This is a genomic window from Treponema primitia ZAS-1 (assembly GCF_000297095.1).
Lineage (GTDB): Bacteria > Spirochaetota > Spirochaetia > Treponematales > Breznakiellaceae > Termitinema > Termitinema primitia_A.
In genome coordinates, this window is sequence record NZ_AEEA01000015.1 from 1 (window position 1) to 42,367 (window position 42,367).

36 protein-coding genes and 1 pseudogene are annotated in these 42,367 nt (G+C 51.4%); 16 read left to right on the forward strand and 21 right to left on the reverse strand.

Translation table 11 applies throughout. The features are described from left to right. The coding region (locus TPRIMZ1_RS20655) for a tetratricopeptide repeat protein (RefSeq protein WP_010253597.1) at positions 1 to 1,459 on the forward strand (1,459 nt) is incomplete at its 5' end. 41 nt (positions 1,460 to 1,500) lie between these two features. Here TPRIMZ1_RS20655 and TPRIMZ1_RS0101320 read toward each other — a convergent pair. From TPRIMZ1_RS0101320 to TPRIMZ1_RS18220, 4 genes are read right to left on the reverse strand one after another with little or no spacing between them, the layout of a single operon-like run. Next, positions 1,501 to 2,901 carry an alpha/beta hydrolase-fold protein gene (locus TPRIMZ1_RS0101320; RefSeq protein WP_010253599.1) on the reverse strand — a complete coding sequence of 467 codons (1,401 nt, stop codon included), beginning with the start codon at positions 2,899 to 2,901 and terminating at the stop codon, positions 1,501 to 1,503. An 18-nt stretch (positions 2,902 to 2,919) separates the two neighbouring features. Continuing rightward, the gene (locus TPRIMZ1_RS0101325) at positions 2,920 to 4,506 is read right to left on the reverse strand and encodes a sugar ABC transporter ATP-binding protein (RefSeq protein ID WP_010253602.1); all 1,587 of its coding nucleotides are present in this window, start codon (positions 4,504 to 4,506) and stop codon (positions 2,920 to 2,922) included. Between the two features lie 12 nt (positions 4,507 to 4,518). Further along, positions 4,519 to 5,520: a sugar ABC transporter substrate-binding protein gene (locus tag TPRIMZ1_RS0101330; RefSeq protein WP_010253604.1), complete on the reverse strand. Its 1,002-nt coding sequence runs from the start codon at positions 5,518 to 5,520 to the stop codon at positions 4,519 to 4,521. Positions 5,521 to 5,568: 48 nt separating this feature from the next. Further along, positions 5,569 to 6,510, reverse strand: a complete 942-nt coding sequence (locus TPRIMZ1_RS18220) for an ABC transporter permease (RefSeq protein WP_198429883.1) — start codon at positions 6,508 to 6,510, stop codon at positions 5,569 to 5,571. 206 nt (positions 6,511 to 6,716) lie between these two features. On the opposite strand from TPRIMZ1_RS18220, the gene TPRIMZ1_RS0101340 reads away from it, so the two are divergent. Then, a complete protein-coding gene (locus TPRIMZ1_RS0101340; protein WP_010253609.1) occupies positions 6,717 to 8,000 on the forward strand; it encodes a hypothetical protein in 1,284 nt (427 codons plus the stop codon). Positions 8,001 to 8,028: 28 nt separating this feature from the next. Here the strand turns inward: TPRIMZ1_RS0101340 and TPRIMZ1_RS0101345 are convergent, their stop codons facing one another. From TPRIMZ1_RS0101345 to TPRIMZ1_RS0101400, 11 genes are all read right to left on the reverse strand, one after another. Further along, positions 8,029 to 9,267, reverse strand: coding sequence for a uroporphyrinogen decarboxylase family protein (locus TPRIMZ1_RS0101345; RefSeq protein ID WP_010253611.1), 1,239 nt, complete (start codon positions 9,265 to 9,267; stop codon positions 8,029 to 8,031). Between the two features lie 45 nt (positions 9,268 to 9,312). Continuing rightward, positions 9,313 to 10,488, reverse strand: a complete 1,176-nt coding sequence (locus TPRIMZ1_RS0101350) for a uroporphyrinogen decarboxylase family protein (RefSeq protein WP_010253613.1) — start codon at positions 10,486 to 10,488, stop codon at positions 9,313 to 9,315. 25 nt (positions 10,489 to 10,513) lie between these two features. Next, the gene (locus TPRIMZ1_RS0101355; RefSeq protein WP_010253615.1) at positions 10,514 to 11,041 is read right to left on the reverse strand and encodes an ureidoglycolate lyase; all 528 of its coding nucleotides are present in this window, start codon (positions 11,039 to 11,041) and stop codon (positions 10,514 to 10,516) included. Between the two features lie 40 nt (positions 11,042 to 11,081). Next, positions 11,082 to 11,960, reverse strand: a complete 879-nt coding sequence (locus TPRIMZ1_RS18225; RefSeq protein ID WP_157784163.1) for an ABC transporter permease — start codon at positions 11,958 to 11,960, stop codon at positions 11,082 to 11,084. 89 nt (positions 11,961 to 12,049) lie between these two features. Next, positions 12,050 to 13,543 carry a sugar ABC transporter ATP-binding protein gene (locus TPRIMZ1_RS0101365; RefSeq protein ID WP_010253619.1) on the reverse strand — a complete coding sequence of 498 codons (1,494 nt, stop codon included), beginning with the start codon at positions 13,541 to 13,543 and terminating at the stop codon, positions 12,050 to 12,052. Positions 13,544 to 13,634: 91 nt separating this feature from the next. Next, positions 13,635 to 14,690, reverse strand: a complete 1,056-nt coding sequence (locus TPRIMZ1_RS0101370; RefSeq protein ID WP_010253622.1) for a sugar ABC transporter substrate-binding protein — start codon at positions 14,688 to 14,690, stop codon at positions 13,635 to 13,637. 78 nt (positions 14,691 to 14,768) lie between these two features. Beyond that, entirely contained in the window at positions 14,769 to 15,092 is a 324-nt protein-coding gene (locus TPRIMZ1_RS0101380) for an L-rhamnose mutarotase (RefSeq protein ID WP_010253625.1), read from the reverse strand. Positions 15,093 to 15,173: 81 nt separating this feature from the next. Further along, positions 15,174 to 16,364, reverse strand: a complete 1,191-nt coding sequence (locus TPRIMZ1_RS0101385; RefSeq protein ID WP_010253628.1) for a sugar ABC transporter substrate-binding protein — start codon at positions 16,362 to 16,364, stop codon at positions 15,174 to 15,176. A 127-nt stretch (positions 16,365 to 16,491) separates the two neighbouring features. Next, a complete protein-coding gene (locus TPRIMZ1_RS0101390) occupies positions 16,492 to 17,502 on the reverse strand; it encodes an ABC transporter permease (RefSeq protein WP_010253631.1) in 1,011 nt (336 codons plus the stop codon). Continuing rightward, on the reverse strand, positions 17,503 to 18,528 hold the full coding sequence (locus tag TPRIMZ1_RS0101395) for an ABC transporter permease (protein WP_010253633.1): 1,026 nt from the start codon (positions 18,526 to 18,528) through the stop codon (positions 17,503 to 17,505). After that, a complete protein-coding gene (locus tag TPRIMZ1_RS0101400) occupies positions 18,521 to 20,029 on the reverse strand; it encodes a sugar ABC transporter ATP-binding protein (RefSeq protein ID WP_198429884.1) in 1,509 nt (502 codons plus the stop codon). The genes TPRIMZ1_RS0101395 and TPRIMZ1_RS0101400 overlap by 8 nt, the downstream gene beginning before the upstream one ends. Positions 20,030 to 20,133: 104 nt before the next feature. Between TPRIMZ1_RS0101400 and TPRIMZ1_RS0101405 the strand changes: the two genes are divergently transcribed. Next, the gene (locus TPRIMZ1_RS0101405; protein ID WP_010253639.1) at positions 20,134 to 22,401 is read left to right on the forward strand and encodes an extracellular solute-binding protein; all 2,268 of its coding nucleotides are present in this window, start codon (positions 20,134 to 20,136) and stop codon (positions 22,399 to 22,401) included. A 3-nt stretch (positions 22,402 to 22,404) separates the two neighbouring features. Here TPRIMZ1_RS0101405 and pcnB read toward each other — a convergent pair whose 3' ends face one another. Next, positions 22,405 to 23,631: a polynucleotide adenylyltransferase PcnB gene (gene pcnB, locus TPRIMZ1_RS0101410; RefSeq protein WP_010253642.1), complete on the reverse strand. Its 1,227-nt coding sequence runs from the start codon at positions 23,629 to 23,631 to the stop codon at positions 22,405 to 22,407. A 116-nt stretch (positions 23,632 to 23,747) separates the two neighbouring features. After that, positions 23,748 to 24,692 (reverse strand): alpha/beta hydrolase, encoded by a 945-nt coding sequence (locus tag TPRIMZ1_RS0101415; RefSeq protein WP_010253645.1) that lies wholly within the window; start codon positions 24,690 to 24,692, stop codon positions 23,748 to 23,750. 59 nt (positions 24,693 to 24,751) lie between these two features. Here TPRIMZ1_RS0101415 and TPRIMZ1_RS0101420 point away from each other — a divergent pair, with 59 nt between their 5' ends. The 8 genes from TPRIMZ1_RS0101420 (at position 24,752) to TPRIMZ1_RS0101455 (ending at position 36,653) form a co-directional block, all read left to right on the forward strand. After that, positions 24,752 to 25,918 carry a class I SAM-dependent RNA methyltransferase gene (locus TPRIMZ1_RS0101420; RefSeq protein ID WP_010253648.1) on the forward strand — a complete coding sequence of 389 codons (1,167 nt, stop codon included), beginning with the start codon at positions 24,752 to 24,754 and terminating at the stop codon, positions 25,916 to 25,918. A gap of 397 nt (positions 25,919 to 26,315) precedes the next feature. After that, a complete protein-coding gene (locus TPRIMZ1_RS0101425; protein WP_010253650.1) occupies positions 26,316 to 29,465 on the forward strand; it encodes a hypothetical protein in 3,150 nt (1,049 codons plus the stop codon). A 101-nt stretch (positions 29,466 to 29,566) separates the two neighbouring features. Continuing rightward, a complete protein-coding gene (locus TPRIMZ1_RS0101430; protein WP_100216991.1) occupies positions 29,567 to 31,549 on the forward strand; it encodes a PQQ-binding-like beta-propeller repeat protein in 1,983 nt (660 codons plus the stop codon). 107 nt (positions 31,550 to 31,656) lie between these two features. Next, complete coding sequence (locus TPRIMZ1_RS0101435) at positions 31,657 to 33,225, forward strand: P83/100 family protein (protein WP_010253657.1); 1,569 nt, start codon at positions 31,657 to 31,659, stop codon at positions 33,223 to 33,225. Between the two features lie 5 nt (positions 33,226 to 33,230). Next, positions 33,231 to 34,214 carry an FtsH protease activity modulator HflK gene (hflK, locus tag TPRIMZ1_RS18230; RefSeq protein WP_010253659.1) on the forward strand — a complete coding sequence of 328 codons (984 nt, stop codon included), beginning with the start codon at positions 33,231 to 33,233 and terminating at the stop codon, positions 34,212 to 34,214. Beyond that, positions 34,214 to 35,197 carry a protease modulator HflC gene (gene hflC, locus TPRIMZ1_RS0101445; RefSeq protein WP_010253662.1) on the forward strand — a complete coding sequence of 328 codons (984 nt, stop codon included), beginning with the start codon at positions 34,214 to 34,216 and terminating at the stop codon, positions 35,195 to 35,197. Before hflK ends, hflC begins: the two co-directional genes overlap by 1 nt. 38 nt (positions 35,198 to 35,235) lie before the next feature. Beyond that, positions 35,236 to 36,267: a tetratricopeptide repeat protein gene (locus TPRIMZ1_RS0101450; protein WP_010253665.1), complete on the forward strand. Its 1,032-nt coding sequence runs from the start codon at positions 35,236 to 35,238 to the stop codon at positions 36,265 to 36,267. Between the two features lie 32 nt (positions 36,268 to 36,299). After that, positions 36,300 to 36,653 (forward strand): hypothetical protein, encoded by a 354-nt coding sequence (locus TPRIMZ1_RS0101455; protein ID WP_010253669.1) that lies wholly within the window; start codon positions 36,300 to 36,302, stop codon positions 36,651 to 36,653. Between the two features lie 2 nt (positions 36,654 to 36,655). Here TPRIMZ1_RS0101455 and nudC read toward each other — a convergent pair whose 3' ends face one another. Continuing rightward, on the reverse strand, positions 36,656 to 37,489 hold the full coding sequence (gene nudC / locus TPRIMZ1_RS19615) for an NAD(+) diphosphatase (protein ID WP_010253672.1): 834 nt from the start codon (positions 37,487 to 37,489) through the stop codon (positions 36,656 to 36,658). Between the two features lie 98 nt (positions 37,490 to 37,587). Between nudC and TPRIMZ1_RS0101465 the strand changes: the two genes are divergently transcribed. Then, positions 37,588 to 37,968: a hypothetical protein gene (locus TPRIMZ1_RS0101465; protein ID WP_010253674.1), complete on the forward strand. Its 381-nt coding sequence runs from the start codon at positions 37,588 to 37,590 to the stop codon at positions 37,966 to 37,968. Positions 37,969 to 37,971: 3 nt separating this feature from the next. Next, entirely contained in the window at positions 37,972 to 38,979 is a 1,008-nt protein-coding gene (gene amrS, locus TPRIMZ1_RS18240; protein WP_081503600.1) for an AmmeMemoRadiSam system radical SAM enzyme, read from the forward strand. On the opposite strand, the gene TPRIMZ1_RS0101475 is transcribed toward amrS, so the two are convergent. The 3 genes from TPRIMZ1_RS0101475 to TPRIMZ1_RS0101485 are packed head-to-tail and all read right to left on the reverse strand — an operon-like array spanning position 38,980 to position 40,646. Continuing rightward, entirely contained in the window at positions 38,980 to 39,285 is a 306-nt protein-coding gene (locus tag TPRIMZ1_RS0101475; RefSeq protein ID WP_010253679.1) for a zinc ribbon domain-containing protein, read from the reverse strand. Between the two features lie 2 nt (positions 39,286 to 39,287). After that, entirely contained in the window at positions 39,288 to 39,620 is a 333-nt protein-coding gene (locus TPRIMZ1_RS0101480; protein WP_010253681.1) for an FmdB family zinc ribbon protein, read from the reverse strand. A gap of 15 nt (positions 39,621 to 39,635) precedes the next feature. Then, positions 39,636 to 40,646, reverse strand: a complete 1,011-nt coding sequence (locus tag TPRIMZ1_RS0101485; protein WP_010253683.1) for a hypothetical protein — start codon at positions 40,644 to 40,646, stop codon at positions 39,636 to 39,638. 147 nt (positions 40,647 to 40,793) lie between these two features. On the opposite strand from TPRIMZ1_RS0101485, the gene TPRIMZ1_RS0101490 reads away from it, so the two are divergent. The 3 genes and pseudogenes from TPRIMZ1_RS0101490 to TPRIMZ1_RS0101500 form a co-directional block, all read left to right on the forward strand. Further along, on the forward strand, positions 40,794 to 41,231 hold the full coding sequence (locus tag TPRIMZ1_RS0101490) for a hypothetical protein (protein WP_010253685.1): 438 nt from the start codon (positions 40,794 to 40,796) through the stop codon (positions 41,229 to 41,231). Further along, complete coding sequence (locus tag TPRIMZ1_RS0101495; RefSeq protein WP_010253687.1) at positions 41,218 to 41,571, forward strand: PIN domain-containing protein; 354 nt, start codon at positions 41,218 to 41,220, stop codon at positions 41,569 to 41,571. Before TPRIMZ1_RS0101490 ends, TPRIMZ1_RS0101495 begins: the two co-directional genes overlap by 14 nt. Before the next feature lie 207 nt (positions 41,572 to 41,778). Next, positions 41,779 to 42,367, forward strand: a pseudogene (locus TPRIMZ1_RS0101500) (Rpn family recombination-promoting nuclease/putative transposase); the annotation flags it as partial.

Genomic DNA, 42,367 nt, shown 5'->3' on the forward strand with positions numbered 1-42,367 from the left:
CGCAGCTGCTCCGGCCCGAACCCCAACACCCACTCCGGCCCCGGTAACGCCGGTCCCCGCGGCTGCCCCGGCCCAGGATTCCGACGAGGATGAATTTACCTACGACTGGGACGCCGTCATTGAGGAGCCGCCGGATTTCGTCGACCCCTATGCGCGGGAAACTCCGGTGCAAAATGCGCCCGCAGCGCCTGCCCCTGCGGCTGCCCCGGTTGCACCTGTGGCTGCCCCGGCCCAAACCCCAACGCCTGCTTCGGTAACGCCGGCTGCCCCAGCGGCAGTTCTGGCTGAACCCCTAAGCCCGCAGGATCCGCAAACGCCGGGGGCTATCCTTGTCCAGGGTAAAAACTACCGTATTTATTCCGATGGAGATAAGGCGGATGCAGAATTACTGTTAAAGGAAATGGAACTGCGGCTGGATCTTTATAACCGGCTCTTCCGTTTTGACCTCGCCACGGTCAGCGGGCCCCTGCAGGTCCGGTCCATCAGCGATGGTGAGGCGTACAAAAACTATGTCCAGCCGCGGCTTGGCGAAACGCCGGTCTTCCCCTCCGGAGCTGTGTATTTTCACTACAACCGGGAGGATATACGTGAACTGGTGATACACCGGGGAAGCGCTGAGGAAGCGGCCATGGTTTCCCATCAGGCTTTTATCCAATACCTTCGGGCTTTTATTGCCAATCCCCCCTCCTGGATGCAGGATGGGTTCGCCATTGTTTTCAGCACCCTGTATTTTGATACATCCTCCCAGGAATTGATGTACGACGAAAATCTTAGCTGGTTGAACATGGTAAAAAGCCTGGCGAACAATGCGGCGGAACCTGAGGCCATACTCCTTTCGGATACGGAAGAATATACCGGGGGACCCATAGAAAATTTTAAGCCCCTGGCCTGGTCTCTGGCTTCCTTCTTCCTGAATTACGATAACGAAGATTATTTCAGAACCCTTACGGAGATGTTTCTGTTCCTTTCCCCAAACGCCACGGCGGATAGAAATTCCCGGGCCGCCGTAAAACGGCTGACGCTCTGGACTGATTTTGAGAAACTCACCTCAGATTACCATACTTATCTGGCTTCCCGCAGGACCTTTGCGGAACTTATGGACGCCGGACAAAGGGCCTACACCGCCGGAGACCATGCAAGCGCCGAGGCATCCTTCACCAAAGCCCTTTCAGCGCATCCCAACCAAACCGCCCCCTACTACTACCTTGGTCTCCTGGCCTATAATGAAAAAAACTTCACCAAGGCGGAGGAGTTTTACAACACCGCCCTGAAACACAGTTCCGCTAACGGCGCTGCCAACGTCACAGATTCCGCACTGATCCAGTACGCCCTGGGACTCAATGCAGTTTCCGCAGGACATAACGCCGACGGGAGACGCTGGCTGGAACAGGCGGCCGCCGCCGCGCCGGACAGGTATGGGGAAAAGGCGGGGAAAGTGCTGGAGCGGCTGAAACCTTAGGGATCAGCAAGCCCTGCCAACCGGATTAGGACAGGTTTAGTCTATTTTAACTTTTGCGCAAAAAGCCAATGCCGGATACCGGCGTTTGCAAAACTTGCCCGGTGGGTAAGGTGCCCGTCGGGTACGACGGAACCTCTGATATATTCAACGTAAATCATAGATGCGCCCAAAGCCTTAGCCCTTGTTATGGTATCATCGGCCTGTTTTTTTGCCGCTCCACCCCGGAGCGCCGCATCCCATGCATTTTCACCGGTGCTCCGGTATACCATGACCCCTAACCGTTCTAATTGATCCATCATGGCGATCATATTCTCTTTGATGAAATCATACGATTCGTCCTCAGCTACGGTAAAGAACAAAGGTTTAGCCCGCATCTTTTCGATCGTTGCATCGGTAAATTTAGCCCCCGACGCAAAAGACAAACCAGCGGCAAATATATCCGGCCGTTCTACTAAAGCTGCGGCGGCGCCACCGCCTCCCATTGAATGACCTGTCACATATATCCTGTTGGTATCGATATTGTAGGAAGGTATAACAGTATTTATCATAGTATTGATAGCGGCCCGCAAACTTTTTGAAGGATGGGTATAACCTGTACCTTCCGTATCCTTCAGATACGTATACCACCCAAATTCTTCAAATATTCCAGTACCCCGTTCTTCCGTAACCGGACACTGGGGGATCATTAAAAAACAAGGCGTTTCTTTTTGCGCCTCCTCTTTTATATATTCCTGCGCCTGCCTGTAGGCGCTTACCGTTGCCCGGTTATCGTACCCCGATTCACCGGCGCCATGCAGAAAAAACACAAGGGGAAGATCCTTCAGACCTTCGGACTTAATTTCGTAACCCCCGGGTATATAGAGATTGTAATTAATGACAATGCCCGTACCGGGGTCATTATAGGTACCCTGATGTAAATCATCCACAATCTCGATATACTGATCATCATTTACCCTATTAAAGGGGGCAATTTTTCTACCGTCAAAATTAAATACCGTTTCAAGTTGACGGACCGACAGAACAATCGGCAATTCAACTGCCCAATTGCCAAAATCACCCCCCTCAGAACTGTGCCTATAGATTCCGGTTGGTTCCTTAAACTCGTTGGAATCAGGGGCCTCATTAACAAGCAATTCAATAAATAAATACGTACCCCGGAGAGAAATATCGTTCCTATTGCCGGAATTATTTACATAGCTATGGATAACCCTACGTCCCGGTACCTGAAAGTATGCCGGCAAGAAGAGGCCCGCTTGAATTTCCCCGGTAAATTCTATCCGTATCGCCGTTGTAACCAACCCATCCTCAAATATTTTACCAATAGCGGTGATATGCAGGGGTACTATAAATTCACGACCATTCTTAAAATCGGGGCAACCAAGGTAGTGAAAAGTAACATCATCTACGCTGTTCGCATTTAAGCCCTTATTAGTTATATCCACAGAAACACTCCTTCCTAATCAGACAATCATACTGCCTATGGTATAACTGATCTCTTCATAGGGTATGCTTCTGTCATTGAGGGGAATCTCCCCCTGTATTTTATAATCCTTCATTACGATAATGCGGCGGGCCAGGGAAATCATTTCCGGCATATCCGACGAAATAAGGATGATCGACTTTCCGTGTTTTTTTGCCAGATCCCAGATCACATTATGAATATTCCGCTTTGCACCGACATCAACCCCAACCGTCGGTTCATCAATGATGAGTATATCACACCCCGCGGCAAGCCATTTTCCGATAGAAACCTTTTGCTGATTCCCCCCGGAAAGCTGTTCCACCCTGGTTGTTAGTTTTGGGGTCTTGACCTGCATACTATCAACGTACTGCCTGGAGGTGTTTTCAATTTTTTTCAGATTTAATAATTTCAGTTTACTCCTATGGGATTGAAGAGAGGGAATAGTAATATTTTCTTTTACCGAAAAGGGTAATATCAACCCCTCTTCTTTGCGATTTTCTGAAACATAGCCAATACCGTATTTATTAAGCGCATCCTGCATACCCTTTATTTTTGCAAGCTGCCCGTTAACATATATCTTCCCATTATCAAGCCTGTCTGCGCCAATAATAAGCCGCGCCAATTCTGTTCTGCCCGCGCCTATAAGCCCATAAAACCCCAGAATTTCCCCTCTGTGGAGTTCAAAATTGATACCCTCAAAAAGATCCTGCCGGTAAAGATTTTCAACCTTTAACACCACCTCATCATTCAGATCAAGCTGGCCAAAATCATCAATTTCCTCTTCCCTGCCTATCATCATTTTGACAATGTCCTGGCGGGTCACATCCTTACAGTCCCGGGTTCCGATGTATTTTCCATCCCGGAGCACCGATATCTTATCGCAAATACTTACTACTTCCTCAATTTTATGGGATACAAAGATTATACTATGATTTTTTGCTTTAAGATCCCGTAAAAGGGTAAAAAGAGTTTCCGCCTCATATTTAGTCAGGGAACTGGTGGGTTCATCAAAAAAAATGTATTTCGAATTGGATGAAAGCGCCTTTGCAATCTGAATAAGCTGCTTTTGTGCCGCCGTAAGCTTATCCACCTTTGCGGTAGGTGAAAGCTTTAATCCCACCATATCCAGGTATTTTTGCGACTCCTGTTTAATTAAATTCCAGTTAACAAAAACACCATGGTCAGAATAATTTTTTAATCTATCAAGTATCATGTTTTCAGCAATAGTAGCGTCAGGTATAAGCTGTATTTCCTGGTTAACGATGTTGATATCGTAGGCAACGGCATCATCAAATCCGCGCAGACGCAGCAATTCATCGTCAATATATACTCCCCCATCATCGGGCTTGTATATTCCGGTGATAATCTTGAGGAGTGTGGATTTACCAGCCCCATTTTCTCCCATCAGGGCATGGATCTCACCCCTTTTGAACTGCAAGGAAACATCATTCAACGCGCGCACCCCGGGAAATATTTTTGTTATATTCCTGACTTCAAGCATCGAAGGTAACTCCAAATTCCGTTTTGTTAAAACTTCAACCAAAAAGCCTGAACCGGAGAAAACCGCCGGCTCAGGCTTAAACATTGGGTTAAACCCTTACTTTGTAAGGTATTCGGTATACAAATTATTCTTAATTTTCTGGGTCATGGCGTTGATATCATTAGCATAGGAATCAACATTGTCCTTGGTTACCATAACGGTGCCGGAGTCAATAAAATACTTGCCCGGGCGCGGCTTTGCTCCGTCGTGCATAGCCTTTAAAATTTCCAATGAAAGATAGGTCTGTCCATAGGGATTCTGAGCAACCGTACCATAGATGGTTCCTTTTTTAATTGCATTAAGGGTGCCTTCTTCGGTATCAATGGTAACTGCAAATATCTGCCGGTTCATGCCATCCAATACAGAGATAAGCCCCTGGGTTGCTATCATGCCGGTGGAAACAACCCCCATAGCATCGGGATTGGCGGTAAGAATATCAGTCGCCTTCTGGGTAGCTGCGTCGATCGCTTCGATGCCGGCGGTTTCCCTATAGGTTATGCCCCTTTCGGTACAGGCCTGTTTTACCCCTTCCTGGCGGAGAACCGTATTAGGATCGGTTAAAACTTCCAGGATATTAAGAAGCGTTCCCTTACCACCCATCTTATCGATGACCGTGATCGCCGCATCGTATGCAGCCTGCCTGACATCCGTTGCAAGACAGAAAGCGGCGGTTGTATCGGTCCCCTTGGGATTAGAAGTTGAGCTATCGGCGCCAATATTAATAATATTGATACCACGCTTTGTCAATTCTTCAAAAAGGCCGTTTACCCCAGGCAGGGGGTATATGGTAATGGCGTTAAAACCGTTAGCCGCCACCAGGGCGTTAACTTTTTCAGATTCGGTGTTTATCGAAAACTCCGGACCGTATTCAACGGTTACCTTATTACCGGTGTCCTTCACCCAGGCAGTAGAACCTGTTTGAAGATCATTAAAATACGAATGGGGCGCCGGAAAATAAAATAACACCTTAAATTCTCCACCGCCTGCCTGCTTATTGCCGCCGCCAAAGGCTGCAAAAGCAGTCATCATCATAAGAAAAATCAAACCTAACTTTTTCATACATTCCTCCATCACAATTTATTTCAGACGTCATTACATAACGCTTGATTACTTTACCGTTTCTTCCCTATTCCGCTTTTCCTTTTGATAGGCCCGGCGTTTGTTGTACTCCGATAAGAGCGCCCCTATACTGGTAAAGGATACGGAGACTAAAAGGATGATCCCCAAATAAACCTGCTCAAAATAAGAATTGGCATTGATCATTACCAGTCCATTCTTAATAAAAACAATAAGAAAGGCGCTTGCGATGAGGCCAAAGGGACTGATTATGCCGCCCTTCAAGGATGTGCCGCCGATAACCGCTACCGCGAAGGAATAGATCATCCAATCGGCGCCAACACCGGGATTCGCAGACCCGTCCTTTGAAACTACTGCAATCGCAGCGATGGCGGCTGAAATTCCCGAAAGGCAGTTTGCAACTAAAATAGTACGATCCGTATTGACCGCGGACATTCTGGCCGCAATTTCATTACCACCGGTAGCCAGAATTCTGCGGCCAAGGACCGTCTGTCTAAAAAAAATAAAAGTGATAACAAGAATAATAAGCGCCAGGATAAGCATATAGGGTATTACAGAAAATAAACTGCCGCGTCCAAGCCACTGATAGGTGGTAGGAATTTTATTATAGGGCATACCCTTTGAAATACCAACCGTAAGTCCTTGAAAAACAAAGCTGGTAGACAGGGTAACCACAAATGAATTAAGCCGCAGCCTTGTTATCAGGGTTCCGTTTATTAATCCCGCAGTAATACCAACCAGGATCGCCAAAATAACCGCAACAGTGGGCGGGAGATTGTTCTGCATGGCTAAGCCAAGGGTTACAACCGACATACTGCCGATATAGCCGATTGACAGATTCATCCCGCCCACGATGAGGGCCATGCTTTGGGCAAGGGCCAGAAAAATATAATGCGACGCTGTCCGGGACATATTGAAAATATTGAAGGCGCTTAAAAAGTTCGGAGAGGATATGGCAAAAATGATTGCCAAAAAAAGGGTTGCCCCAACAACTGGAACCTCACTCCGTCCGGTGATCCTTTTAGTCAACCCTTTAAAACCAAACTGTTCCTGCCCCATCTTTAACGCTCCAACCCACTTAAATGCTGCCAAAGTATACCATAATTATTAATTTATGTCAATATCACCAGTGTACAAACGGGAATTCCTGGTTTATAATCATTTAAAGGGAGTTTTAAATGAAAAGTCTCGAACAGGATCGGGAGATTTTGCGCTGTCTGGCACAAAAAGTTGCGGAGATCGCCGCACTGCCAATACAAGAGGAAAAGAAACGGCTGTGGCGCGCGCTCAACGGGCTTAAACCGGAGCGCCCCATGGTGAGCTTTGATCAGGTTTGCTGGAACGAACTGAATATCGAGGGCAAGCTTACCCTGGGCTGCGAGGATCCCGAATGCCGGATATATGAGGACCGGTTCCGCAAAATCCTTTTCCAGTGGGAATATTTTCCCGCGGATATGGTGGTGGAAGATTATATCCGGGTGGCAATGGCGATTGACGGCGCCCCCTCCACGGTGAACAACGTACCCGGCGCCCTGTTCGGCATGAAAATCCAGGAACAAACCCTGTCCACCGACAGGGCCAACGATGTGGTCAGTCATCATTACGAGAATCAGTTCAAGTCCATTGACGATGTAATGCAAAAAATACAAATGCCGGTAATCAGCCATAACGCCTCTGAAACCAAGCGCCGCATGGAAAAAGCCCAATGGCTCTTTGACGGCATCTTGCCCCTGCGGGAAGAAGGCTGGGGCTACGACGCGTACCTTTCGTGCTGGGACCCCATCGCCATGTGGATGAGCATAACCGATTTGCTCTACGGTCTCATTGATGAACCGGAGAAGATGCATGCCCTTATCAAACGGATGGTTGAAGCCTATATGTCCATGCTGGATCAACTGGAGGCCCAAAACCTGATTTACCGCTATCCCCAGGCACTGATCCATACCACCGGCGCATGGACCGACGATCTGCCGGCAAGCGGTTATGGCCAGCGTAATCCGGGAACAGGGGATCTCTGGATGTACGCCATGGCCCAGCCCCTCATTACCGTATCCCCGGCCATGTTTGAAGAGTACGAGTTCAACTACCTTTTGCCGCTTTTTGAGCGTTTCGGTCTGGTGTATTACGGTTGCTGCGAACCCCTGGAACTCAAGATGAAAATAGTAAAGCGTATTCCGCATTTACGAAAGGTCTCGGTCAGCCCCTGGGCTAACCGGGAATTATGCGCGGAACAGCTCGGCGTGGATTATGTGGTTTCAAACAAACCCAACCCCGCTTTTTTGGCCGAAGATTCTTTCGATGGGGAACGGGTGAAAAAGGATCTGGAAAGGACCAGATCGATCTGTACGCAGTACCGCTGCCCTGTGGAGTTCATTTTCAAGGATATCAGCACCATACGGAACGATCCACGGCGCCTCACGGAAGAAGCGGAAATCGCCATGCGGGTTGCAATGGATTCTTGAGCTCCTTATACGGCGCCTGCCCGATTACTTATTTGTATTCACCCACCGCTCTGTACAATGCCAGCATATTTTCCTCCGGTACATCGGGAAGAACATTGTGTACCGTATTGAAAACAAAACCGCCGTCCTGAAAAAAGATGTCTATCATTTTCCGGGTATGGTCATAGACTTCCTGGGGTGTCCCCTGGTTCAGAACACTCTGGGTATTACAGCCGCCGCCCCAAAAAACAATATCCTTGCCGAATTCCTTTTTCAGAGCCACCGGGTCCATCTGCTTTGCCGTTGTCTGCACGGGGTTGATGATATCGTAACCCGCTTCGATCAGATCCCCCATGATCGGGTAAATCGAACCGCAGGAATGTAAAAATGTTTTCATCGTGCTGTGCTTATGGACATATTCGCAGAGTTTGGTGTGCCGGGGCTTAAAGATGGTCTGGTACTTTTCCTGGGACATAAACATCCCGGTGGTCATCCCCAGATCGTCCCCAAAGCGCAGTATATCTACAATATCGCCAACGGCATTGCAGACCTTCTCCAGCGATTGAAGGTGAATCTCCATAAGCACATCCAGGAGCCGGATCACATCATCCTCTTCGGTATATATATCCACCAGAAAATTATCCATCTTCCGCAAAAAGGTTCCCCATTCAAAGAGGTTGCATCCGCATGTAATAACAATGGCCCGGTCTGAACTTTCCCGGAGCTTTAAGGCGCGGCGGCGCAGTTCACCCCAGAAATCGGGCATCCCCGCATTGTCCCAAGGGCTGTGAGCCAATTTTTGCCAGAGTACCTTGTTCATGGCCTTGGCAATATCCTTGTAATCGGCGGGGTAAGCGTCGATGTAGGGAAAGTAGGTTTGATCGAAGAAGGTACCGCCCTCGGGCATGCGGGCAAGGTAGTCCCCCTCTTCGTCGTAGTAATTATAACCGCCCTTTTCGGCTTTGGTCGGTTTGAACCAGACGGGGTATTGGCCCAGACTGCCGTCCGCCAAGGTTACATCGTACCAATCCTCCGGTTTATCGTTAAAAGCCCTGCCAAGGCAGAGGGTATCCCCATGGATAGCGTCCAGGACATTTAACTCCGGCTGGGCAACCTGCTGAACCACATCGTAGATCTTACAGCTCCGGTCATTGATGCCAAGCGCTTTTTTTAGTTTGTTATACCCTATTGCGGAAATACCCGAACTGGGGGTACCCCCCAAATCCAGGGGCAGCTTTTCCGGCTGTTTGTGGTTTAAACTCTGTAATACATATTCCCGTGATCCCATATCCATCCTCCTGTCAAACGGAACGCGCCGTTTTAAAAGTGTAGTTTATCCTCGCTGTTTATCCAACCCGGCAATTTCCTTTTTGATACGATCCATGTCCAGGGGATACCTGCCGTAGTCCCGTATCAGTTCAGTCATGTAGGCATATGAATCCGGGCTGACATCGCTTGACACCGAATGATCCGACTGGCATATCCAGCCGCCTCCCACCGCGCTTTGCAGCTTATACAGGATTTCCCGCTTTATACGGTTCCGGTCGCCGCTTTCAAGCTCCCGCACATCAATATTGCCTACAAAACAGAGCCTGCCGCCGTAGTCTTTCTGCAGATCCACAATGTCCAGGTGGGCTTTACATTCCACCGGGTTGTATCCGTCCAGGCCGATTTCTATATAATCATTATAGATCCTGCTGGCGTTGCCGCAGCCATGGTAGATAACCATAAGCCCCGCCTTGTGGCAGACATCAATGAGCCGTTTCACAATAGGTTTGAAATGTTCCCGCCATATTTCAGGACTGAAAAGCATTCCGTTTACATATGCCACATCACCCCAGATATACATTCCCGACAATCTGCCCCTGCTTTCCTCTATTTGATATTCCGTAAGGCCCACCATAAAATCGCCGACACGCTTAACAAAAGCGCCGAACAGTTCGGGCTCTTCCATCATCCAATAAAGGGAATTCTCGCTGCCGATGCAGCGCCAGAGTTCTTCGTAGCCCTCATTGATAGAACCGAAAACAGGAAAATCTTCGCAATAGGCGTCTACCCTATCATTCCAGGAAGGGGTGTTACGGTTGATGGCATCCCCTACCCCGTTTAACTGATCATCCCCGGTTCGGTAAAGCCGCCGCCTGTCCTTTGGATCTTCAAAGACATATTTTTCCATGTCCTTGGGGGTCTTGACAGAAAAACTTTCAAAAGCTGGCATGGGTGCAGAACTTTTTCGCAGGATCGTGGCGCCGAATCCGGTGCGCAGCCTGACAAGATCCGCCGTTTCTTCCAGAACCTCAAAATCCTGTATAATAGGATCCATGTTCGGATTTATCACGATATAGTCCAGGTCAAACTTACGGTATATATCAAGGCCGGCGCCCCACTGTTCCCGGGCTTTCTGCAAAAAACCGGTCCAGAAAAAATCAGAGAGCGGCACCCGGTCCCCTTCCCTGTTGGACAACGCTGCCCTAAGCCGCGCTTCTTTAGCCTGTTTGTTAGTTGACATGTTTTCCTCCGTATTACAAAACCGCTTACTTCCCGGGCTTAATACCTATTTCATAGGGCTCACAGTCTATGACAAACACATTTTTCGGGTTAGTGGCCAAGGGCTTTTTATCTTCAATAAAGCAGTTACTCCGCACTAATAGTACAAATGTACAGAGCTGCGACAGGGGAAAAGGCGCCCAATGCCAAATATCCTTTTTTACAATAACCCCCATGCCCTTCTCTATGGTGAACACCTTGAATTTCTTATAATCCGGCAGGTTTGTTTCCGGATCATTGGGCGCAACGGGAATAAAACTGATATTAGAATCCGTAGCCAAGTATGCCTCGTCGGATTTCGGCAGCCGTTGTAAATTCGTAATGGTAAAGCCCTTATGCTTTAGATCCAGCCAGCCGCAGGTAGTTTTAACGGTAAAGTTACTCAAATCTATCTCATTATGCCAATAATCAAAGGTATCGGTTCGCATATCAGGCTTGTTATTGTGCGTGCCGATTACTTCACCATAGAGCTCAAAACTTTTAATACTCAATTTTACAGGCAATATCTTTTTCATAGTAAATCATCCTCCAATTTTTCTGCTTTTTCAGTTTATATTAACTTGCTTTCACATTAGCAAGTCGGTTCCGGACTGAACTATCAAGAATTACCGCAAGTACCAGGATAAAGCCCTTAAGCAAACCCTGATAAAAACTTGGCACTCCCAATAAATTTAACCCATTCCCCAAAAAACCGATTATCAGGGCGCCAATGAAGGTGCCAATAACAGAACCCTCCCCGCCTGACATGCTGGTGCCGCCAAGAACTACCGCAACAACAACGTCAAACTCAAACCCCTGTCCGACATTCGGGGAACCTACGCCCAAACGCGATCCCAATATACACCCTGCGAACCCTGCCAGGAGTCCGGTTAACACATAATAAATAACCACCAGCCCATGCACACCGATACCGGAATAAATTGCCGCTATTTTATTGCCGCCTATGGCAAAGGAATATTTCCCCAGCAGGGTCTTTTTCTCAAGAAAAATAAACAGCAAAAGCAGCGCTATGGTCAACAGAACCGGAACGGAAAGGACTCCAAACATACCCCGGCCCAGGGCCGTATAGTTTTTTGGCAGCCCCGCATTAATGGCTTTTCCATTGCTGAATATTAACGCCAAAGCCCGGGCGATATACATAGAACCCATGGTAACAATAACCGGAGGAATATGTAAACGGTCAACAAACCCCCCATTCATAAGGCCGATTAAAAGACCGACAAATATGCCGCAAAAAATCGCCGCCACCATGGGTATTCCGGTCTGGGTCGCCTTGGCCATAACAACCCCGCTCAGAGCGACCACGCTGCCCACTGAAAGATCTATGCCGCCGGAAATCATGAGTAAGGTTGCGGCCACGCCGGTTATAATAACCGGCGTTGTCTGCTGCAGTACATTGTTAATGTTTGTATAAGTGAGAAATTCTCTGCTCAAAAAGGAAAGAACCACTATAATAATTAGTAAAATACCAAGGGTTATTAGGCTTTGCAATGCATTTTTATTTAGCCTAAGTTTGTTTACTATCATGCCGAAACGCCTCCTAAAGCCAGGTGCATAATTTTTTCTGCGTTGGTTTTTTCCCCTTCGTTTCTTATGACTGCTTTTAATGCGCCATCAAAAAGCACGGCAATCCTATCACACAAATTGAGGACCTCAAGCAATTCGGATGAAAAGACTATAACCGCGTTACCGGTCTTTACCAAATCACGAACAATATTATGAATCTCCTCTTTAGCGCCCATATCCACTCCCCTCGTGGGTTCATCCAGGAGCATGATCTTTATATCTGCGTTAAGGCATTTGGCAAAAACAACCTTTTGCTGATTCCCTCCGCTTAAAAATGCAGCGCCCTGTTCCTCATTCCGGCAGGCAATATTCAGCTTTTTAATATACCCATTCGCAATCTGTTTTTCCCGCGCTACTGACCGGATGCCAAAGGAGCTTATCTTTTTCGCGTTTGTAAGGGTGATATTCTCCCGGATGGAAAGGCTGGACACAAGGCCCTGGGTACGCCGTTCTTCGGGAACAATGCATATGCCGTTCTTATAGGCTTCCCGTGGGCTGGAAAATCTTCCATTTTTGCCAAACATTTCGATTTCACCACTGTAGGTATCAATCCCTGCAATTGCCCGTGCCATTTCTGTTTTTCCGGCCCCTAACAAACCGTAAAATCCGAATATCTCCCCCTGATGCAGATCAAAGGACACGTCCTTCAGCAGATGATTGGTAATTCCCCTGGCGCTCATAATTACATGGTTCATGTCAATATCACTATTGATATATTTCTCGGAGACCACTTTGCCCAGCATAAGCTTAACCAGTTCTTCCTGGTTTAGATCCGAGATAGCTGCGGTTTTTATCACATGACCGTCCAGTAAAACTGTTACAAAATCTCCTACCTTAAAAATTTCTTCAAGTTTGTGGGAAATATAAATAAGGGTGATTCCCTGCTTTTTCAGGGTCTCCACCACATCAAAAAGCCTACGCGTTTCATCTTCAGAAAGCGCAGCGGTAGGTTCATCCAGAATAAGTATCTCGGCATTCAGTGCGATAGCCTTGGCTATCTGCAGAATCTGCTTTTCACCGACACTCAAAGCGGAAACATAACTATTCATCGCTATATCAGGATCAATTCTATGTAATATCTCTTTGAGATTTTTAGTTTCATCACTTTTACGTAGAATACCAAGGGTATTTTTTTCGTTACCCAGGGTCATATTTTCTTCAACCGTAAGCTGCTCTATGACATTTAGCTCCTGAAACAAAACGGAAACTCCGCATTCCATGGCTTCCCGAATTGTTGCAGGACAATATTCTTTTCCTTTTAACAGGAGACGGCCACCGGTATATCTTTCTGCACCGGCTAAAATTTTAATCAGAGTAGATTTTCCGGCGCCGTTTTCCCCGACAATACAATGGACCGTATTCGTCTTTATGGAAAAAGACACCCCCTTTAGGGCCATAATCCCGGGAAATGACTTTGTTACATCAAGAATTTCCAGAACTGTTTCTCCCATTACATATCCCTTCAAGAAAGCATTCACCACGCCGCATGTATTCACTCGTTTACCAAAGTATATCCATACGGCGCAGTTTATAAAAACATGTTTATCTTACGCCGATCTCTTTTCTCAGATTGATGGTGGATTTAAATTCATCGGTAAGGAATTTTTGTCCGTCATCAATGCTCATGTTGTAAAAATCAATTATCTTATTCTGGGTGGTGATAATCGTTTCACCTTCCCGGGGAATCTGCCCGTTGATAATCTTCATAACAGTATCAACCAAAGCTTCGCCGTTAGCCCGGGCAGACAACGCCATGGTCATCTTTAAGGCCGACGCGGGATCGAAAACCTTAAGCATTTCGGACTCGGTTCCACCGCAGCCCGCAATCAATTCTGTTTGAGGAATACCGTTAACCGCTTTGCCCCTGCCGCCTGCCTCATAAGCCGCCAGACAACCCAGAGAAGAATCGTCGTTAATACCGAAAATAACATTGGCTTCAGGATGGGACTGCAAGAGGTCATCGCCGGCGGCCATAGAAGTATCCCGGCGTCCCTTGCCGTCAATCCGGGCCACAACTTCTGCGTTCGGAACAACGGATTTTACACCGGCGATAAATGCATCAGAGCGGTTCTCAATAACAAAAGCAACATCGGGCTGATCGATGATAGCGATTTTGATCGGTTTGTTAGGATACCATTCCTGCCATTTCTTCGCTGCCAGGGCGCCTAAGGCCTTGGATGAACTGGCTTCATCTATCATAACGGTGGGCACATTTTTCTTCACCGGCTGCTGGTAAAACGTAACAATTGGTATCTTGGCCTGTATGGCTTCGTCAATTGAAGGCTGTATTGCTGCGCCATCCAGAGGCTGTACGATAATACCGCTCACTCGCCTGGAAATCAAGTCGGTTACGCCGTTAGCCTGGGCTTCCGCGTCGGACTTACCGTCAATGTAAATGTAGTTTACATTGAGTGATTTGGCCAGTGCTTCCGAACAAGCATTGTCCGCCTGCTGATAGGGGTGAGACATATCAAACACAACACGACCAATAGTGGTTGTTTTTGATGAATTGGACTGTCCACCAGCCCAAAGCGATTGACCCATAACGAGTATAGTCAGCGCTAAACCAAGGATCAGTACAGTTTTGTTTTTTGCCATTTTCTTTCTCCTTATCCTTATCTTTATCTTTTCATTAAAATATACAAGGGGGAAACCCCAAATATATGCCGGAATCTTTTAATCCAGATGGAAAAATTCTTCGGCGTCCGCCCACCACTCACCTTCCGCACGGGTGTCCAGGGGTTTTTGGCAGGGCTTACACACATCCCACCACTTTTGGGTCATGGGATCCGCGGCCATTTTCGCCATATCCGCTTCGTAGTCAGTTCCATAATATTCAAAGTAACTGAACAAAAGTCCGTCACGATAATAAATAGAGTAATTTTTGATGTTACATTCTGAGATAGTTTTTAGTACCCCAGGCCACACCGCCGCGTGGAGTTTTTTATACTCCGCCAGTTTTTCCGGCCGGACGCCAATTACCGAACCATAGCGTTTCATCTTGTACCTACCTTCCGCTACAATTGCGGCAACCAGCCAAAGGCTAATTGCCGCAATTGTAGAATTAGTTTTGCCCGCTGCTTACCACTGGGGCGGCTGGAAATTCTGCACGTTAGTTTTGGTGATAACGTCGTTGGCAATATACAGAATCTCGGGCATTTCCTTGCCGTTGAACCAGTCGGCCATGGCTTTGACCGGGGCGGCGCCGTCACCTTCCGCGCTCTGTGCGGAGATGGCCAGTACGTTACCCGCTATGATCGCGTCCATACCGATTTTGGAGTTTCCAGCGCCGGCAATCAGAATGTCCGTACGGCCGGCTTCCTTAATCGCATCAATGGCGCCCTGCGCCTGAGCGGAATCGTCGGCAACGAAAATCGCGTTCAAATCCTTCCCGAAGCGGGTAATCCAGTCAGCTACAACCTGCTTACAGGCGGCGGCATCAAAACCGGGGCTCTGGAAGTCCAGGGTTTTGATGTCAGGGGCGTACTGCAACAGCTCGGTGCGGGGACCCCACATACGGGCAAAATAGGGTGAACCACCGGGGGTGTGGGTCAGATAAGCAATGCCGCCCTTTTTGCCCATCGCATCGGCTAAGGCCCGGGAAACTTTGCGCATCTGAGCCCAATCATCCGGGCCGGTCCAGGTGACCGCATAACGAATGGATTCGGCGGTACCAAGCATGTTGGTGCCAAACACCGGAATACCGGACTGGTTAATTTTGCGGTACTGCTGCACAGCCGCTTCAGCGTTGAGTGAAACCAATCCAATGGCGTCAGGCCGGGCATTAATCGCCTGGTCAACCAACTGGTTCTGAATGTTTACGTCATAGTTGGGCGACCAAACATCAACTTTCATACCGAATGTCTCGGCAGCTTTTTTCGCACCGTTACTATACGCCACGGTGTAGGGATGGTCACCATTCATGATAATGATCACGTACTTCCCGATACTGCCGTTCTTTGGCGACTTGGCCGGGTTTATTTTTGCACCGGCGTTCCAGCCCGCGTACTCCTGATCATACCAATGTCCGGGATCACTTTCCGGGAGTTTGCTCGGATCCGCCGGGCGCGGTGGAACCTGTTTGGGCGTCAGGGTTGGCATGAGTAATTGCCCATCGCTACCGCGCACAACCGATGCGTCAATCGCCTGGGACTTCTGCAGATTATCCGCAGCCGTTGCCCCGCCGCCGCTCTGCTGTCCACCGGCTGCAAAAACCAGGGACCCGCTGACCACCAACGCAATAAGCGCTGCCAAAAATACACGTTTTTTCATACTTTTCCTCCATAGAAATAATTTTATATGCTAAAGGGCGCTGCACAAACGGCAATACCCCATGGCATAGCTAAGCAAGCGCCTTTCCGCGCTATTTCAACGCAGTTACCCGCTACTTGCAACGCAGTTACCCGCGCAGTTCTTCCACAAGGTGGGAGCGCTGTCCAATCCGCTTTGAGCGGATATACATGTTGATCGTTTCAAATACAACGCAGGCCGCCAGCACCAGCCCGTTGGCCAATATCTGCACTTCGTATTTACCCGAAAGAGAAGTGAGCACATTGGACATCACCATGAGGGCGTACACTGAAGCATAGGTGTTCCAGACACTGCCCTTCCCGCCGACAGTAGCGGTGCCGCCGATGATTGTCGCGGCCAGCGCCACGAGAAGCGGTGAAACCCCTCTTTCGCCCATGTTTGGCACAGCGGAGCTTTGGCAGATGGCGAAAAGCGCACCCGCTACCGCACAGGCGAATCCTGAAATCACGAAAATTGAGATGGTTACGGCATTACTTTTGACACCCGCCAGCCAGGCGGCCTCTGCGTTACCGCCGATAAGGTAAATATTACGGCCCCAGCGGGTGTTTTTCATCAAAAGCGCCACAATAACAACGAATAGCACCACAATCACCACCTTGGGCGAAAGCGGCAAGAACCCGATACGCGCATTGAGCTTGTCCGCAAAGGCAAAATCACCAGCATCCCCGATTTCGGCTCCCCGGCAATAAATATACATACTGCCGCGCAGTACAAACTGCATTCCCAGGGTCGTAATAAAACTGTGGATTTTACCCTTTGTGACGAGGATGCCGTTGATGAATCCCACAACAATGCCGGCGATTAAGGCCACGGTTATCGAGAAAAACCAGCCATGCCCGCTCAGGGTGTGCATTCCCATGGTAAGCACCGCCGACATATTCGCCATGGCGCCAATCGAGAGGTCCATGTGCCCGGCAATCATACACATGGTAAAGCCCAGGCCCAAAAGCGAGTAAAGCACGGTACTGTCAAAAATGGCCTTCATGTTAAAACCGGAGAAAAAGTTCCGCGCGAAAATACCGAGTATGAACATCAAAAGGATCAGCAGGTAGAAACGGTTGTCGTTTATGGTTTTGCCCAGGGCGGATTTTTGGTTCATTTAGTCCCTCCCCAATTTGCGGGAAGAATTGGTGTTAAGCCAAACGATGAACAGAAAAACGATTCCCTGCACCAACCATTGGTTAAACGTGGAAATCCCGATAAGGTTCATGATGTTACTGAGCATACCGATGGTAACCACACCGCCAAAGACGCCGTACATGGTACCCCGTCCTCCGGCAAGGGTCATGCCGCCCAGGAGCACACTGGTAACCGCGCGGAAGTCGTATCCGTCACCGTTGTAATACGCGCCGGTTTTGGCGATTGACGCGAGGAATATCCCCGCGATACCGCAGCAGACGGCGTTAATCACGTATACCAGGATAATTGAGCGCACCACGTTGATGCCCGAAAGCCGCGCCACCTCATAATTTGAGCCAACCACTTTGAGCTGGTTGCCGAATTTCGTATGGGTGAGAATGATGTGCCCCAGGATAAACATAAGCACCATCACGATGACCATGATGGGAACACCCGCAAATGAGGAGCGGGAGATCGAATTGAAGGTATCCACCGCGGCGAGGTTGTTTTTGGCAATCATGTCCGGGTAAATCTGTTGGCCGCTCCAAATCCAGCGCACAATGCCGCTCATCACAAAATTAAACGCCATGGTCCAGATAATAGGATTTGCGCGGAATTTCCCCACCATAAAGCCGTTGAATACCCCCAGCGCCGAGCCCGAAAGGATGCCGATAAAAACCGCCGGCCAGAAGCCTGCCCCAAGGCTCGCAACAGTAATCATACCGGCAAACGCGATGGTCATGGGCGCGGACATATCAGCGTAGTTGGCCGAGTAGGTGACGAAGCTCATCCCCACCGAAACCATTCCCAAAAGCGAAATTGCCTGTACGGTGGCGCGGATATTCCCTACGGTAAAGTATTTCCCCGGTGCGACGATGCCCCCGATTATCAGCAGCACCGCAATCACCGCGAAAATTCCGATACGGTTCACAAATACCATTACAGGATTGTAGTTGATGTTTCGGCTGTCTTCCGGGACTTTTTGTAAAAATTTTGCTTCAGGCATGAACGAATTCCCCCTCGCCGTTTGCTGCAAGCAGTAACGAAACTTCACTCAAATGAGCCTTATCGATTTCGCCGACCATGTGCCCCTGCCGCATGACCAGTACGCGGTCACAGAGCCCGACCATCTCGGGCAAGTCCGAGGTGAACAGCACCACTGCGTTGCCCTTGGCGGCAAGGCCGGAAATCGCGTCGTGAATAATCTCTTTGGCGCCGATGTCCACGCCCCGGGTCGGCTCGTCGAGGAAGATCACCCGGGGGGCGGCGGCGAGCCACTTTGCCAGGAGCACCTTCTGCTGGTTACCCCCCGAAAGGTTCCGCACCGGCAAAGTCGACTTTGCCGGATATATCGACAGCTTGTCGATAAGATCGGTCACCACCGCCTTGTGCCCCCCGCTGCTATAGAACAGGCCTTTTGATAAGCGCTGAATAATGCCGGCCAGACTGTTTTCCCCCACGGTCAAAGAGAGCGCCAGTCCGTCTGTTTTACGGCTTTCCGTGAGGTACCCTATACCCTTCTCTATGGCGTCTCCCATGCTCCGTATACGGGTGGGCTCTCCGTTCAGATAAATGTCCCCCGCATCCAGAGGATCGATGCCGATAATTGACCGGGCAAGCTCAGTGCGCCCTGCCCCTGCCAAACCGCAGACTCCGAGAATCTCCCCCTCGTGCACCTTTAGGTTTATATCATGGAAGAAACCGTAGCGGCTTACCCTATCCAGCCGGAAAAGCTCTTTGCCTATTTTCACATCCCGCTTGGAATAAAATTTTTCAATGGACCGGCCTACCATCAATTCTATGATTCCCTCACTGGTGGCTTCACCCACTTCGCAGGTTTTGATATGTTTTCCGTCCCGCATCACGGTAATTCGATCCGCGATCTCAAATATTTCCTGCAAATGGTGGGATATGTAGGCGATGGCGATTCCCTGGGACTTGAGCTGGCGGATTATGTCAAACAACCGCTTTACCTCGGTGCTTGAAAGCGCGGAGGTTGGTTCATCCATCACCAGCACCGAGGGGTTTCCCCCCAGTACCTTAGCTATTTCCACCAGTTGAGCCTCGCACTGGCTGATGTCGGCTATGGCCATGTGGATATCAAGGTGCTCAAGCCCAACCCGGGCCAAAAGCTCAATCGATTCCCGCTCAACCGCCTTCCAGTCCACCAAGGGGGTTCCCTTGATCCTGGGAAGCCGCCCGGCAAGCAGGTTTTCCGCAATGGAAATGGGCCGCGCCAGACTGAGCTCCTGGTAGATCATGCTTATGCCATTTCCCTTAGCTGCCGCAGGGGAATGCAGCGCTACCGACCGGCCTCCGATACATATTTCCCCCGTATAATCTGCAAAGGAGCCCGCCATGATCTTCATCAGGGTGGACTTTCCGGCCCCATTTTCCCCCACCAGCGCATGTACTTCGCCTGGTTTGACGCTGAAACTAACATCATCCACCGCCAAAGTGCCGGGAAAGGACTTTGACACATGCTTCATCTCCAGAGCATACTCCACACGAGTTTCCATAAAAATTAGTGTATTATTGGTTTTACAGATCCGTCAATAAAATACTTGATTAAATGAAAAAAATAATCTAAACGTTTAGATTGAGGATCAACATGGTAACCATAAAGGATGTGGCGAAACAGGCAGGGGTCAGTATTGCCACCGTATCCTGTGCCCTGAGCGGCAAAAAAAACGTTTCCCACAAAGCCCGGATACGGATCATGGAGGCCATAGAAAAGCTGAACTATGTGCCCAACGAAAGCGCCCGGAAACTCAGGATGCATACCAGCCGGGACATCGGGGTACTCCTGACCAGTATTGACGACACCTACCACAGTGAGATTTTCAAGGGCATAACATCGGTAATCCAGGGGAATAATTTTTCGGTAAATATCGGCTTTTCCAATAACCAGCCCAAGGTGGAGATCGAAATTCTCAACGACTTTGTCTCCCGGAATTTCGCCGGGATCATCCTTATCAGCTGTATGTCCAACGATACCCAGTATTTTGAAAAGCTCCTTTCCCACCGCATCCCGGTGGTTTTTATCGAGCGGCGGCCCCTGAATCCGGACATCAACTTTGTGGGGATTACCAATAAAAAGACCATGAGCTACCTTACGGAACAGCTCTATTCCCAGGGCTACCGGGACATATCCCTCTATTGCGGGTCCCCGGGGATGAGCAGCGAAAGCGATTGTGTCGGGGCCTTCCGGGAATTCTGCCAGAAAAAGAAAGTCCGGGCGGAGGATCACATAAACTACACCAATATGTCAAAGGAGGACGCTTTCCGGGTTGCCCTTGTTAAATTGTACGATAACCCGAAACCGGAGGCGATCATCGCCACGTCGGGGAATATTGCCCAGGGGATACAGGAAAGCGCCAAGGTTTTGGGATTATCACTGGAGGGGAGTATTATCATCGCCTTTTCCGAAGAAACCTGGATGGATACCCAATACCGGTCCGCCCTGGGAACTTCCCGGCCCGCCTTCAAACTTGGAGCAGCCGGGGCGTCCCTGCTCCTGCGGCACATAAACGAAGAGCTCCCCCATGAATCCATTCTGCTGGATGATAATTGTATTAAAACCGGCCTCAGCATTCCTCCCTTTCAGCCCCAGGAAGAACCGGTAGAAAAGGGAGATATACAGGAACTTTCCCTGCTCATGGAGGACAGCCCCTTTACCCAGGCGGTAAAGATACTGTCGAGAAAATTCCGCAACGATTACGGCATAGCTCTGAACATAGAAACCGAAAGCCAGAGCAGACTACCCGAACGGATTATAGAAGATGCCCTATCAAAGGATCCCCGGTTTGATGTATACATGTTCGATATGCCCTGGCTCAATTTTCTGGTGCAGAATAATTTTCTTGAGGACCTGACCGATTTTATTACCGAGGACCGGAATTTTTTCAATTCCATACTCCGGGAAAACCTTAAGGATTCCCTGTACCAGAACCGGTATTACAGCGTTCCCTTTATCGGTGGCGCACAGATACTGTTCTACCGGAACGACCTCTTTGAGGACCCCCTGATAGGAAAGGATTTCTACACCAAGCATGGGTACAAGCTGCAGCCCCCACGGACCTGGGCAGAATTCAACGCCGTGGCTTCCTTCTTTACCCGGGAACACAATCCAAACTCGCCGGTGGAATACGGGACCAGCTGTCCGGGAATTATAGCCGAAGAATTCTGCCCGGAAATTTACAACCGTATCTGGGGTTTTAACGGAACCATGTTCAGCAATAAGACCCTCCCCTGTTTTAATACAGAAAATAACCGAAGGGCCTTTAAAAATCTTATTGAATTACAGCCCTGTACCTCCCGTCCAATTTTGGAGACCAGCATCAACAATACCCTGGAGGATTTTTCAACCGGTAAGACCGCCATGCTGGTAACCTATACTTCATATGCGTCGCAGATAATGAACGCCATCAATCAGCAGATCTACGGGAAGCTGGGGTTTACCTTCGTTCCCCGCAGAACCTCTATTGCGGTGGGCTGGAATTTGGGACTCAACATCTTTTCAAAAAAGAAGGACATTGCCCTGCAATTTTTTAAGTGGCTCTACCGCAAGGATCTGAACTACTACCTTACCATCCTGGACGGCCAGTCAACTTCGGTGTACCCCTACGAGAACAACGAACTTTTAAAGCTGTACCCCTGGATGCAGATAACCCTGGATAATTTTAAGTATGCCCGGAAACGGGTGGCGGGATCTAAGAAGAATTTTCTTACCATACCCTGGAATAAAATTGAAGATATTATCTATTTTAACACCAAACGGATGTTCGACCGCGTCCCGGTGGAACAATGCCTTTCGGATATTGATTACAGCCTGACCCAGCTCATGGCCGTCTACGGACATTTCCGAAGGGGAAACTAATATCTATTCTGTTTTTGGCGCAGCAGGATTACTGTGCGGCTTGTGTCTGCGGCGGCGGCGTTTTTTAGCGCCCCCTTCTCCGGCAGGGGATGTAACGGAAGGATGCGGGGGAAGTATGCCGGGACCCGGGAAATCGGGGGCGGCCAGGGGTTCACGATCCTGAACTTGGGGTTTGCCCCGGTCAAAAAAGCGGACCTTCTTTACGTTCTGGCCATGCTCAGCAAAAATAAGCCGTACCGCATGGTCCAGTTCCATCCGGGGAGGGTTCATGGGAAGGACGAACTGCCGGGCGGCCATGAAGGCGATCTTGTAGTTTTCCGTCAGTCCCTCGGCGTCCCAGTCAATAAAATCAACCAGATAATCCCGAATCAGGGCTGCCAGAGTTTCTCCGGGTTTCGGGTTTCCGTTCCGGCTCAATTCACCCAGACCCTTCAGATACCGGGACCGGAATTTTTCGCTTTCCTTCATCTGGCGCGAGGCATTGGGCTGGAGGTACCGGTAGAGGCCGAAGTATTCAAGGCTTTCTGTTATCTCTGCGGCACAGGGGGAATGGATGATCTTGAAGATCTCCTCCGTAAGCCGTGAGGGGGATACCGGAGCGAGCAGGGAAGCTTGTTTTTTTATTTTCCATCTCAGGGTAAGGGGGATTTTAAATCCCGTAGTGGCGGCGTACTTGACCGCCCGGATCATCCGCACCGGATCATCCTTAAAGATAAAGGACAGGGGGATGATGGGGCGTATCAGCTTATTCCGGATATCCTTCATGCCCCCCACATAGTCCACCACCACCTGTTTACCGGGATCATAAAAAAGGGCATTTATGGAAAAATCCCGGCGAAGCACATCCTCCTCTATGGTCCCGAAGGTATTGCTGGTGGAACCGTCCTTGAGGGAACGGAAGGTGGAAACTTCAAAAATTTTCGGACCAAAGTACACATGGACCAGCCTGAAACGGCGGCCTATAACCCGGGCGTTCCGGAATATCTTCTTGATCCTGGTGGGGCTGGCTTCGCTTACGATGTCAAAATCCTTAGGCTTTTTCCTCAGCATGAGGTCCCGAACCGCGCCGCCGACTATGTAGGTCTCAAAACCATTGGCCCGCAGCCGCTCGATGATATACACCGCATCACTGTCCACATCAGAAAAACTGATGCCGTGTTCGTTTTGTGTATAAACAATCGCTTTTTTAACGGGTTTGCCGTTCTTTTCCGCCCCATATCGGATGCGCAAGGGAGCCTCGCTTAGTTAACAGAATAAGGAATGATACACTAAAGATGCAGACACAAAATGATGATCATAGGTATACAAAAAAAACACGCCCCTGTCTATGGGCTGCCTAGTCTCGTCTATTGCGGCAGACGGGGGGTAAGCCAGCGGAGGATATTGCCCATCACTTCTTCCCGGTTGGTTTCGTTTAAGAGTTCATGCCGGGCATCGGGGTAGAGGACAAATTCCAAGTCGTGGATACCCATGGACCGGTAGGCGTTGATCAGGGCGGTGGGGCTTTTCCCCATATCCCCCACGGGATCGGCGCTGCCGCTAAAAATGTATATAGGCAGGGTCCGGGGGATACGTTCCATGGCTTGGGGCCGGTGTATCGCCCCAAGCGCCTGGATCAGGTCCCGGTAGAACCCGGAGGAACAGGTGTTTCCGCAGAGGGGATCCACCGCAAAGGCGTCGTTCTGTTTGTCATCCCGGGAAAGCCAATCATAGGGAGTCCGATTAGGGCGAAAAGGCTTATTATAGGCGCCATCCGCCAGGGCCACGGACAGACGGGAAGGCCGGCGGCTCCCCCGGAGCATGGCGATAAGGCCCATCAGGGGCGCCCCAAGGGTGATTTTCAGGCCATCGGGCCCCCGGGTTCCCGAAAGCAGGCACCCGGCCAGACGGTCACCGTGGGCTTCGATATAGGCTTGGGTTAGAAAGGAACCCCATGAATGACCCAGGATATACAGGGGGAGCTTGGGGTGGGCTTCCTTAACGGCATCAACCAGGATATTGATATCCGCAACTACCCGGAAAAAACCGTTCCTATCCGCACAATGCCCCAGGAGGCCTCCATTGCCGGGATCGTTCACCGTCCTATCGGCGGTCATGCCGTGTCCCCGGGCATCCGCCGCCCATACCTCAAAACCCGCTCCGGCTAACCGCAAAGCCAGGGGCTCATACCGGAGGGAATGTTCCGCCATTCCATGAACGATAAGCAATACCGCCCGGGCCGGTCCCTGGGGCACCCAGCGCCTAAGAAAAAGGCGGGCGCCGTCATCGCTTGTTACCCATTCTTCAACCATATGCTCTGAGTATAATCCCTATATTATAATCCTGACAATAGCGGTATAATATCCCCTCAATGGCAGTCGGTGAAATCTTTACCGCCCCGGTGGAGCATATTGCCTCAGGCGGCGCGGGTATCCTGAGTTTTCAGGGCAAACGAATTTTTATGGACCTCAGCGCTCCGGGGGATACCGTGACCGGCCGGATTACCCTGGAAAACCGCCACTGGGCCCGGGCCGAACTGGTGGAACTGTCCACAGCCTCCCCCCTCCGGGCTGAACCGGCCTGCCCCCTCTACGGGATATGCGGCGGCTGTTCCCTCCAGCACCTAAACTACGAAACTCAGCTTGCGGAAAAAACGCTTATACTCCGGGATGCCTTTACCCGCCTAGGCGGTATCCCCCTGCCCAATGAGATACCCCTTATCCCCTCCCCTCCCTGGGAATACCGGAACCGTATACAACTGCACCGTATTCCCAATCGTAAAGGGGGAAACGCCTTGGGCTTCAAGGCCCGCAAAAGCGATGCAATCATCCCCATTACGGACTGCCCCGTCTCCGATCCGGAACTCCGGGCGGTTCTCCGGGAAGCTTCCGCCCAGCCGCCCTCCGGCCAGGACCGGTTTACCCTCTATTCCCGAGGCAATACCCTGGTAAGCGAGGGGAGTATCCGGGGTAAAACCCAGCGCCGGGGCACCGTAATACTGCGTGGTAAGGAGATCCGCATGGACGCAGGGGTGTTTTTCCAGAGCAACGGCGCCATGCTGGAAAGGCTCATCGACGACCTGCTCAGTATTGCTGCGGAAGCGGATACGGGGCTCCCCATGGCGGATCTGTACTGCGGGGTGGGAACCTTCGCGGCCTTTCTGGGGAAACAATTTCCCCGCGCGGATCTGGTAGAGGAGAACCCGGAAGCCATAGTCCTGGCCCGGGAAAACACCCGGGGTATGGAAACCCGGCTCTTCGCCCAAACCGGGGATCTCTGGGTACAGGGCTGTAGTATGGATACCCGGTACGGCTTTATGGTAGCCGACCCGCCCCGCCAGGGTCTCTCCCCTGCCCTGCGCCGGGCCCTGGCCCAAAAGGGCCCCCCGGTTCTGGCCTATGTGTCCTGCGATCCCGCCACCCTGGCCCGGGACAGCGGGGAATTATTGGCCGGAGGCTACCGGCTGGATAGTCTCACGGGCTACGATTTTTATCCCCAGACCGCGCATATCGAAAGTTTAGCGGTGTTTACGCGATAAAGGCATTGAATGGATACAGAGGGTTGAAGAAACGAATATTGAAAGCCTGATGCGAACCACCTTGATAAGATGGTCTGAATTGGTCGCGCCCAAACCGCTGATTGTCCTATTTGGGCTTTTGGCAGACTAATTCCGAAGTGTGGGAACAGGCCGCAGACTACCAAGTGGTTCAAAAACGGAGATGTAACGGTGGTAGGGTGTTAAAGATTGGTCGACCCGGTAATAAAGAAATTAGTGCCGGGAAGCAAAATTTATAGAATTTTCTGTAATTTTGTTAAAAAATATCGAATAGCTCTAGCATAAAGTGGAATATTATATTATTTGTGTTATAGTATATATAAATTCATTAAAAATGCCTGTACTGCCTAAGCCTGATTATTAAAAAGAAGGAGTATCTATGAAAAGAAAGAATTTTTTGTCCTACGCTCTGGAGAACAAACCAAAGGTTGGTTTGTTGCTGGCTATTTTCGGCATGGCTCTCGCCGTCGGGACTTTTATTTCCTGTGAAAACGGCTTGGGTGGAGCGGTCGATTTGTCTGATCTCATAAAGACAGAAACCGTCGTCGTTACGAAACCCGGGGAAATTATCTATGAGACTCTACCCCCTGAGGATAACGGCAAACTAACGATTAAAAACACCACGGAAGGTCAAACCATCCATTTTATCCGGGTCAAATACCCCGATGAGACTTATAAAGTCATCCCCGCAAATGTTGGGACCGGGGAAGAAAAAGTACTTTCCCTTCCCGCCGGAGACTACGAGGTATCCATCAGTGAAGATGGCGTCCATTATTCAAGCGTAGAGACTCTTGCCATTGAGTCAATCACCGACGACCCGGTAGGTAAAACCTTGGATACCACGGATAATTTCAAGCCCCCCTTATGGTGGAAGACCGGCGGGCATAACGATTCGAGTGATCCCAAGTATGACCCTAATTACGACGAATGGAATCCTGATAACCCCGTTTCTCCCAATAAGGGAACCGACGGCGGGGGGACCGACGAAACTACCACCCAAAGGCCTTACCCTGGCCTGGGGTACCTGGAAGTTATAAATAACAGTAACTACCCGCTTGACATAATAAAAGTAACCTATTTCGCCTGGCCTGACGGTTCTACCGAAAATTTACCTGCAATCAGTTTGGAAAACCCCACGAACGAACTAACCTTTACCCTGGATCCGCAGCTTGAAAAGGAGCAGTCTATCATTTTAACCCTCCCCGCCGGAAGCTATAAGGTTGAATTAGGCTATAAAGGGGGTAATCAAAATCCTTCATGGCTTGGGAAAAGTGAAAATCTTGTAGAAGAGGGAAAAACATCCAAGGTAGAATTGAAATCCGAGGGTGGTAATAGCGGCGGCGGGACTACCGGGACTACCCCTCCGGCTGAAACAACAGGCTCCTATTACATAATCGTCAAAAATCAGTACAAAGACACGATTGTTAATGCAATCAACGTGTACCAGGTGCCCGGCAGCGCCCCCAACAATACTACCACGCTGGCCCCGAACCCCACGGGGATAGTAGTTACGCCTCCCCTTAACTTTGGGGATACCTACTACTACAAGGTCCCCACCACCGGCGAATACAAGGTACGGATGGGGTTCTACGATCCATCCAAGCCAAAGGGGCCGGGCAACCCGTTCTGGTATAACTCCCCCAGTGACGATACCGACCCGGATCACCCGGCCAGCTGGACGGAACCGGGAGATGTGATAACTGTGGGGAATGATCCTAATTTTAAGGAAACAAACAAGGATAACTCCACGGATTATTCGACGGGGGAAAATAATCCCGGAAAGAACACCGGGGAGAAACAGCCTGGCGCCTATTTTATAGCCGTCGAAAATAAATACTCGGGCAAGACGATTAATGTAATCAATGTGTATCAGGTGCCTGGCACCGCCCAGACCCCTATGGTTCCAAACCCCAGCGGCTTAGTATTTATCGATCCCCTTGCCTATGGCGAAACCTATTACCACCAGGTACCTTCAAAGGGAAGCTATAAGGTGCGTGTGGGGTACTACGATGAAACAAAGCCAATAGGGCCGGGCAATCCCGAGTGGTTCAACGCCTCCAACAATGATGCTGATCCTAATGACCCGGCCGATTGGGTCAACGAGCCTGTTGACAGGATTGTGGATACCCAGCCCAGTACCTATCATATAATCGTCATTAATCAATATCCGGGCACGTACATTAATGTAATTAACGTGTACCAGGTGCCCGGCATCGCCCAGACCCCTATGGTTCCAAACCCCAGCGGCCTGGTATTTATCAATCCCCCCCTTGCCTTTGGCGAAACCTATTACTACGAAGTCCCTTCAGCGGGAAGCTATAAGGTGCGTATGGGGTATTACGATCCAACAAAGCCAATAGGGCCGGGCAATCCCTGGTGGTACAACGCTTCCAACAATGATCTTGATCCTGGCGACCCGGCCGATTGGGTCAACGAGCCTAAAAATACCGTTGTTATCGGTACAAACCCGCCGTCTGTCGTGACAGACAATACGGGCGAGATAGATAACTCGAACGACCCCAACAACAAAGGCAAAATAACAGGGCCTGTAGCTACTCCGCATAAATGGGCATATTTAAAGGTAGTGAATACGGGCAAAAATAAAATCTATGCGGTGTTAGCCACCAATCGTTCAACGGATGATACGCTTCATCCGGCTGATGCTGCCCATGGTAATCAGCCCTGGTTTGACTACGGGGACGTGACGCCCCTCAAAGGGCAGACGGACATGACAAAATCCGCTGTGCGCAACCTGCTCCACAATTCTTCCACCCACCTCGGGACCAACGCGTATACCGAGGAAATGGAAGTCCCGCCCGGGGAAATGTATATCCATGTTTATCACAGCTCCGGTACCTCCAAGGTAGTTTATCATGAGCGCATAACGATAAATACCTACATTGATGTTTTGACCATCGTCAGCTTTAAGGATACAACCTGGGAGACATATCCGGAGTACACCACGCCGACGGCACTGCGGGATAACCCGGACTCCGTGGGTTCGGTAACTATTGTTAACCGTGAAAGCACGAAGGGCCATATACCAATTGAGCGGGTGCTTATCACCAATTACGCCGAAGCTGAAAAAGTGGTTGCTTTAACCGACATTAATTTAGGGCTTTATACTGCATACATTGACTGGAGAGAAGGCTATATGCCACAGAGCGATACACTACTAGCAGGAAAACCATACCCATCAAACAAAAAAGGTTCACCGAGATCCGACAAAATACCGAATGTCCTTTCGATGAACCAACACGTACCGCCGCAGTCTGCTATTAATGAAGGTTTGTTTAGTAACTGGAATGGTGATATGGTTGTTAATAAGAAGGTCGAAAAAGTATTCGGTGTACCGCAAAATAGTTCGATAACTTTCAACCTAAAACCGGGGCTCTACCGTATTGCTGTCCGTTCAGCCAAGGATGACCATTGGTACGGGGGGAAGACACTGTACTTCTGGAAAGCCGTTCATATCCGGGAGGGCGTGCCTACGGTACTCACCTATGACGGGTATCATCTTGAACCCTAGTTTTTTGAAGGAACTTTAGATTGAACCCAAAGGCCCTGGCTCATGCCAGGGCCTTTTTTAAAAGCCTAACAAAAATTGTAGTAAACTTCCGATACTGTATTATGAACCCAAAAACCCAGCTCTTCCTTTTCTGCGCCGTCCTCGGCCTTTTGTCCCCGGCCCTTGGGGCCCAGCAGGCGCCCGCTTGGCGTCAAGCCTTGGGGGGGGCGGTGATCGGCGCTCCCGCAGCCCAGGCGGAGTCGGTGGTGGCGATCTGCGATGGGGGAACTGTGGAAGCCTACAGCCGCCAGGGGATCCACCTTTGGAGCTTCAACGCCCGGGGCCGGCTAAGCCCCTACCTCACCAGATCACCGGAAGGGACCAGTTATGTATGCCGAACCAACGGGCTCCTTATCGCCCTAAACCGGATAGGCCGGGAAGTATGGCGGGTCAGCCTGGGAAGCCCCATCACAGCGCCGGTTCTGGTGGGCTGGGATGGGCGTATCTTCGTTCCCACGGCTACCCAAATCGCCTGTTATACCGCCTCGGGGTTTCTGCTCTGGTCGAAGCCCCTGAACGGCGCCCTTGCCCTTAAGCCCCAGCCGGATAAGCTGGGGGGTCTCCTCACGGTCCGCAGTGACGGGCAGCTCCTTATCCTGGGTCCCTACGGAAATGTTATATCCCGGCGGCTGAACGAAGTACCCGCCGCCGTTCTTCCCCTGGATGCCGCGGCCGCAAAGCTGCTGGCCCCCGGCGCCTCCAGGGCTGCCGTGGATATCGTGAAGGCCGCTGCCGAAGAGGCCGCCAAGCTTGCCGCCGAAGCCAAAGCCGCCGCAATCCGGGCTAAGGAGGCCGCCGATAGGGCCGCCGCCGCCGCTGCAGCCGCCCCCGCAAATAACGGAGCCCAGACCGCCGCCAAAAGCGCTGAGGAGGCTGCGGTTGTTGCCGCCCTAAACGCCGCTGAAAAGACACGGGCCGCTGAAGAAGCCGCCGCACGACGGCCCCCGGTATTCCGCGGGGATGAGCAGACCGTGCTGGTGATATATAAAAACGGTCAGGCCGAATCGATACGCTGGTACAACGACGGGGAAAGCGCCTTTGCTGCAAGCTTTCCCAGCCTTGGTTCCGCCCCGCTGGCGGCGGTAAACCGGGAGGACACCATTGGGGCCGCCATGGCAAACGGTAAGGTACTCCTCTTTTCCAGCCGAGGACGGGCCCTCTGGTCCGTGGACAGCCCCACCGGGGACAGTTCCCCCGAAGCTGCCGCAAACACATCCCTGCTCTACGATGAGCGGGGAATCTACGCCCTCACCAGGAACGGCGCCGCCGGATATGGGATCGACGGGAAGCAGCTCTGGACCCTACCGACCCAGGGAACGGCAAGCCCTCCGGCCTTTTCCGATGAGGGAATACTCTACTCCGGGGGCAGCGACTGGGTTCTCTATGCCTACCATATGGAGGATACGGTTAAAATCCGGAAACAGTCCATCTACGGGCCGGCGGCTGAGGGCAGCTACAGTAACGGCGATCCCCGGCCTTCGCCCTGGGCTGCGGACAATGACCGGTATGAACCGGCGGTAATGGGTGAACGGCTTGCTCTCATCTCCACCGCCATACGGAACGGCCAGGTGGGGGCCCGTGAACGGGACTACACAGCCTACCTGATGGAAGTAGCCGGAAGCTTGGCGGAGGCCCCGATGAACCAGTCTCTGCTCCATCCCCTGGTCCATGTTCATTATCGGGTGGAAGCGGCTCGGCTCCTATCCTATATCGGCTCCCGGGAAACCGTACCCTTCCTGGCGGATCTCTGCCGCAACGACCCGGACTCCGTGGTCAAATCCACCGCAGCGGAGGCTATCGGTTATATCGGGGTTGATCCCGAGGGAACTGCCTTTACCGCCTTTACCTACCTAATCTTCCCCCTAGCCCCCACCAGGGACGAGCGTCTCATGGCCGCCATAGCTGTAGCCACGGGCTCCCTCTGCCGCTTTTCCGGCCCCCCCTTAAGCGAAACCGGAACCCGGCTCCTGACCGCCCTGGCCAGCCTGGGCCCAAGCTTTGCCCAAGCCGTAGCCCGCAAGGAACTCCACTCCCTCTATTACTAAGCCGGGAACGTAGGCGCTATTGTAAACAATCCATTTTCCCACCATACTATAAGGAAAAGAGAGCCTGGACCTTTGGTCCGGGTTCGATGAATCCGAGGAGTGGTTATATGTTCCCGCATAGATATATATGCTTATGTACCCTGATATTGGCCCTGGTTCCCTTGGCGTCCCTCTTCCCGCAGGTTGATTCCGGAGAATTGTCGGCGGGGCAGGAACCGGTGGAATTCATTAACTATGAAGGACCCCAGAGCCGTATCGAAACCCGGGCGCAGATCCGGAGTATCGGGTTTGCCCTAGGCCAGGCTGTTCGGTCCGGCGCCTCCAACACCGGGGCCGGCAGCCGTTATTTTGTGATCCACTCGGTGAGCGATCCCGAGGGGACGAAGCTTGACGCTGATATTTTGGGACTCGGGCTTAATGTAGGGGTAGATCATATACGCAACCTCCGGCTGATCATCCAGGGCTACCTTGAAGGGGCTTACGCATACAGCGAGCGGGATGCCGCCACCCTGGCCCAGTTTATCACCATTTACAATGCGGTATTCCGCGGGAAATGGGAGTTCTGGAACTCGAAGTACAAAACACCGGTAATCGGAAACCTGACCCCGGAAAAAGTAGGGCTTTCCACCCGCTATGACCAGTGGCCGGGAAACGCACTAATAGTGATTCCCCTCCAAACCGCCCTGGCCGGTTCCCTCAGCGCCATTGATACCAGTACCCTGACCGAGGGCGAGGTGATCGACGAACTGCGCCAGGACGACGACCGGGGCATTCCCCCGCGGCGTGATATGGTTGATATCAAAGAACGGGAAGCCGACCAGGCGGAACAGAAGGCTGCGGAACAACGGCGGGATGTGGTTAAGGAAGAACAGGCCATTGTCCAGGACCGGCAGCAAAACGCCGAGGAGCGAAAGCAGATCGAAGAAGACCGGAAGCAGGTCCAGGAGGACAAGGAAGCCGGTAAGATAACGGAAGATGAAGCGAAGAAAACTGAGGATGAACTTGCCGCCCGGGAAGCCGCCTCTGACGAAAAGGAAGAGGAGTTAGCCCAGCGGGAAGAGGCGCTGGAAGAGAAGCGGGAAGAAGCCCAAAAGTCCGAGGAATTTGCGGAACAGAAATCCGCCGAAGCCCAGGCGGAACGGCAGGAAATAGCCCAGGATCAGCAGGGCATTATCAACCAGGAAGCCGCCCAGGAGCCCACAGGAATACTGGGGATGAACCTCTTAAACGCCGATTCCGCCCTGGGACGGCTTGTACGGCTTGCGGCCGATTCAGCGGAGGTACTTAAATCTTCCGCCATGAACAGCATCAATGCCCGGACCCTCACCCTTATTGACGGGAAAATCCTGGCGGTGGCCGGGGAAAACCGGGGAAACAGCGCCATACGGCTGGTGGAGATCAACCCCGCTACCCTGGAGATGGCCGCACAGGGGGACGACGATATCCACCCCCGGAGTCTCCTCTGGGTGAACGGTTCGGATATCTACGCCTTCACGGTTTCTGCGGAGGGCCTCTTCTTAGGCCGGTATAACACAAGCCTTGCCCGCCAGGCACGGTCAAGCGTCACGGTGCATCCCTTTGCTACGGTGACCTTCCATGATGATGTACTTGTTACTCAGAACACCGATGGTCAGGCGGTCGTTCTCAATGCTCAGAATCTGACCGAAAGGAAGTAGCACTTATGCAGAATGTAACGCCAGGAATGGTGTCGAAGTTTTTGAATCCCCTAACGGTTATTTTGATTGCCGTGGGGATCCTGGTGGTAGCATTATTGGGCACCAGCGTTTATATTGTGGACCAGACCGAAGAATCGGTCATAACCCGGTTCGGGAAGTTCCACAACATCAGCGGGCCGGGGCTCCATATCCGCCTGCCCTTTGGCATAGACAAGCAGTACATCGTGAATGTCACCTCCGTACAGACCGAACAGTTCGGGTTTCGGACTCTGAAAAGCGGCGTCAGTTCCACCTACTCTAACCTTACCGGGGAATCGACCATGCTCACCGGGGACCTCAATATTATTGAGGTGGAGTGGATTATCCAGTACCGTATCACCGACCCGAAGGCCTGGGTGTTCAACGTAATGGAACGAACCGAAACCATCCGGGATGTTTCCCGGTCGGCCATCAATATGCTGGTGGGAGATCGGGCCATCATGGACATCATGGGCAGCCAGCGGAGTACCATCGAATCCGAGGCCACCGCTTTTATGAACGAAACCTTCCGGGGTTACGGCTTGGGTATCGATGTGATCGCCGTAAAACTCCAGAATATCGATCCCCCCGCCGGGGTTCAGGAGGCCTTTGACGATGTGAACAAGGCCGAGCAGGATCAGAACCGGCTTATAAACGAAGGCCAGCAGGCCTATAACGCGGAGATCCCCCGGGCCAAGGGCGAGGCGGACCGCCTGGTCCAGATAGCCCAGGGCTATGCGTCGGAGCGGGTTAACCGGGCCAACGGCGACGTGTCCCGTTTCAATTCGGTGTACGAGGAATACCGCAGGGCTCCGGATGTAACCCGCCGGCGGCTTTACTACGAAATGATAGAAGATGTGTTCAAGGATGATACGGAAACGGTGATCATAGACCGGAACTTTAACAACTTCCTGCCCCTGCGGGATCTAAACGCAGAACGCGCTTCCCGCGCCTCCCAGGGAGGCCGTTAATGAGAAAGTCACTTTTCGTACCCATAGTCATCGCAGTAATAATAATCGGAGTTATCTGGGCGGGTCCCCTCTATGTCATTGACGAGGGTGAACAGGCGGTCATCGTTCAGATGGGCCGGCTGGTAAATGTGGTTACCGAGGCGGGACTCCATGTAAAGATCCCCTTTATTGAAGAGGTGGTACGCTACCCCAAACGGATCATGGCCTGGGATGGGGAGCAGAAAAGTATGCCCACCCGGGAGAAACAGTATATCTGGGTTGATGTTATCGCCCGGTGGCGGATAGCGGACCCGCAGAAATTCTACGAATCCATCTCCACCATCAGCGGCGCCTATTCCAAGCTGGCGGAGGTTATCGATTCCGAAGTGCGGACCGTGGTGGCCGAAAACTACCTGCGGGAAACGGTACGGAATTCCAACCTTATCCTGGAACAGCCCGAGACCGCCGACAGCCTTGGTATTGGGGACGGCATTGACGAATCGGAGCTTCCCACCCTGATCCAGTCTTCCGGCAGCAAGGAACCCATACAGCGCGGCCGCCGTCAGTTGGCGGAGGAGATCCTGCAGCGATCCCGCAGAATGGTCCCCGAGTACGGCATTGAACTTATCGACGTGGTAACCCGGCAGATCCGCTACTCCGATGAACTGACCCAGAGCGTCTACGCCAGGATGATCAAGGAACGGAACCAGATAGCCCAGGCCTTCCGGTCCGACGGCGAAGGGAAAAAGGCTGAGTGGATGGGCCGTATGGACAATGAGCGCCGGTCTATCCTTTCCGCGGCCTACGAAAAGGCCGAGGTTATCCGGGGAACCGCCGATGCGGAAGCCACAAGGATCTACGCCGACGCCTATACCCGGGACCAAAGCTTTTTCGACTTTTGGCGGGCGGTGGAATCCTACCGGACAACCATCCCCAACTTTGACAAGACCCTCTCTACGGACATGGATTATTTCAGGTACCTCTACTCTCCCCTGGGACGGTAAGGGAAAAACGGTTAAGGAGGAATTATAGGATGATGAGAATGAGTAAATTAGTTTCCCTGTTTTTATCAGTAATGCTGTTGTTCCTTTTCACTTCAGAAAACCTTTTCGCCGATAACCTCAGTTATAATGAGTATATTAACCGGGGTATACTCTATGCGGATCAGAAAAACTACGATTCGGCAATTGGGTATTACAACCAGGCAATACGGCTTAACCCCAATTTACCCGAGGCTTACAACAACCGGGGTTCCGCCTACGCCGTTAAGGGTGAACAGGTCTGGGCGCTGGCGGACTTTACCGAGGCGATTCGGCTTAAACCGAACTATACCTTTGCGTATAACAACCGGGGGCTGCTCCATATTGAGCGGGGAGACTATGAACGGGCCCTGAGCGATTTCAGCCAGGCCATACTCATCGATCCGGGGTATGCTAAGGCCTACCGGAACCGGGGAGACGCCTGGGTGCAGAAGGGGGAGTACGAACGGGCCATCAGCGACTATGACCAGGCGATCCGGCTTTCCCCGAGCTACGCCATGGCCTACGGCAGCCGGGGTAACGCCTACGCCAACCGGGGTGAATACGACAAGGCAGCCGCAGATTATAACCAGGCTATCAGGATAAATCCGAATTATGCAGAGGCATATATCAACCGGGGAAATATTTATTACGACATAGGCTATACGAACCGTGGGCTGGAAGATTATACCCGCGTATTGGACATCAACCTAAGTTACGGGCCGGATCTGGCCAAGTCCTATGCCAACCGGGGGCTTGCCTACAATAATATGGGAGAATATAGACGGGCCCTGACGGATTATAATGAAGCTATCAAGCTCAGACCGAATCTGGCGGTGGTTTTTAGACACCGGGGGGTAAGCTATACCAATCTTGGCGAGTACGATCTCGCCATTGAGGACTTTACCCATGCCATTATACTCAATCCAAATTATGCCCTGGCCTATATCAACCGGGGTAATGCCTACTCGCAAAAGGGCTTGTACGATCAGGCCCGGATCGATTATCATCAAGCAGTGAGGATCAATCCAAAATATGGTGCGATTTATTACTAAGCTGGTATTATAACAAACTGAGGAGGAATAGCATGAAACGTCTGGCAGTATTAATTGTTATTTTTGGAATCGCTTTTAACGCGGTTTATGCGCAGAATATCAATAAGACCCAATATAAGGAAATCAGTCTCGCGGATTATAAAGCGGCGGGGGATGTCAAAGAACGGGACGATACGGAACGGTTTAAGCTGAACGTTAAATTTCTGCTCCAGGCAGCAAACAGTGTAGCCGTCCAGGATACTGAGGACAAGCTCCAGCGTTTTGAGAGCGAAAAAACCCTTGGTTTTGAACGGGGCCAGGAGCTTGTTCTGTATGTCCATTCGACCCATCTTCCCGATGGGGGCTGGGAAACCGAGATTATAGATTTAGCCGAGAAAAAAGAGTAAACTTAGGCCCCGAGCCACCGGTTTATGAGCAGGCGGGCAACAGAACCGTTGCCGGGAAGATTGGGGAGCGTATCCCGGGAAAACCACTGGGCGTCAAGGATTTCTTTTCCATCAGACTTGAGTTCCCCGCTTACATAGTGGGCGGTAAAACCAAGCATCAGAGAGTTGGGAAAGGGCCAGGGTTGGGAAGCTGCGTATTGTATCCTATCGACATCAATGTTAACTTCCTCCTTAATTTCCCGTAGGATGGTGGATTCCAGATTTTCCCCAGCCTCAACAAACCCCGCAATCAAACTGTACACCCTATCGACAAAATTGGCGTTGTGGGCGAGGAGTACCTGGTCTTTGTCATTGGTGATGAGTACGATAACCGCCGGCGAGATGCGGGGGAACTCCATTCTGCCACAGACCGGACATTGCCTGGCAAGATGTTCGGTGGGGGAATCCCTGTTAAGGCTGCCGCAGCTGCCGCAATAGGCGGACTCCCTCCGCCACTGCATAACATGGTAGGCCCTGAAAAGAAGACCTTCGGGACTGCTGGGGCTCACCATACTTCCGGCTGCAACGGCCAGGGCCTGCCGTATGGGAACACTCCGCCAGCCTTTGGGCAGCGTATCCTCCTTATCCAGCATAAACCCTGTCAATGTACCCGATCCATCCACTCTGGGTATCTCAAGATACCCTGCGGAAGGCCAGGCTGCGGGGCCGCCGAATGCATCAAAAATACGGGAGGGGGAATGGGAATGAAAGGCCGCCGAATCTTCCACATCTTCGGGCAATATCAGGTTAGCCCCTTGAAATATATAGGCCCCAAGATTCCCGTCCACTACCGCCATGATAACCCCCTGTTGAAAAGCATGGTAATCTAAAATAGGGATTTATACAACTTGAAGCTTCGGGCTATAGGATTTATAGTTATAAAACGAGGTGAGCTATGAGCATAATCAGTTATCTGGAAACATTACCCCTGAACGAGATTGTAAAATACGCCGGGGGAGGAGCGCCCAAAAATGGCGTCCCCTTCATGGGATACCCCCGGCAGCATCCTTCTGAGGCAAATAAATTCATCCTTATGTACGATCCCCTGGGGGATAATCCGCGGATCATTGAGTTTAAGACAGAGGATATACTCTACATGGAAAATGTTCAGGCAGCGGTTACCGAAGCCGGAGAGGCGGCGCCCCTGGCAAAGATTTGGATACGCAAGGGCGCCCATGGGGTAATCCTTGAACCTTTCGAGGTGGATGATCCCCTCCATTTTGCCAATAAAACCAAGGATCTGCGGGAACATTTCCTCCGGGGAAATAAGCGCTGAGCCGTGGCTCTTCCAGCGCCCCGGTACTTTAGCGGAGCGGAGTGCCTGCTCTGTCCACGACAATGCAGGATACCCCCGGGCGCTTTCGGCCGCTGCGGTGTGCGGCAAAACCGGGAAGGGCTTCCCGCCCTCCCCTTCTATGGCTATATTACCGCCCTGGCCGAGGACCCTATCGAAAAGAAACCCCTCTACCACTTCCGCCCGGGTTCCTCGATCCTGTCCCTGGGCTTTGCGGGCTGCAACCTCCACTGCCCTTTCTGCCAGAACTTTACTATTTCCCAAAGTACCGATGTTCCGGGCCGTCGGCTTTCTCCGGAGGAGCTGGTAAAGCTGGCCCGGGACCGGGGTTTCTCCCAGATCGCATACACCTATTCTGAGCCGCTTATACACATTGAATATCTCCTGGACTGTATGGCCCTGTGCCGCAGGGAAGGGATTGCCAATGTATTGGTCAGCAACGGCTGTATTAACCCTGAACCGGCGGCGGAGATCCTGGCTTTAACGGACGCCGCCAACATAGACCTCAAGTGTTTTTCCAACGATACCTACGAAAGGGTCCTTGGGGGAAAGCTGGGAACAGCGCTGGGCTTTATTAAAACGGCCCATGCGGCTGGGGTTCACCTGGAAATAACCACCCTTATCGTGCCGGGGCTTAACGACAGCGATGCTGAAACCCGGCTCTGCGCGGAATTCATCGCCGGCCTTTCCCGGGAAATCCCTTGGCACCTTTCCGCCTATCACCCGGATTACCGCTGGGACGCGCCGCCCACAAGCCCCGCCTCGCTGGCCCAAATCGCCCGCATGGGCCGGGAACAGCTTTCCTACGTATACACCGGCAATATTGTGGGGGAAAACAACACCCCTTGCCCGCACTGCGGCGCAGTATTGGTATCCCGCCGGGGCTATAGGGTAGACTGTACGGGCCTGGCGCAGAAACAAGTCGATGGGAAACAGGTTTACTGCTGCACCAAATGCGGAGGGGGGACGCCGATATCCGGAAATTTGCTGTAATTACCTTAAAAGTATCGCCAGGACAGCCACAAAGGCTAGGATTGCCAGGACATACGCCCAGAGGGGCAGAGAACCGGCGGGAAACTTGGGGGGAGATGGTTTTCCCGGCTTGGGTACGGGGGTATTACCGGAGCTATCGGCGGTGTAGCCGCAGACGGGGCAGCCGGCGGAAAAGAGCTGTTCCTCGCCTTCGAAACCGCAGGCCGGGCAGAGTATGTTGGCGAAGGATCGTCCGCATTTGGGACAGCTTTTTGAATTTCGTTTAACCTCGGCGCCGCAATTTTCGCAAAAAAACCGGGCGCCCATGACTAGGAGTTGACCGCCTGGGCGTTTGCAGCGGAGTTTCCCGCGCTACTTGCAACGGAGTTTCCCGCACAGCCGGATTCGGCTTTAGCGCAGCCTGCACATGCAGATTCGGAAGGCTTGGCGGCGGGCTTTGAGGAGGAGGAGCCGCCGCTCCGTTTGGAATTATCGGTTACATAAAAGCCGGAGCCTTTAAATATAATGCCCCCGCCGCCGTTGATTACCCGGCGTACTTCCTTGCCGCACTGGGGACAAATCTTTAGGGGATCATCCTTCATGCTCTGGATAATTTCAAAAGAATGACCGCAACTCTTACATTCGTATTCATAGGTGGGCATGTATTATGTTCCTTATTACTGTGAATATACTGCAAAACGGTTAAAAAGTAAAGCAATACCCTCGGCGCTCATGGGCCTGGTGTGGATAACCAGGTCCGCTTCTTCCTGACTCGGCGGATTCACCAGGAGGGGACGCAAAACTTCGAGAAATTCTGCGTCCACGTTGAGATCGGGGCTCTCCGTAAGGACACGGACAAAGGATAAAAGAGCCGCCAAAGCCCTGGCCTGGTTGGGATTTTGTGTCTCCACCCGCAACTGTAATTCGTACAAAACGCTTGAGTCGGCGCTATTGATAGCTTCCGCATCATCGTCATCCAGGTCCTGCCCTGAGGATTGGGCGATTGCAAACAGTATCCGCTCCGTGGGGATACGAATCGGCATCCCTGTTTTGGAGAGGAAATTATTAATCGGGGTTCCGGCATGTTCCAACCACCCTAACACAATGGCCTCCCAACGAATTTCATTCAGGTTTTCGGGGAGCGAAATTGGCGGCCCGTCGGTAAAGGGGTCGCCATCGGAGACAAAGGCATGGGGGCCTTGCAGGGATACCGAAAGGCCGGCGCGGGAGGAATGCCAGTACTTCTTTCCGGTCGGGGAAAGGGTCCCTTTCCACTGGGGACTAAAAACCAAGCCCGCACCGCCGGGAATTTTGCCCTTTTGCCGCCATGCGTGGAGAATCATATTCCTGGAAGATCCGTTGGGATATACGGCCCCGGCAAGGAAATCAACCTTTTGTAAAATACGCGCAGTCTGTTTCATATCAACATCTTTCAGGACAATATGGTTCAGTATGGGCCGGGCCCGGTTAACATCGGTATAAAAATAGGCCAAGCCCCCGGGGGCCAGGGCGGCAAATTCCTGCCCCGGCGATCCCGGAGTTTGAACCGGCGTTTTCGGCCCGGAAGCGCAGGAGGCGAGGATCAGGAACACAAAAAAAGAGGGAACAAGGCCTTTAAAAACAGCGGGACTTTCCTGAACACAGCGGCGGCTCGCCGGCACCGGGTCCGCCAATCGGTCAAAAAACATCAGATCCTCCTTATTACATTGTCTACTATTATACGCGCATTTCCGGGGTTTTTCAATGCCCGGTTCCCTATGGAGATTAGAAAAAGTTTTCCGTTTCCTTGCCTAAACGACATAATTCAGGTATGATTTAAGAAATCGGAGCTTACCATGTCTATACAGAAAACCATCGAAAACCCAGCCAGCTACCGTATAACCGTGGACGTACCGAGGGAAATGCCGGTGGGGCCGATTATTCTTACCTTTGCTCCCGCTCCAGCAGCGAGCCAGAAGCCCATCATCCCCGGCGAGGACAACGAGGACGGCCTCAATCTGCACCCAACGGCGGAACAGGTCACGGCGGCAATGGCAGGGGTCGGCAAAGGAACGGTCCAACCGAGTTACGACACTCTGGAGGAAGTCCTGGCGGCAGCCGAACAACGCAGGGAGGCCGAAAAGGCCGACCCCTCCCTGCGTTCCCTTAAACATTGGCACGGTATACTCAAGGACAGCAAAGCTTGGGGCGCTCATCTTGATACAAATGCGGAAATCCGCAAAATGCGGGATGAATGGCCGGACTATTGGGATGTTAAAAATGGCAATACCTAGATATGTCTTGGATTCAACAGTCATCATCAACCAGCTCAATAGCAAGGTTGATATAGACGCTTTTTTTGATACCCTGCCGGAATATGAACGGTATATAAGCGGAGTAACTGAAATAGAAGCATTGTCCAAACCGGGTATGACTGAGGCTGATATAAACGAGGTTAATACCTTTCTGCTTAAGTTTAATAAAGTAAATTTGCTGCCCGCAATAAAGAACACTGCCGCCGCCATCCGCCGTGGTACAAAGATGTTAACCCCCGATGCCATCATCTCCGCCACCGCTATCGTCTTAGGCGCAATATGCCTCTCCAATGACGACCATCTGCTCAAACTTGTCTGATTACATTGTCTATCATTCTATGCGCATTTCCCGGGATTTTCAATGCCCGGTTTCCTATGGCTAAACTTGACCCCAAAAATCATCCCATACGAATTTTAAAAAAATCGATCCTCAGGGTAAAGCGTTTTTCATCATAACTCTCTTATATACGCGGCGGGCCGAAAAGTCGCGCCTAAAACCTGGGCGTAAGCCCATTAAGGAGCTGTTATGAAATTATCTTTCCTGGTCCCCTTTTTCTGGGGTGAACTGCGCCGTACGGCCAGGGAAAACGCAGAGAAAGGCGTTCCCCTGGACATCCTTTCGGATTTTGTCTTTAAAAGCCTTTTTACCGACGACAACGAGGACTCCCGTGATGCCCTGCGTCATCTCCTCTCCGCCTGTATCGGCCGCCCTGTCGCCTCCCTAGCTATTCAGAACAACGAACTCCTCCCGGAGTACCTTACAGGTAAAACGGTCCACCTGGACATACACCTCTATTTTAACGATGGCGAACAGGCGGATTTGGAAATGCAAGTCCAACGCACCGACGACGACATTAAAGTGAGGGCTATCGTTTTAGGCGCCCGTATGCTTTCCGGGCAGGCAAACGGGGGGAGCAGTACAAGCAGATACGCCGGGTATATCAAATATTTTTCCTGAATTTCGTCCTCTTCCCCGGAAGCGATAAGGTACCCCGGCGTTATTTCATGCAGGAAGAGGACGAGCATGACCGGTTAAGCGATGTGGTATGTTCAATTTTTTACGAACTCCCCAAACTGGACAAGCTGGTACAGGACTGTTTAAACGGCAAGCAAGA

What these genes read in the sequence shown, in the direction of transcription:
- TPRIMZ1_RS0101465 (WP_010253674.1), top strand. Translation starts at nt 37,588, where the DNA reads ATGAGCATAATCAGTTATCTGGAAACATTACCCCTGAACGAGATTGTA.
- TPRIMZ1_RS0101450 (WP_010253665.1), top strand. Translation starts at nt 35,236, where the DNA reads ATGAGTAAATTAGTTTCCCTGTTTTTATCAGTAATGCTGTTGTTCCTT.
- TPRIMZ1_RS0101385 (WP_010253628.1), bottom strand. Translation starts at nt 16,364, where the DNA reads ATGAAAAAACGTGTATTTTTGGCAGCGCTTATTGCGTTGGTGGTCAGC.
- TPRIMZ1_RS0101370 (WP_010253622.1), bottom strand. Translation starts at nt 14,690, where the DNA reads ATGGCAAAAAACAAAACTGTACTGATCCTTGGTTTAGCGCTGACTATA.
- TPRIMZ1_RS0101425 (WP_010253650.1), top strand. Translation starts at nt 26,316, where the DNA reads ATGAAAAGAAAGAATTTTTTGTCCTACGCTCTGGAGAACAAACCAAAG.
- TPRIMZ1_RS0101495 (WP_010253687.1), top strand. Translation starts at nt 41,218, where the DNA reads ATGGCAATACCTAGATATGTCTTGGATTCAACAGTCATCATCAACCAG.
- TPRIMZ1_RS0101365 (WP_010253619.1), bottom strand. Translation starts at nt 13,543, where the DNA reads ATGGGAGAAACAGTTCTGGAAATTCTTGATGTAACAAAGTCATTTCCC.
- TPRIMZ1_RS0101355 (WP_010253615.1), bottom strand. Translation starts at nt 11,041, where the DNA reads ATGAAAAAGATATTGCCTGTAAAATTGAGTATTAAAAGTTTTGAGCTC.
- TPRIMZ1_RS0101475 (WP_010253679.1), bottom strand. Translation starts at nt 39,285, where the DNA reads ATGGGCGCCCGGTTTTTTTGCGAAAATTGCGGCGCCGAGGTTAAACGA.
- TPRIMZ1_RS0101345 (WP_010253611.1), bottom strand. Translation starts at nt 9,267, where the DNA reads ATGGGATCACGGGAATATGTATTACAGAGTTTAAACCACAAACAGCCG.
- TPRIMZ1_RS0101490 (WP_010253685.1), top strand. Translation starts at nt 40,794, where the DNA reads ATGTCTATACAGAAAACCATCGAAAACCCAGCCAGCTACCGTATAACC.
- TPRIMZ1_RS0101480 (WP_010253681.1), bottom strand. Translation starts at nt 39,620, where the DNA reads ATGCCCACCTATGAATACGAATGTAAGAGTTGCGGTCATTCTTTTGAA.
- TPRIMZ1_RS0101390 (WP_010253631.1), bottom strand. Translation starts at nt 17,502, where the DNA reads ATGAACCAAAAATCCGCCCTGGGCAAAACCATAAACGACAACCGTTTC.
- TPRIMZ1_RS0101430 (WP_100216991.1), top strand. Translation starts at nt 29,567, where the DNA reads ATGAACCCAAAAACCCAGCTCTTCCTTTTCTGCGCCGTCCTCGGCCTT.
- TPRIMZ1_RS0101435 (WP_010253657.1), top strand. Translation starts at nt 31,657, where the DNA reads ATGTTCCCGCATAGATATATATGCTTATGTACCCTGATATTGGCCCTG.
- TPRIMZ1_RS0101325 (WP_010253602.1), bottom strand. Translation starts at nt 4,506, where the DNA reads ATGTTTAAGCCTGAGCCGGCGGTTTTCTCCGGTTCAGGCTTTTTGGTT.
- TPRIMZ1_RS0101350 (WP_010253613.1), bottom strand. Translation starts at nt 10,488, where the DNA reads ATGTCAACTAACAAACAGGCTAAAGAAGCGCGGCTTAGGGCAGCGTTG.
- TPRIMZ1_RS0101340 (WP_010253609.1), top strand. Translation starts at nt 6,717, where the DNA reads ATGAAAAGTCTCGAACAGGATCGGGAGATTTTGCGCTGTCTGGCACAA.
- hflC (WP_010253662.1), top strand. Translation starts at nt 34,214, where the DNA reads ATGAGAAAGTCACTTTTCGTACCCATAGTCATCGCAGTAATAATAATC.
- TPRIMZ1_RS0101405 (WP_010253639.1), top strand. Translation starts at nt 20,134, where the DNA reads ATGGTAACCATAAAGGATGTGGCGAAACAGGCAGGGGTCAGTATTGCC.
- TPRIMZ1_RS0101420 (WP_010253648.1), top strand. Translation starts at nt 24,752, where the DNA reads ATGGCAGTCGGTGAAATCTTTACCGCCCCGGTGGAGCATATTGCCTCA.
- TPRIMZ1_RS0101485 (WP_010253683.1), bottom strand. Translation starts at nt 40,646, where the DNA reads ATGTTTTTTGACCGATTGGCGGACCCGGTGCCGGCGAGCCGCCGCTGT.
- hflK (WP_010253659.1), top strand. Translation starts at nt 33,231, where the DNA reads ATGCAGAATGTAACGCCAGGAATGGTGTCGAAGTTTTTGAATCCCCTA.
- TPRIMZ1_RS0101455 (WP_010253669.1), top strand. Translation starts at nt 36,300, where the DNA reads ATGAAACGTCTGGCAGTATTAATTGTTATTTTTGGAATCGCTTTTAAC.
- TPRIMZ1_RS0101415 (WP_010253645.1), bottom strand. Translation starts at nt 24,692, where the DNA reads ATGGTTGAAGAATGGGTAACAAGCGATGACGGCGCCCGCCTTTTTCTT.
- nudC (WP_010253672.1), bottom strand. Translation starts at nt 37,489, where the DNA reads ATGGCGGTAGTGGACGGGAATCTTGGGGCCTATATATTTCAAGGGGCT.
- TPRIMZ1_RS0101395 (WP_010253633.1), bottom strand. Translation starts at nt 18,528, where the DNA reads ATGCCTGAAGCAAAATTTTTACAAAAAGTCCCGGAAGACAGCCGAAAC.
- TPRIMZ1_RS0101380 (WP_010253625.1), bottom strand. Translation starts at nt 15,092, where the DNA reads ATGAAACGCTATGGTTCGGTAATTGGCGTCCGGCCGGAAAAACTGGCG.
- TPRIMZ1_RS0101330 (WP_010253604.1), bottom strand. Translation starts at nt 5,520, where the DNA reads ATGAAAAAGTTAGGTTTGATTTTTCTTATGATGATGACTGCTTTTGCA.